The following is a 47,211-nucleotide window of genomic DNA, read 5'->3' on the forward strand; positions in this document are numbered from 1 at the left end:
ATGGCGCCGCGCTGAGCTCCGGCTGGTTCTGCCAGGGGCGGTTCGCCTGAGCGCGGGGCGTCAGGCCTTGGAGCGGCGCTCGCGCCAGAGGGTGAAGAGCCCCGCCGCCACGATCAGCGCCGTGCCGAGGGCCACGTTCATGCGCACCGATTCGTTGAACACGAGGATGCCGAGGATGCTGGCGAAGACGAGCTGGAGATAGGCGAAGGGCTGGACCGCGCTGGCCTCGGCCAGTTCGTAGCACTTGATCAGCGTGTAATGCCCCAGCGCCCCGGTGATGCAGAGCAGGATCATCCAGGTCCAGTCGGGGCCCGTCATCGGTTCCCAGAACCAGGCGCCGACGGCGGTCATCGCGACCATGCCGACCGTGCCGGTCCAGAAGAAGCTGGTGGCGGCGCTGTCGCGCAGGCCGACATAGCGGGTGAGCAGGCCGTAAAGGGCGAACATCAGCGCGGCGATGAGGGGGACGACCGCCTCGGGCTGGAAGACGCCGAAGCCGGGTTCGAGGATGATCAGGATGCCCAGGAACCCGACGCCGATGGCGACCCAGCGGCGCCAGCCCACGCGTTCGCCCAGCACCGGGCCGGAGAGCGCCGCGATCAGCAGCGGGTAGCAGGCGAAGACCGCGTGGCTTTCGACCAGCCCCAGAAGGGTGAAGCCGAAGACCATGACGCAGATCTCGGCCACCAGCAGCAGCGCCCGGAAGCCCTGCACCCAGGGCACCGCGCTGGCCGCCGCCGCGCGCAGGCCGCCGGCCTTGCGGCTGGCCACGGAAATGACGAAGGCCGCGAAGAACCAGTAGCGGATCATCACCACCATGTAGACGTTGTATTCCGCCGCGAGGTGGCGCGAGAGCCCGTCCTGGGCCGCGAAGATAAAGGTCGTTGCGACCATGAACAGGATGCCGGCGCGGGTGTTCTGTTCGCTCATGGAGGGGCTTTCAGGATGCGGGTTTCACGGCACGGGTCATGTGCCTTTTCCGGCCATAGCCGGGAATGCGGGTGACTTCAAACCCTGCGGATTGCAGTCCGCGGCGGACGAAGCCGGCGGCGGTGTAGGTGGCCGCGGTGCCGCCGGGGGAGGTGTGGGCGAAGACCTGTTGCATCAGCGGTTCCTCCCACAGCTCGGGGTTCCGGGCCGGGGAGAAGCCGTCGAGGAACCATGCGTCGGCGGTGCGCTGCCAGTGGGGGAGCGTGGTGCGGGCATCGCCGGTGACGAGGCGAAAATCGAGGTCTGCCAGGGTGATGTATTCGGCGCCCCAATGCGGGGCGAGATCGGCGGCGAGGGGGGCGAGCTCGGGGAAGGCGCCCTGGGCGCGGCGCATCTCCTCGGGGGTGATCGGGAAGGCCTCGAAGCTGGTGTAGCGCAGCATCCCCTCCTGCCCGCTGGCGCGCCAGGCCTGAAGGGTGGCCAGCAGGTTGAGGCCGGTGCCGAAGCCCAGTTCGGCCACGTGGAAGCCGAAGCGGAAGCGGTCGGGCAGGTCGTTGCCGGAAAGGAAGACGTGGCGGGTTTCCTCCAGCCCGTTCTCGAGGCTGAAATACGGGTCGTCGAAGCGCGTCGAGACCGGCACGTCGTCGCGCCAGTCGAGCGGTGTGGAGGGCTCCGGTGGCGAGGTCACGGGCGTCCTTTCATGGCCCGGGCGGATATACAGCGGTTGGCGCCCGTGCGATACTTGGGGCGACACTGCAAAGGAGCGGCGGAAATGGCAAGGCCGGACGTCACGGTGATGGGCGCGGGCATCTTCGGGCTGTCGATCGCGTGGGCCTGTGCGAAGGCCGGCGCGCAGGTGCAGGTGATCGACCCGCACGGGCCGGGGGCGGGCGCCTCGGGAGGCGTGGTGGGGGCGCTGGCGCCGCATGTGCCGGAGAACTGGAACGACAAGAAGGCGTTCCAGCTGGAGAGCCTGCTGATGGCCGGGGCGTTCTGGGCGGATGTGGCGAAAACCTCGGGGATTTCGCCGGGGTATGGCCGGTTGGGGCGGTTGCAGCCGATCGCGGATGAGCGCGGGCTGGAGATGGCACGGGCGCGGGAGGAGACGGCGCGGGAAGTGTGGGGCGATGCCGCGGTGTGGGAGGTGATCGCGCCGCCCGGGGACAGCTGGGCGCCGGTGTCGCCCACGGGCTACGTGATCCGCGATACGCTGTCGGCGCGGATGCATCCGCGGCGGGCCTGCCAGGCGCTGGCGGCGGCGCTGCATGCGCGCGGCGCGTGGCTGGTGAAGGAGGGGGTGGCCGGGGGAAAGGTGGTGCATGCCACGGGGGTGGCCGGGCTGGAGGAGCTGTCGCGCGAGACGGGGCGCGCCGTGGGCAACGGGGTGAAGGGGCAGGGCGCGCTTTTGCATTTTGCCGCGCCGCATGCGCCGCAATTGTTCGCCGACGGGATTCACATCGTGCCGCACGAGGACGGGACGACGGCGATCGGGTCGACCTCGGAACGGGAGTATGACGATCCGGTGTCGACGGACGAGAAGCTGGACGAGGTGATCGAGCGGGCGATGCGGGCGGTGCCTGTGCTGCATGGCGCACGGGTGGTGGAGCGGTGGGCCGGGCTGCGGCCGCGGGCGAAGTCGCGGGCGCCGATGCTGGGGGCGCATCCGTTGAGGCCGGGGGAGTTCATTGCCAACGGGGGGTTCAAGATCGGCTTCGGGATGGCGCCGAAAGTGGCGGAGGTGATGGCGGCGCTTATATTGGACGGGAAGGACGGGATCCCGGAGGGGTTCCGTCCGGAGGCATCGCTTTGAAGGAGCGTCGCATGTTCCGTTCCCGCGTTATCTGTCTTGGCCTTGCGCTTGCGCTGCCCGGTGCCGGGATGGCGCAGGGGAGCGGGCCGACGGTCTGGGCGGCGGTGTCGGGCGACGCGGTGAGGCTGGATGGCGAGACCTACCGGCTGAGCGGTGTGAGCTGCCCCGATCCGGAGACCGAGGCGGGCCGCGCGGCGAAGGCGCTGCTGAACACCTTCCTGCGGGGCGGGTATATCGAATGCCGGGTGGAGGGCGATCGGGCGAGTTGCAGCAAGGAAGGCCGTGATTTTGCCACCGGGCTGATCCGCAGCGGCTATTGCGAGGGCACGGGCGAGGCGCCGGTGCCGGAGGGCGAGGACGTGCTGGCCCGGGATTTGCGGCCCGGATACGGGGCGGCCGAGGCGCGCGAGGGTGAGTGCGATCCGGGGCGGGCGTCGGGGCGGTTCGTGGCGCAGTCGCAGGCCTTTGCCTGCGATGCGGGCGCGCCCTACAGCACCTGCGACGGGGTGACGGGCAAGCGGCAGTTCGGGCAGCATGTGGCCGGGTCGGACAATTTCAGGGCGACGGGGGAGACTCTGCCGTCCTTCCGGCCGGGCGGGTGTGACTGACGCTGTCCGGCGCGAGGGGTCGAGAAAATAGATCTGGACAGGAGAAATGTTCCTGTGTGACATTAATTGTCATGTGATTCCAGATTCGGGCAGGACACCCATGGACAGACCAGACGCGTCAGACGCGAATACCCAGATCGGCGCCTGCATCAAGGCGGGGCGGACGGCGGAGAAGCTGACCCTGTCGGCACTGGCGGAGAAATGCGGGCTGACCGAGAGTTTCCTGTCGAAGCTCGAGAGGGGCGTCGCCTCGGCTTCGATCGCCAACCTGCTGCAGATCTGTGCCGCGCTGAATATCGAGATCGGCTCGCTGTTCGACGGGCTGGGCGTGGCACCGGCGCGGACGCGGGTGTCGGTTCACCGGCGGTCCGACAATTTCGCCTTCATCCCCTCGACCGGCTATTCGTGGAAGCGGGTCGGCGGCGGGAGCCCGAAGGACGAGATGGAGGTGTTCCACCTCGTCCTGCCCGAGACGGACAGGATGGAGGCCTATGTCTCGCATCCGGGGCAGGAGCATTGCTTCGTCATCAGTGGCGAGGTGCTGTTCGAGGTGGGCGAGGAAAGCTTTCACCTTTCCACCGGCGACAGCATCTTCATCGACTCGCAGCAGCCGCACCGGGCCCGCAGCGCGGGCGGGGCGGACGCGCAGATCCTGATGACCGTGGCGGCCGCCGACGTCTCGCGCGTGGAGTTCGACTGGTGGCGCCCCTCAAGCGCCGCCTTGCAGGAAAGACCACAAAGCTCATCCAACGGGAGGACATCATGAGCAAGACCATTCCTGATACGGCCGAGAACAACGCCAAGCTGCAGGTCAGCAGGGAGGCATCTCGGAAAGACCACCAGCCCTATATCGTGCGCAACCTGAACGACCTTGAATGGGAGACCATCCGCTGGCCGGGAGAGACGGGCAAAATGGCGTTCCACCCGGAGCCGGAGAACCCGACGAACCCCAATGCCGGTATCCTGCGGCTGGAGCCCGGCGCCTATCACCCGGAGCATTACCATGGCTTCGCGCAGGTCTGGCATATCCTGACGGGGGAGTTCGAGATCGGCGGCGAGATGTGCGGCGAGGGCAGCGTGATCTTCCATCCGGACCCGCATTACGAGGGCAAGTTCAAGACCGAGACGGGCGGCGATATCTTCATCGTGCAGTACCCCGGGCCGACCACGGGCGAGCGGCCGATCTATGCCGGGCGGTTCAACATGGAGAAACGCAACGCGGTTGAAGACGAACGGGTGGATGTGTGATCTGTTCCCTGCCCGCCAAGGCGGGCGGGGCAACTTATCGAGGACAGGCAGGCAAAGATGACAGTCGAGACGATTCAGTACCTTACGACGATCCGGTTTGGCGAGGGGGCCTCGGCCCTGCTGGCCGATGAGCTTGCGGGCCTGTCTTTGAGCCGGCCGCTGGTGATCAGTGACGCGCCGCTGGTCGAGATCGGGCTGGTGGACAGGGTCACCGGTTCGCTGGGGGCGGGGGTGCCGGTCTTCGACGGCACGCCGTCGAACCCCACGGAAAGCGCGGCGGAGGCCGCGGCGGAGATGTACCGGGAGCATGGTTGTGATTGCCTCGTGGCCGTGGGCGGGGGGTCGCCCATCGACCTGGCCAAGGCGGTGGCGCTTCGGGTGACGCATGAGGGGCCGCTTGCCGGATATGCCGCGATCGAGGGCGGGGTGGCGAAGATCACCGACCGCTGCGCGCCGGTGATTGCCGTGCCGACGACCGCCGGCACCGGCTCGGAAGTGGGGCGGGCCGCGTTGCTGACGGTGGCGGACGGGCGCAAGCTGGGGCTGCTGAGCCCCTACCTGATCCCGGTGCGGGCGCTGTGCGATCCGGAGCTGACCTACGGGTTGCCGCCCGGCCTGACCGCGGCGACGGGGATAGATGCGATCACCCATTGCATCGAGACCTTCCTCAGCCCGAAGTTCAACCCGGTTGCCGATGCCATCGCGCTTGACGGGCTGGTGCGCGGGTGGGGCCATATCCGGACGGCGGTGGCACAGCCCGGCGACAGGGCCGCGCGGCGGGAGATGATGATGTGTTCGCTGCAGGGGGCGCTGACCTTCCAGAAGGGGCTGGGCGCGGTGCATTCGCTGTCGCATCCGCTGGGGGCGGTCAAGTCGGTGAACCCGCATCACGGGACGCTGAACGCGATCCTGCTGCCGGAGGGTCTTAGGCATAACGAGGAGGCGGCGCGGGAGAAATACGCGCGGCTGCGGGATGCGCTGGGCCTGCCGGAGGGTGCCGATATCGGCGCGGAGGTTCAGGGGCTGACGGCGGAGATCGGGTTGCCGGCCACGCTGGGGGCGCTGGGGCTGCAGGAGGGGATCATCGACGGGATCGCCGAGGCGGCAATGCGCGACCATTCCACGCCCACCAACGCGCGGGAGATAACGGCAGAGGCGTTCCGGCAGATCCTGGTGGCGAGTTTCTGACGCGTTTCAGGCGGCGGTGCCGGTCAGGCATTGCCGCCCGTCGGGCCCGCGCACCCAGACCGTGCCATCGGATTTCCAGCAGATCTCTGCCGCCTCGAAATGCATCAGCGGCGCCGTGGCGCGGAAGGCGAAGCGGGTCAGGGTGCCGAGCTGGCGTTCGGCCAGCAGCATGGCGAGCTGGGCCAGCAGGGGGCCGTGGACGACGAGGCCGTCATAGCCTTCGACCTCGGTGGAATAGGGCAGGTCGTAATGGATCCGGTGGCCGTTGAAGGTGAGTGCCGAGTAGCGGAAGAGCATGGTGGCGTCGAAGCCGGCGGGCTCGGCCACATCCTCGTCGGTGGGGGCCTCGGGCGGGGTGGGTTTCGCGCCCGGCTTGGGGTCTTCGCGGTAGACGATGTCCTGCCATTCGGTGAGGCAAAGCCGGTCGTTCTGCCAGATTTCGTGCCGCATGGTGACGAAGCCCAGCGGGCCGGAGCGGCCGTCCTTGTGGGCGGTTTTCTCGACATGGGTGAGGCGTTGGGCGGGGGTTCCGGCGACCAGGGGCGACTCGAACTGCAACTGCCCGCCGGCCCACATGCGGCGGGGCAGGCCCATGTCGGGGATCACCCGGCCGACTTTGGGGTGCCCGTCGCGGCCCAGCTCGGCGGGGGGTTGGGGATCCCAGAAGTAGAGCTGGTGGAAGAAGGGCGGCAGCGGGTCGCCCGGTTCGATCTGTGGCTGGTGGCCGAGAGTGGCCTGCATCGCCCGGGCGCGGGCCGGGTCGATCATGTCGGTGAGGGTTTGCACGGGGTCGCTCATGCGGGCAAGCTAGGGGGGATTTCCGACCGCCACAACAGGGATGACCATGCCGCAGCTTTCCGCACTCGATCATCTTGTCCTGACGGTGCGGGACGTTGGGCGCACCTGTGATTTCTATCGCGAGGTGCTGGGGATGGAGGTGGTGAGTTTCCGCCCCGCCGATGGCACGGAGCGCAAGGCGCTGGCGTTCGGGGCACAGAAGATCAACCTGCACCAGGCGGGGGCGGAGTTCGAGCCGAAGGCGGAGAGGCCGCAGTCGGGCAGTGCGGACCTGTGTTTCCTGAGCGAGACGCCGGTGGCCGACTGGGTGGCGCATTTCGGGGCGCAGGGCGTGGAGGTGATCGAGGGGCCGGTGCGGCGGACGGGGGCGACGGGGCCGATCCTGTCGGTGTATATCCGTGATCCGGACGGTAACCTGATCGAGGTGTCGAACCGTCAGGGGTAGTCGGCCTCGGCGAAGCCTTCGGCGCAGAAGCGGCGGATATGGAGCGTGTCGCTCCAGTGGTCGCGGGGGAGGCCGGCCTTTTGCTTGAGAGCTGTCAGGAAATCCTGCGGTTCGGGCAGGCTGTCCCAGACCATTGGAAGGAAGACGCCCCGGCGGCCCTTGTCGGACAGGATGAGGCCGTCGCGGCCGGGGTGCAGGCGGGCGAGGAGGTCGGGCTCGTCCTTGACCGGCATCGGCTCGGAGGGGGAGAGGACGGCGATCTTGAGGGTGATGCGGTCGAGCTCTTCGGCGGTGACGGGCGGGAAGCGCGGGTCTTCGGTGGCGGATTTCTGGGTGTTCTCGATGACGTCGTCGATCAGCGGTTGATGCGCGGTGAGCGAGCCGATGCAGCCACGGAGTTGGCCGTCTTTCTGCAGGGTGACGAAGGCGGCGGCGTGGGTGCGGAGGGGCGCGGCGAAGCTGTCGGTGTCGACATGGGGCGGCTTGCCCCTGGTGATGCGGGAGGTGAGGGCCTGGCGCGCGGCTTTCAGGAGGGCGGCGCGGTGGTCGGGGAGGAGGATATCGTCGGTCACGCCGAAGAGCGCCCAGGCGCCGTAGCCGACGGTGCGGGTTTCGTCCTTTGTCACGGCGGCGCTGTTGGCCATGGCGAGGCGGAGGAGGCGGCTGCCCTGCCCGTGATCCGACAGCAGGTAGCCGCGGATGGCGGCGGCGCCGCAGGCATGGGCGCCGGTGAGGTCGCGGGGCTTGGCGGTTTCGATGAGCTTTGCGGTGGTGGCGTCGTGTTTGCGGGCGCCCTGGAGGGTGAGGAAATGGCTGAGATCGCTGGAGAGGACGAAGAGCGTGTCGCCCATCGCCGCCAGTGCGTCGATGGCCTGCGCCACCTGTTCATCCGGCGCGCGGCCGATGACCAATGGCACAACGGGCGTGCCGGAATGCACCTGGTGCTGGAAGGGGAGTTGCGTTTCGACGCCATGCTCGCGGTCATGGGCGGCGTTCTCGACATGGGCGAGGTCGCGGGAGATCAGCAGGTCGCGGGCGGCGGTGTCGAGGGGCACGTCGAAGCCGGGCATGGTGTAGCGGTCCTGCGAGGGCAGGGCGATGCCGGTGAAGGCGTGCTGGTGCGAGGGGGAGAGGATGGCGATGCGGGCCGGGCGGGCGGTTTCGGTGGCGCGCCATGCCATGCCGGCGAGACGGCCCGAGAAGGGGTAGCCGGCATGGGGGGAGATGATCGCTTTCGGCGGGGAGGCGGCGGGGGTGCCGTGGGCCAGGCAGTCGGCCACGGTGCGGGCCAACTCGTCCGCCTCGCCCGGGAAAAAGCGCCCGGCCACAGCCGAGTGTCGCGCCGTTATGTCTGACTGCCGGTTCATCTTGGCCCCTTTGAGACTTACATATGAACCGGACCGACGGAAGGAAAGACCAACCCCATGCACCCCGCGCGCCACTGGACCGAGGAAGAGGATGGCCGGCTGAAATGCACGCTCTGCCCGCGGTATTGCACCCTGCGGGAGGGGCAGCGCGGCATGTGTTTCGTGCGGATGCGCGAGGGGGACCGGATGGTGCTGGACACCTACGGGCGGTCGACGGGGTTTTGCATCGACCCGATCGAGAAGAAGCCGCTGAACCACTTCCTGCCCGGATCGCCGGTGCTGTCCTTCGGGACGGCGGGATGCAACCTGGCCTGCAAGTTCTGTCAGAACCACGAGATTTCGAAAAGCCGGGAGGTCGACAGCCTGGCGCATAGCGCCAGCCCGGAGGCGATTGCGAGGGTGGCGCGGGAGAAGGGCTGTGCCTCGGTCGCGTTCACCTACAATGACCCGGTGATCTTTCACGAGTACGCGCTCGATACCGCCGCGGCGTGCCGCGAGGCGGGGGTGCGCAGCGTGGCGGTGACCGCCGGCTACATCTGTGAAGAGCCGCGGGCGGAGTTCTTTCCGGCGATGGATGCGGCGAATATCGACCTGAAGGGGTTCTCGGAGGCGTTCTATCGCAAGCTGACCGGGGCCCATATCGGCCCGGTGCTGGAGGCGATCGAGTACGCGGTGCAGGAGACCGGATGCTGGGTGGAACTGACCACGCTGCTGATCCCCGGCGAGAATGACAGCCAGGCGGAGCTGGAGGAGATGTGCCAGTGGGTCGCCGAGCGCTGTGGGCCGGATGTGCCGGTGCATTTCACCGCCTTCCACCCCGATCACCGGATGCTGAGCCACCAGCGCACGCCGCTGGAAACGCTGCTCAGGGCGCGGCAGGTGGCGCAGGCGGCCGGGCTGCGGCATGTCTATATCGGCAACGTGCATCATGAGCCCGCGCAGTCGAGCTATTGCAGCGGGTGCGGGGAGAAGGTGATCGGGCGCGACTGGTACGAGCTGTCGGAATGGCGGCTGGATGATACCGGCCACTGCACGGCTTGCGGCACGGCGTTTCCGGGGGTGATCGAGGGGCCGCCGGGCCGCTGGGGGCGCCGGCGGGAGCCTGTGCTGATGCGCGAGGGTTAGGAGACGCGCTCGCGCAGGGCGGTCATCCGGGTGTTCAGCACCTTGAGATAGCGTTCGTTGAGCAGGCGGTCGTTCTCGTCGAACTCGTCACCGGCAGTGGCAACGCAGAGCGTCGGCCCCGGCAGCACGTCGGCCTGGTGCGGCACGAGGCAGTGCAGCACCATGTATTGCCCCGTCTCGCCGCCGGTGCGCCCGGCATTGGCCGACATCACCACCGTCGGCTTGTTCTTGAAGGCGCTGCCCGGGACGCGGCTGATCCAGTCGAGGGCGTTCTTGAGTACGCCGCTGATGCCCTTGTTGTACTCGGGCGAGGAGATCACCACCGCGTCGGCCGCCTTGATCTGCTCGACCAGGGCCTGAACGCTATCCGGCACGCCCTCGGCCTCTTCGAGGTCGCCGTCGTAGAGCGGCAGGTTCAGGTCGGCCTCGGTCACCTCGGCCGGGCCGAAGGCGCGGACGGCCTCGGCCAGGAGCTTGCGGTTGTAGGAACCCTTCCGAAGCGAGCCGGAAATGGTGAGAAGCTTGGGGTCGGCCATGAGGGTCTTTCCTTTAGGTGTCCTGTTGTCCCCCAATTTGCCATTCAGCGCACGGAAGGCAACCGGCAGGGGCGCACAATCCCTGTGTGACGGGGCGGCAGGCGGTAAGGAAAAAAGCCCCCGGATGCACGGGGCACCGGGGGCGAGGCTGTCAGGTGGGTAAAGTTGAAACCGGGCTTACCAGTCGGTCGGGCCCTTGTCGGCGAAGGCGTTGACCAGGAAATCGATGAAGGCGCGCACCTTGGGCTGGGTGAACCGGCCCGGCGGGTAGACCGCGTAGATGCCTTGCGTCTCGAAGGGCAGGTCGGGGATCACGTCGACGACCTGGCCGGATTTCATGGCGTTGGCGTAGAGGAAACTGGGCAGGTAGGCGATGCCGAGGCCGGAGATCGCGGCGTTCAAGAGCGACTGGCCGTCATTGACCGAGAGACCGCCGGCGGTGCGCACCTGCCGCTTTTCGCCCGAGGGGGCGGTCAGCTTCCAGACCGAGCCGTTCGACTGGCTGGAATAGTGCAGGAGCTTGTGTTCGTTCAGGTCGTCGATCTTGCCGGGGCGACCGTATTTTTCAAGATAGCCGGGGCTGGCGATCATCCGCTTGGTGGTTTCCGTCAGCTTGCGGGCGCGGAGCGTGCTGTCTTCCAGCTCGCCGATGCGGATGGCCATGTCGAAGCCTTCCGAGATCAGCTCGACATAGCGGTTGTTGAGCACCATGTTGACGGTGATGTCGGGGAATTCCTCGAGGAACTGGCCGAGCACCGGGCTCAGATGATTGACGCCGAAATCCGTGGCGACCGAGATGCGCAGAAGGCCCGAGGGGTCGGACTGCATCGAGCTGACCAGCGCGTCGGCCTCTCCGGCATCGTTAAGCACGCGCAGGGCGCGGTCGTAATAGGCCAGGCCGATTTCCGTGGGGCTGACACGCCGCGTTGTCCGGTTCAGGAGGCGGGCGCCGAGACGTGCCTCGAGCGACGAGACATGTTTCGATACGGCGGATTTCGAAATCCCCATCTTGCGCGCCGCGTCGGTGAACCCTCCCTGGTCCACGACGGTCGCGAAAGCCTCCATTTCGGTAAGGCGATCCATACTCGATACCTCTGTGCGTTTTTCCTTGAAGCCTTATCCGGGCGAAATCGGGCACAACTGCGGCACATGGCCGACAATATCTAGGTTTTCCTGAGCATCGTTCGTGACGGGGAAACAGGGAAACAGGCGTTTCCCGTCTGTGGAAATCGAACCGTCATGCTATGATGCCCGCACGGCAAGCAGGGAGGATTCGATGAAGGCTTGGATTTTGAGTGTCGGGATGGCGGTCGGGCTGGCAACGGCCCCCGCACTTGCCGGCGACACGCCGGCGCCCGAGGGGGCGGAGGTGTATTTCGTCAATATCGAGGACGGCGCGACCGTGGCGGCGCCGGTGACGGTGATCTTCGGGCTGAGCGGCATGGGCGTGGCCCCCGCGGGCACCGAGAAGGAGAATACCGGCCACCACCATATCCTTGTCGACCGGCCGCCCTTTGGCGACGGGCCGGAGGACGCGGAGATGTCGGAGAGCGGTCTTTACGCCGACGACAACCACGTGCATTTCGGGGGCGGGCAGACCGAGGTGACGCTGGAGCTGGCGCCGGGCGAGCATACGCTGCAACTGGTTCTGGGGGACCAGAACCACGTGCCGCATGACCCGCCCGTGACCTCGGAGCAGATCACGATCACGGTCGAATAGGCCGCCCGGTCAGAGCGTGGCGGACAGCCGCGTGCCCTGGTCTATGGCGCGCTTGGCATCGAGTTCGGCGGCGACATCGGCGCCGCCGATCACGTGGACCTTGCGGCCTTTCTCTTCCAGCGCGTCGGCCAGGGTGCGCTGGCTGAGCTGGCCGGCGCAGAGGACGATGGTGTCGGCCTCGATCAGGGTGGGGTTCTCGCGGGCCTCGCCGAAGGTGATGTGCAGGCCCTTGTCGTCGATGCGTTCGTAATTGACGCCCGCGACCATCTCGACATCCTTCATCCGGAGCGAGGCGCGGTGGATCCAGCCGGTGGTCTTGCCCAGCCGCTTGCCCGGACGCTCGGACTTGCGCTGCAGGAGCGTGACCTTGCGCGCGGCGGGGTCGGGCTGCGGGCCCTCGGGGGCGAGGCCGCCGCGGGTCTCGGCCGGGTCGCCGACGCCCCATTCCTCTTTCCATTCGGCGAGGTTCTCAGTGGGGCTTTCGCCGTCATGGACGAGGAATTCGGCGACGTCGAAGCCGATGCCGCCGGCGCCCACGATGGCGACGCGCTGGCCCACGGGCGCCTTGCCGCGCAGGACGTCGATATAGCTGAGCACGTTGTCGCGATCCTGCCCGGGGATCTGCGGGTCGCGGGGGATGACGCCGGTGGCGATGATCGTCTCGTCGAAACCGTCGAGCGCGTCGGCCGTGGCCTCGGCGCCGAGTTTGACGGTGATGCCAAGCTCTTCGACCATGGTCTGGTACCAGTGGACGAAGCCGTGGAATTCTTCCTTGCCGGGGATTTCGCGGGCCATGTTGAGCTGGCCGCCGATCCGGTCGTCGCGGTCGAATAGGGTGACTTTGTGGCCGCGCTGGGCGGCGGTGATGGCGGTCGAAAGCCCGGCGGGGCCGGCGCCGACGACGGCGATGGACTTGGGTTGGCTGGCCGGTTCGATGGGCAGCTCGGTCTCGTGGCAGGCGCGGGGATTGACGAGGCAGGTGGAGATCTTGCCGCTGAACGTGTGGTCGAGGCAGGCCTGGTTACAGGCGATGCAGGGGGCGATGGTGGCGGCCTTGCCATCCATGGCCTTCTGCACGAAATCCGGGTCGGCGAGGAAGGGACGCGCCATGCTGACCATGTCGGCGGCGCCGCCGGCGAGGACGTCTTCGGCGACTTCCGGCGTGTTGATGCGGTTGGAGGTGATGACCGGGATGCCGACCTTGCCCATCAGCTTTTTCGTGACCCAGGTGAAGGCCGCGCGGGGGACGGAGGTGGCGATGGTGGGGATGCGCGCCTCGTGCCAGCCGATGCCGGTATTGATGATCGATGCGCCGGCTTTTTCCACTTCCTGCGCCAGTTGGACCACCTCGTCAAAGGTGGAGCCATTGGGGACGAGGTCGATCATGGAGAGCCGATAAATAAGGATAAAATCGGGGCCGACGGCCTCACGGACGCGGCGCACGACCTCGATGGCGAGGCGCATCCGGTTCCCGTAGGGGCCGCCCCAGCGGTCTTCGCGTTTGTTGGTGTGGCGGACGAGGAACTGGTTGATGAGGTAGCCCTCGGAGCCCATGATCTCGACCCCGTCGTAGCCTGCCTGACGGGCGCGGGTGGCGGCGGTGACGATGTCGGCGATCTGCTTCTCGATCCCCTCTTCGTCGAGCTCGTTCGGGGGGAAGGGGGAGATGGGGGACTTGACCGGCGAGGGGGCCACGCATTCCTTGCCATAGGCGTAGCGGCCGGCGTGCAGGATCTGCATGGCGATGAGGCCGCCCGCGTCGTGCACGCGGTCGGTGACGATGCGGTGGTTGGCGATGTCCTCTTCGGTGTAAAGCCCTGCGGCGCCTGGGAAAACCCCGCCTTCGCGGTTGGGAGCCATGCCGCCGGTGACCATCAGGCCGACGCCGCCGCGGGCGCGGGTGGCGTAGAATTCGGCGACGCGGTTCCAGTCTTTCGTCTCTTCCAGCCCGGTATGCATCGAACCCATCAGGACACGGTTTTTCAGGGTCACGTGCCCGAGGTCGAGCGGGGCGAGAAGGTGGGGATATTGGGTCATGTACGGCCTCCCGTGTGTCGGGGCCAACATGGCGCGGGGCGGGCAGAATGTCACCCCGGAACGCTGCGTTAAAGAATGGGGGGAAGGGGCCGATCCCAACGTCGGTATAACGTCGGTATTTTGTCGGTATTGCGTCGGTGCGGGGAAAGGTTAACGGGTGGCGGTGCCCGGCATGAGGAAGATTAGTTCGGGTGACGCGGCGCGCGATCTGTGCTTGCCTGACACCGGCGTGTTGCGGAGGTTTGCCCATGTTCAAGTACTGCCTGATGGTCCTGCTTGCGATCTTCCCCGGCATCCTGTGGGCGGAGGACGATGACGCGGCGTTCCGGCGCCAGGCGGACAGCTACATGGTGTGGGACGTGCGCTATTTTCCGGACGGCACACTGGACGCATCGGACGCGCGCATCGTCTCCTACTTTCTGCATGAGATGGAGGAACCAGTTCTGACGAATTTGGCCGCCAGGGGTGAGGAGGTCATTGTGCGCCTGACTGTCATTCCGACGGGCGGTCCCGTCTTCGTGTTCCGGGCTGAGCAGGGGAGCGAGGGCATTTCGGTTTCCCGGAAGGTCGGTCATTTTTCGAACCCGGAAACTCTACAGGTGGAGGTTAGCGACCTGCGCAAGGTCGTGGTTGGGCAGGACCGGTTCGGGACTATCGTGAAGGCCGCCAGCGCACTCGATCCTTGCATGTTCGATTTGCCCGCGATCGGGTTTGACGGGGCGAATTGGGTTGTGGAGATCATACGCGAGGGTCGCTACTGCGCCTTGCGCGAGTGGTCGCCGCGCACGGAGGCGTGGCTGGCGCTGGGGGAGGCGTTTCGGGCTGCGCTGCCAGAGGAGGAGGCCGGGGTCGCGGCGATGATGGAAGCGTGGAGATTGCGCCGGCCGGGACAGGAGTGAGGCGGGCAGTGCTCGTCAGCTCTTGCGGGCTGCCTCGCGATGGAGGGAGGGCCGTGATCCGGTGTCAGGCGTCCTTCATCAGGCGGAGGGCGTCGTAGATCGCGGCGTGGGTGTTGCGGGAAGCGACGGCGTCGCCGATGCGGAAGAGGCGGAAGCCTGACGGGCCGCCGGTGAGGGTTTGGGGTTTGCCCGCGACCAGCGCGTCGTAGTCGACGGCGCCGAGGTTTTCGGACAGGGGCTTCAGTTCGAAATAGAGCTCGTCCATCGGCGTGATGCCGTGGTTGACGACGATCTGGTCGACGGAGCGGTGCCGGGTGGCGTCGGAATAGTCGGAGCCGAGCGTGGCCTTGAGGCGGTTGCCGTCGCGGGCGATGGCGGTGAGGCGCCATGTGACGGTGAAGGTCACGTCCTTGTGCTGCAGCTTGCGGATGAAGGGGACGAAGGTGATGCCGGAGACGTCGACCGAGGCACCCTGGTACGGGCTGACGACCTCGACCGTCGCGCCGGCATCGGCGAGCTTTTCGGCGGCCTGAAGCGCGGCGTAGTCGCCGACCTCGTCGTAGATCAGGACGTTCTCGCCGGGCTTCGCGTCGCCGGAGAGGATATCCCATGCGGTGACCGCGAGGTCTTGCCCGTGTTTCACGATATCGGTGTTGGCAATCCCGCCGGTGGCGAGGACGACGATATCGGGGGAGAGGGCGAGGATGTCGTCGGCCTCGGCATAGGTGTTGTAGCGGAAGGTGACGCCCAGCTTCTCGCATTGGGCGACGCGCCAGTCGATCACGCCGATCATGTCGGCGCGGCTTTTGGTCTGGGCGGTGAGGCGGACCTGTCCGCCGGGCTGGTCGGCGGCTTCGAAGACGGTAACGGTATGGCCGCGTTCGGCGGCGACGCGGGCGGCTTCCAAGCCCCCGGGGCCGGCGCCGACGATGGCGATGGTTTTCGGCGCGTCGGTCTTGGCGATCTCGTGCGGGAGGAAGGTTTCCCGGCCCGTGGACGGGTTGTGGACGCAGAGCGCGGCCTCGCCGTAATAGGCGCGGCCGAGGCAGTAGGTCGCGCCGACGCAGGGCCTGATGTCGTCTTCGCGGTTCTCGGTGATCTTGCGAACGATATGCGGGTCGGCCATGTGGGCGCGGGTCATGCCGACCATGTCGAGCTGACCAGTGGCGACCGCGTGGCGGGCGGTGGCGACGTCGGCGATCTTGGCGGCGTGGAAGGCCGGCAGGCCGACCTCGTGCCGGATGCGGCCGGCGAAATCCAGGTGAGGCGCGGAGCGCATGCCCTGCACGGGGATGACGTCGGCCAGCGCGGCGTCGGTGTGGATGCGGCCCTTGATGATGTTGATGAAGTCGATGAGGCCCGCGTCCTTGAGGCGGCGGGCGAAGGTGACGCCTTCCTCGACCGGGATGCCGCCGGGTTCGCTTTCGTCGGCGACGTAGCGGATGCCGAGGATGAAATCGTCACCCACGCGCTTGCGGCAGGCGGTGAGCACCTCGGTGGCGAAGCGCAGGCGGTTGTCGAAGTCGCCGCCATAGGGGCCGGTGAGGGCGTTGGTGAGCGGGCTGAGGAACTGATCCGGCAGGTGGCCGTAGCATTCGTATTCGACGCCATCGAGGCCGGCGGCCTTCATGCGTTCGGTGGCGTCGGCGTAATCCTCGACGATGCGGGCGATATCCCAGTCCTCGGCCACTTTCGGGAAGGCGCGGTGGGCCGGTTCGCGGGAGGGGCCGGCGCCGATGGTGGGGAGCCAGTCGCCGGTGTCCCAGCGGGCGCGGCGGCCGAGATGGGTGAGCTGGATCATCACCGCGCAGCCGTGATCGTGGCATTCGTCGGTGAGTTTCCGCATCCAGCCCACGACGGCGTCGTCATAGGCGAGGATGTTGCCGAAGGCCGGGGGGCTGTCGGGGGAGACCACCGCCGAGCCGGCCGTCATGGTGAGGGCCAGCCCGCCCTTCGCCCGTTCCACGTGGTAGGCGCGGTAGCGGTCCTTGGGCATCCCGTCCTCGGTATAGGCGGGCTCGTGGCTGGAGACCATCAGCCGGTTCTTCAGCGTCAGGTGCTTGAGCGTGTAGGGCTGGAGGAGGGGATCGGTGCTCATGGATGTCAGGCCGAGGCTGCCCAGTCCCAGTACATGTCGCGCACGCGGCGGGTGACCGGGCCGACCTGGTAGCTGGTGTCGTCGAAGGCGGTGATGGGGGTGACCTTCATCATGTTGCCGGAGAGGAAGACCTCGTCGGCGTCGTGGAAATCCTGGAACGACATGACGGTTTCGTGGACGGTGACGCCATCGGCGCGCAGGTTGGTGATGTGCCGCGCGCGGGTGATGCCCGAGAGGAACGTGCCGTTGGGCACCGGGGTGAAGACCTCGCCATCCTTGACGGCAAAGACGTTCGCGGTGGCCGCTTCGGCGACGTTGCCGAGGGCGTCGGCGACCAGCGCGTTGGCGAAGCCCTTGTCGCGGGCCTCGGCCAGCATGCGGGCGTTGTTGGGGTAGAGGCAGGCGGCCTTGGCGTTGACCACCGCATCCTCGAGCACCGGGCGGCGGAAGCGGGTGCGGGTGAGGGTGGCGGAGGCGTCGGGGGCGGCCATCGGGATCTCCTCGAGCGAGATGGCGAAGCCGGTGCGGCTGTCGTCCTTGGGCACGATGGCGGCGATGCCGCCGTCGATGGCCCAGTACATCGGGCGGATGTAGACGGCGGCGTCCTTGGGGTACATCCTGAGCCCTTCGCGGACGATCTCGACCATCTCCTCGGCCGTGACGGTGGGGGTGACCATGAGGGCGCGGGCGGAGGCGTTGACCCGGGCGCAGTGCTTGTCGAGATCGGGGGTGAGGCCGTGGGCGAAGCGCGCCCCGTCGAACACGTTGGAGCCCAGCCACATGCCGTGATCGGCGGCGTTCATCACGGCGATATCGGCGTCGTGCCAGGTTCCGTTGAAATAGGTCTTGATGTTGGTGCCTGTCGGCATGGCGCTGCCCTCCCTCGGTATTCGGGCGCAGGTTAGGCCGGGCGGGCGGTGGCGTCCAGTGGGGGCGGGGCGCGGAATTGGGGGTGACGGATTGGCCGGCCCGCGGGTATTGGCTATGGTGAGGCACCGGCGGCAGGCCGGGCGCGCGAAGGGTGAGAGATGGGACGAGTGGCGAGGGGCCGGGCGGGCCTTGGTTGGTGGCTGGCCGTGCTCGGGCTTGCGTGGCTGGCGGGCTGTGCCGGGGCGCCGCCGCAGGTGGCGGGCGCGAAGCCGGGCCGGGCCGATTTCCGGGTGGCGACCTATAACGTGCATTACCTCGACCTCGATGCCGGGGCGGGCGAGGAGTGGGGCCTGTCGGAATGGCAGGCGCGGCGCGGGCCCCTGATGGCGCAGGTGCGGCAGATCGGGGCGGATATCGTCGCCTTCCAGGAGCTGGAGACGCGCGGGCAGGGCGCCGGGGCGGATGTGTGGGAGGCGTGGCTGCTGGCGGCGCTGCCGGAGTATCGCGCGGCCGCCACGGATTTTGGCCGCGGGGTGGCGGTGGGGCAGCCGATCTTCTACCGGCCGGAGGCGTTCCGGCTGCTGGATGACGGGTTCGCCTTCTTCTCGCGGCCGGATGCGCGGTTCCGCTCGATCCGGGCGATTGCCGGCTATCCGGACGCGGTGACCTGGGCGCGGTTCGAGCACCGGGAGAGCGGGGCGGCGCTGACGGTGTTCAACGTGCACCTGCATTTCATCGACACGAGCCAGCGGCTGCGCTCGGCTGCGCGGGTGCGGGAGATGGCGGAGGTGGCGAAGGCGCGCGGCGATGCGGTGCTGGTGGCGGGGGATTTCAACGCGCGGCGGAATTCGCGGGCGCTGAAGGTGTTCTACGAGGGCGGTTTCCGGCGGGCGCCGCAGCGGGGGGCGACGTTCCATTTCAACAAGGGGCTGCACCTGTTCGGGGCGATCGACCACGTGCTGCATGGCGCCCGGGCCGTGCCGCTGGGGCGGACGGGGACGGGGAACCGGCAGGTGAACGGTGTCTGGCCGTCGGACCATTACCCGCTGTGGACGGATTTCCGGCTGGGCCGCGGCGGGTGAGGCGCGCGAAGCGTCGCAGGGGGTTGAGCGGGGTGCGGCGGGTGCCTACCTTCCGTGTGAGCCGCGCGAAAAAAGGTTGCAGACCATGTTCAACGCACTCATCGAGAACGCCTTTCGGCGGGCGCAGGAGAATGGCGATCTCGACGATCTGCCCGGCGCCGGCAAGCCGATTGCCGAGAGCAGCCTGAATGCCGACCCGTTCGCGCATGTCTATGCCGAGAGCGGGGCGATGACGCCGTTTTCCGAGCTGCGGCGGAAGATCGAAGCGGCGCGGGCGCGGCTGGCGGCGGCGAGTGATCCGGAGGAGCGGCGGGCGATCCAGACCGAGATTTCCGGGCTGGAGATGCGCAGGGCGGTCGAGATGGAGACGTGGACGCGTTACGGGTGAGCGGCCCGGGATTTCGGCAATGCGACGGGGGGCCGGGCCATGACCATTACCCATGAAGACGAGCTGGACGGCCTGCGGGTCATCGGCCGGATCGTCGCCAACACCATGCAGGTCATGGCGAAGGCGATGGAGCCGGGCATGACCACGGCGGAGCTGGATTTGATCGGGCGCGAGTATCTCGACGCCCACGGCGCCGAGCCCGCGCCGGAGGCGGTCTATGGCTTTCCCGGCGCCACCTGCATCAGCGTGAACGAGGAGATCGCCCACGGCATCCCCGGCGCGCGGGTGATCGCGGCGGGGGACCTTGTGAATATCGACGTCTCGGCCTCGAAGGACGGGTATTTCGCCGATACCGGCGCGACCTTCCGGGTGAAACCGGTGGCGGCGTCGCTCGACCGGCTGTGCCGCGACGGGAGGCGGGCGATGCAGATCGGCATCGCGCAGGTGGGCGCGGGCCAGCCGCTGGCGGGGATCGGGCGGGCGATCGAGGCGTTTTCCTTGAAGCGGGGCTATACGCTGATCCGCAACCTTGCGAGCCACGGCGTGGGGCGGTCGTTGCACGAGTATCCCGAGACGATCCCCACATGGGCGGTGAAGGGAGAGCGGCGGCGGATCGACAAGGGTCTGGTGTTCACGGTGGAGCCGTTCCTGTCGACCGGCGGGCTGTGGGCCGAGGAACGCGGCGACGGCTGGACGCTGTATGCCGAGCCCGCGGCGCTGGCGGTTCAGTATGAGCACACGGTGGTGGCGACGGAGCGCGGGGCCGTGGTGGTGACACTGCCGGGGTGACGGGGGCGCATTCTTGAAAAGAATGCGGAACGAAATCTTTCAAAGATTTCGGGGCGTTGCGGGTTCCTGCTGGGTGATGCAGTGGATGCCGCCGCCGCCGGTGGCGAGCGTGGTGATATCGACCATGCGGACGCGGTGGTTGGGCAGGTGTTCCTCGAAGAGTTCGCGGACCCGCCCGTCTTCGGGCAGGTTGTATTGCGGGACGATGACGGCGCCGTTGCAGATATAGGCGTTCACGTAGGAATCGCAGAAATTGTCGCTGTCGGTGTCGTAATCGAAGGCGTCGGGGCAGTGGACGAGTTTGAGGGGTCGGCCCTTTGCGTCGGTCTGGCCGTCGAGGGTGGCGAGGTTGGCGGCGTGGATGTGGCGCCAGTGGTGGTCGGGGCGGTCGTTGCCCTGCACCATCAGCAGGCCGGGGGCGAGGAACATGGCGATGCCGTCGACATGGCCGTCGGTTTCGGTTTCTTCCACGTTGCCGGGGAGCCAGATGACCTTTTCGGCGCCCAGCATCTCCTTCAGTTCGGTTTCGATCTGCTCGAGCGTCCAGCCGGGGTTGCGGTTGGCGTTGGGAAAGCAGCTGCGCGTGGTGATGATGGTGCCTTCGCCATCGGTGGTGATGCCGCCGCCCTCGGCGATGAGTTGCGAGGTGAAGGCGCGGACGCCGGCGGCGGAGAGGATGGCGTCGGAGGCGCTGTCGTCGCCGTCGTAAGGCGTGTATTTGCCGCCCCATGCGTTGAAGCGGAAGCTGGTACCGGCGCGTTGGCCTGTCGCGTCGGTGAGGAAGCAGGGGCCGGCGTCGCGGGCCCAGCTGTCGTCGATCGGGTGGGGCAGGAGGTCGATGTCGGCGCCGAGAAGGGCGCGGGCGCCGGCTTCGTCCTGCGGCCTCACGAGCATGGTGACCGGTTCGAACTCGCGGATGGCGTGGGCCACGTCGGCATAGTTGCGGCGGGTGGCGTCCATGTCGGCCCACACCTCGGCGCGGCAGGGCCACATCATCCAGGTGCGGGCGTGGGGCGCCCATTCTGCGGGCATGGTGAAGCCCGCGGCACGCGGGGTTTGTCGGTTGGTCATGGTGTCCTGGTCCTGGCCGGTCATCGGGCAAGGGTAGCCGGAGATCGCGGGCTTGGCCATGGCGGTGAGGGGGCCAGGGCGCCCGTCCGGTGTCACAGGACGGCGGGGGTCAGGGCGCCTCGGCCAGCAGCGCCTCGAGGTCGAGCGGGGCGTTGGTCATGGCGAGGTTGCCTTGCGCGTCGCGGGGCCATTCCGCCTCGGGCCGGTCGCGGTAGAGCTCGACGCCGTTGCCGTCGGGGTCGTCGAGGTAGATGGCCTCGCTCACGCCGTGATCGGCGGCGCCGGTCAGCGGGATGCCTGCGGCCACCACGCGGCGGAGCGCGTCGCCCAACTGCGCCCGGTCGGGGTAGAGAAAGGCGGTGTGGTAGAGGCCGGTATGGCCCGGCGGCGGGGGCGTGGCGCCTGCGCTCTCCCAGGTGTTCAGGCCGATATGGTGATGATAGCCGCCGGCCGAGAGGAACGCGGCGGAGCGGCCGAAGCGCTGTTGCACCTCGAAGCCGAGGACGCCGGAATAGAAGCCGATGGCGCGTTCGAGGTCGGCGACCTTGAGGTGGACATGGCCGATGCGGGCGGCGGAGTGGACGGGGGCTGTCATGGGGTGGGGCCTTTCCTTTCGTGCTTGTCAGACAATATGTGCGGGCACGAGGAGCGCGCAATTGCCGGAATACGATCCGTGTCTGTGCATGGTTGCACGGAACGGTGTTCCGGCCTGTGGGCGGAGAAAAGGCAGCATGGCGGGCGGCGGCGTGCTAGGCTGCGGCGGACCGAAGACGGCAATTTCCCAGATGGAGGCGATGATGGCCAAGGACGGAACGCGGACGACGAAGGGGCGCGGCAAGCTTTATGACAGCGTGGTGGACACGATCGGCGATACGCCGGTGATCCGGGTCAACAACCTCGCCCCCGAGGGGGTAGAGGTGTACGTGAAGGCCGAGGCGTTCAACCCGGCCGCGTCGGTCAAGGACCGGCTGGCGATCTCGATCATCGAGGCGGCGGAGAAGGACGGCTCGTTGAAACCCGGCCAGACGGTGGTGGAGGCCACGAGCGGCAATACCGGCATCGGGCTGGCGATGGTCTGTGCCGCGAAGGGCTATCCGCTGGTGGTGACCATGGCCGACAGCTTCTCGATCGAGCGGCGGCGGCTGATGCGGATGCTGGGGGCGAAGGTGGTTCTGACGCCCAGGGCGCAGAAGGGGTTCGGCATGTACCAAAAGGCGGTCGAGCTGGCCGAGAAGAACGGCTGGTTCCTGGCGCACCAGTTCGAGACTGAGGCCAATGCCGACATTCACGAGGCCACCACGGCGCGCGAGATCATGGGCGATTTCGAGGGGCACCGGCTGGATTACGTGGTGACCGGCTATGGCACCGGCGGCACGGTGAGCGGGCTGGGCCGGGTGCTGAAGAAGGAGCGGCCGGAGACGAAGATCGTGCTGTCCGAGCCCGCGAACGCGGCGCTGGTGTCGAGCGGCACGGCGCAGGAACGTGACGGCAAGGGCCAGCCGTCGGCGAGCCACCCGGCCTTCGAGCCGCACCCGATCCAGGGCTGGACGCCGGATTTCATTCCGCTGGTGCTGCAGGAGGCGATCGACAACGGGTATTACGACGAGCTGATCCCGGTGCCGGGGCCGGAGGGGATCGAGTGGGCGAGGAAGCTGGCGGCGAAGGAGGGGATATTCACCGGCGTGTCCGGCGGGTCGACCTTCGCGATTGCCATGCGGCTGGCCGAGAAGGCGGAGCCGGGGACGGTGATCCTGGCGATGCTGCCGGATACCGGGGAACGGTACATGACGACGCCCTTGTTCGAGGGGATACCGGAGGGGATGTCGGAGGAGGAAGAGGCGATTTCCAAGTCGACGCCGGGGTACCAGATGGGGTGAATGTGGGCCCGCCCCGGGCTTGGCCCGGGGTCTCACTTATCAACCTCTTCTACACCGACGTTTGACCCGCCGGGTGAGCGCCGGTCCTTGGGGAGGCGCTGCAACGGATTTGGCAGTTGCTTTATGGCGCCACCCACATCCTCCATCGAGACGTTGCGTTCCGTTGCCAAAGCGCCTGCCCGACGGGACGGGCCGGCGCTCGCCCGGCGGCCTTCGGCCTCGATTCCGGGCGAGTGCCAAACTGCCCCGGGACCTCGATCAATTTGAGGCCTAAGGCGGGTGTCCTTCAGTAGGGGTTCTTGGGCTCGCGGTCGCCCGACAGGCTGGGTTGCGTGCGGTGGACGAGCGTTTCGATGGCGTGGGCGAGGTGTTTTTCCTCGATGTGGGAATCGCCGCGCGCCACGCGGTCGCGGTGGGCCTCGATCATCACGTCGGCATGCGAGCAGCCTCGCGGCGGTTCGAACCGGTAGCAGGCCAGTTCGATCAGGAAACCCAGCGGATCCTTGAAGTAGATCGAGTCCATGAACCCCCGGTCCTTGGGCCCGGAATGGGGGATGCCGCGGGCGTCGAGCCGGTCGGCGACCTGCGAGAAGGTCGCGTGGCTGACGTTGAGGGCGAGGTGGTGGACGCAGCCGGGATCGGTGGGGGTGCGGTTGTGCACCGGCTTGCGGCTCTCGTTGGTGAAGATCGTGATCAGCCGTCCGTCGCCGGGGTCGAAATAGAGGTGCCCCTCGTCGGGATCGTCGAGATTGGGCTGGTCGAAGATGAAGGGCATGCCGAGCACGCCTTCCCAGAAGTCGATCGAGGTCTGCCGGTCGGCGCCGGTCAGCGTGATGTGGTGGACGCCCTGAACCTGTAGCTTGTGCATGGCTGGCTTCTCCTTTGGCCTGGGTCAAGTATGGAGCCTGTGGGCTGTGCGGCAAGGGGGATGTTTCTGCGCCCGGTGCGGGGGATGGTGCGCGGATGCGGAGGCAAGGGCGTTCGGGCTTGCCAAGGGGGTGCGCCGCGATACGGTGCATCGCATGGACAGTCATGTGGATATAAACCGCGATCACTGGAACGGGATGGCGGAGGAGTGGGTCGCGGCGGGCGAGAAGGCCTGGGCGAGCGAGAGCCCCTACTGGGGCATCTGGGAGGTGCCCGAGCGGGAGTTGGGTCTGCTGCCGGAGGACATGGCCGGCATGGACGCGATCGAGCTGGGCTGTGGCACGGGCTATGTCTCGGGCTGGATGGCGCGGCGGGGCGCGCGGGTGACGGGGATCGACCTGTCGGCGGGGCAGCTGGCCACGGCGCGGAGGCTGGCGGGCGAGCATGGCGCCGATATCCGGTTCGAGGAGGGCAATGCCGAGGCGTTGCCCTTTGCCGACGGGGCGTTCGATTTCGCGATCTCGGAATACGGCGCGGCGATCTGGTGCGATCCGCAGGTGTGGCTGCGGGAGGCGTGGCGGGTGCTGCGCCCCGGCGGGCGGCTGGTGTTCCTTGGTCACCATGCCTTCGTCTACCTGACGACGCCTTTGAACGGGGCGCCCTGCGAGCGGGTGTTGCACCGGCCCTATCGCGGCATCGGGCGGGTGGACTGGACGCAGGTGGAGATCGACCCGGGCGGGATCGAGTATTCCCTCACCTTCGCGGACTGGATCACGCTGTTCCGGGAGATCGGCTTTTCCGTCGAGGGGCTGAAGGAGGTCTATGCGCCGGAGGGGGCGCGGGGCGAGGAGTTCGGGATCCCGGCGGCGTGGTCGCGGGATTTCCCGGCGGAGCATGTTTGGTGGCTGCGGAAGGGGTGAGAAGCCGGGCATCGCTGGGCCGCGGTGCGGCGATCCGACGGAAATGGCCTGGCGCTTTATGGCGGCCACGTCAGGATGACGCCTGCGAGCGTGGCGGCCACTTGCCAAATCGCCGGACCGGCGGGGCGGCCCTGCGATGCGCGGCGGGCTGAAGCCCTTGATTCCGCGCGGGGGCGAGGCCCCGGGTCAGGCCCGGGGCGGGGAGTGGTTTCGGGGCCGCGCGGGTTACCTTCGGGCGTCCTGTCTGAACCGGGCTGCCCAGCCTTCGTTCACGGCGTCGGAGAGGCGGGCGGTTTGCTGCCGCGCCTGATCAGTACTTCATCAAGTTCCGGCAGCATGACAATCCCTTCCTGATCGCTTCCCGAGGAGTGGACAACAATCCAGGTGCAGGGGTTTTCACCTTCGTTGCGAGGCGCGTGAGGCACGTCTGCCGCTATGTAGCACTGTTCACCCTCCTTCACCACGAAGCTCTTGGCCAAACCGTCCCCAAAATAGACAACGCATTCGCCGGACAGTATGTAGGCAATCGTTTCGATTCCCTTGTGGTAGTGGACTTTCGCAACGGCCCCCGGTGGCATTGGCATGACGTTCATGCAAACGCTCCTTGCGCCGACCGTTTCGGCAGACGCACCCGCACCATAGGTGATGCCCTGTTTGCCTACATACGTTTTGCCTGGACTTATGACAGCGGCTTCGGGGTGCTCGAGCGAACTCATCTGATGTGTTCCCTTCCTGAAGGCATCGGCCTCACCTTTCCTAGTTTACAGGACAATCCACCCGTCGCCAAAGGAAAGTCCGAAGGGAGGAGCGGTGGGACCTTCGGGTGTTCACGACGCGGCGCGAAGGCGTCGGGCGAGGGTTTGGCGAAGTTTCGCCGGTCGGTTTGCAGGGGCGCAAGTTTTCGTAGGGTAAACCTGGGATCGCGCTATCGTGAGTGGGTCAACCCGTGGTTGCGGGACGGGCCGGGGATGCGGGGGCGCACCGGCCTTGGGGGCAAGGCGGGTTGCCGGATATCGGGTACATGGAGGGACCGTACCATGATCGGCAATGTGAAGCGTTTCGGGAAAGGTGAGGGTATCGGGTGCGTGGCGCTGGCGGCGGTTCTGGCGCTGGGCCTCGGGGTGGTGCCGGGCGGGCCGGCGCGGGCGGGGGAATGCCTGCTGGATACGAACAACAACAACCTGGCGGACACGGGCGTGGATACGACCGGGGGCGCCAACGACAACGGCGTCGCCACGGCGACGGCCTGTGGCACCGACGCCGAGGCGTCGGAGCCGGACACGGTGGCCTTGGGCAACAGCACCGAGGCGAGCGCGCTGGGCGCGGTGGCGATCGGGGGTGATCCGAACGGCACCGGGCTGGGCACGCGGGCGTCGGGAGCTTATGCCGTGGCGATCGGGGGCGACGCGGACGCGGATGCGACGCATGCCATCGCCATCGGCGGAGAGGCGGATGCCGCCGGCCCCGGCGCGGTGGCGATGGGCGGTGACCTGGACGGCAACAACCAGGGCGCGCTGGCCACGACGACCGGGGCCATGGCGCTGGGGGCGGACAGCCGGGCCACGGCGACCAACGCGGTCGCGGTCGGCCGTGACGCGCGTGCCGCCTCGGCCCAGACGGTCGCCCTTGGCGGGGAGGCGTATGCGGGTGCGGCCGGGGCGATCGCCATCGGCGGCGACCGGATGGGCGCAGTGACGGGCGCCGCGGCCTATGGCACGGACTCGATCGCGGTGGGCGCGAACGCGGCCGCCACGGCGACGGATTCGGTGGCGATCGGGCGGCAGGCCGCGGCGAACCACGCCAACGCCACCGCCCTCGGTGCCGATGCGGCGACCACGCGGGACAACCAGATGATGTTCGGCACCGCCGCGAATACCTATACCGCGCCCGGCATCACCACCGCCGCCAGTGCCGCCGCGCAGACCGGGCCGTTGCAGGTGGTGACCACGGACGCGTCGGGGAACCTGGCCACCGATGGCGGTGCCCTATTCGCCGCCGCCGCCGCGATACCGGGGCTGCAGCGGGACGTGGACCGGAACCGGGAAGGCGTGGCCATGGCGATGGCGCTGGACGTGCCCTACGTGCCGCCGTCGGAGCGGTTCGCGCTGGGCGGGGGGCTGGGCTTCTTCGACGGGTCGTCGGCCTTTGCGCTGTCGGGCGCCGTGCGGATCAGCCCGAGCGCGCAGCTTGACGCGGGGCTGGCCTACGGGTTCGACCGGGATACGCTGGGCGGCCGGGTCGGGATGACCTTCAGCTGGTGAGGCGGATGCGGGCAACCTGGCTGGCGATGATCGTCGCGCTGTTGCCGGCCCCGGCCGAGGCGCAGGAGGCTGTGCCGGCGCCCGGCCGGTCGGAGACGGCGCGGCTGGTGTGGTCGACGCTGATCGCGGTGGACCATGCCAACCGGACGGGGAATTACGCCGTGCTGCGCGACCTGGGCGCGCCGGATTTCCGCAATGCCAACGACCCGGCGAAGCTGGCGGCGATCTTCGCGTCGATCCGGGAGAGGGACTTGGGGCTGGAGCGGGTGGTTCTGGCCAACCCGGTCTATGCCGAGGAACCGGGGCTGACCGATACGGGGCTGTTCGAGGTGAAGGGCAGCTTTCCGGCGCGGCCGGAGGGCGTCTCGTTCGAGCTGTATTTCCAGCATGTCGAGGGCGACTGGAAGCTCTACGGGCTGGGGATCTTCGCGCTGGAGGCGGAAGCGGAGGCCGAGGCGGGGGAGTAGGGGGGCGTTCGGGCCGGTATGGCGGGCCCGGAATTTGCGCGAATTCCGGGCAGGAAAATGCGCATTTTCCTGCCCGTTTTCCGCGCGGAAAACGGGCCCTCAGGCCCCGACCATGCCCATGATCTGGTAGGTTTTCTTCAGGATCGGCGCCGCGATGGCGCGGGCGCGGTCGGCGCCGCCCTCGAGGATGCGGTCGATTTCGGCCACGTCTTCCATCAGGCGCGACATCTCGGTCGAGATCGGCGCGAGGCGGTCGACGGCGAGGTCGGCCAGCACCGGCTTGAATTCGGAGAAGGGTTTGCCGCCGTGTTCGGCCAGCACCTGATCGACGCTCAGGTCGGCCAGCGCGGCGTAGATGTTGACGAGGTTCCGGGCCTCGGGCCGGTCGTCGAGCGGGCCTTTCCCGGTGGGCAGCGGCTCGGGGTCGGTCTTGGCCTTGCGGATCTTCCTGGCGATCGTGTCGGCATCGTCGGTGAGGTTGATGCGGGACATGTCGGAGGGGTCGGATTTGGACATCTTCTTCGACCCGTCACGCAGGCTCATGACGCGGGTCGCCGCGCCCTCGATCACGGGCTGGGTCTCGGGGAAGAAATCGACCTCGAAATCGTGGTTGAACTTGCGGGCGATCTCCTGCGTGAGCTCGAGATGCTGCTTCTGGTCCTCGCCCACGGGCACGTGGGTGGCGTGGTAGACGAGGATGTCGGCCGCCATCAAAGCCGGGTAGCCGAAGAGCCCGAGGGAGGCGTTCTCGGCGTTCTTGCCGGCCTTGTCCTTGAACTGGGTCATCCGCTTCATCCAGCCCATGCGGGCGACGCAGTTGAAGACCCAGGCCATCTGGGTGTGCTCGGCGACCTGGCTCTGGTTGAAGAGGATGGATTTCGTCGGGTCGATGCCCGAGGCGATGAAGCCGGCGGCCAGCTCGCGGGTGGCGTGGCGCAGGTCGGCCGGTTCCTGCCAGACGGTGATGGCGTGGAGGTCGACCATGCAGAAGATCGACTCGATCCCCTCGTCCTGGCTGTCGGCGAAGCGCTTGAGCGCGCCGAGGTAGTTGCCAAGATGCAGGTTGCCGGTGGGCTGGATGCCCGAGAAAACGCGCGGTGTGTGGACCACCTCGGTCATGGGGTGTGCTCCGTCTGGAATGCCGTGTTGGCCTCGCTTACTTGCGGGGGCGGATCGCGTCAAGGAGAGCGGGGTGGGGGGCCTCCAGTTAGGTCGCGTGGCCGGATGGGCGGGACGTGCGCGCCAGGGCGTTTCGGACCGGTACCGCGACCGAAGGGCTTACCGGTCGGGTGCGAGATCCTCGACGAGGACGAACCGTTCCCAGATGAGCTGCATGTCCGGTGAAAACCCGCCGTTTCGTTCGAAATAGCCCTTGTGACCGGCGCGCCAGCCCTCGAGGCTGTCATCCTCGCCCTCGGCCAGGGCCATCTCTTCGGTCACCTCGTCGAACCGGCACTGGATCAGTTCGGCGGTCTCGATCACGAGGGCCGGCGTGTTGTCCCAGTTGAGGCAGATGTCGCGCCGGCCGACTTCCGGCAGTGGCTCGTCCTTCCCGAACTCGTGAAGGGCGCTGCAGGTTGCCGTTTTCCGGCCACGTCGCACCAGCGCCACCAGCGCGTCGGAGAGGGCGGCGTTGTCGCCGAACTTGAAGGTGCTGGCGGAGGGGTAGCGCGCCTTCAGCGCGGCCAGGTCGTGGGGCATGTCCGATCTTCTTCTTTCGAGCGTCGTTGCCGGGTATCATCTCGCAGGTTCGTGACCCTTGGCAAGGGCGCCGGGATCAGCGGCGCATGGCGGCCTTGAACTCGGCGATGCGGAAGGCGCCGAGGAGCTGGCCCAGCAGGAAATAGGCCAGGGTGCCGGCGGCGATCAGCCCGAGCAGCGCCAGCCAGCGCCAGCCGCCCAGCCCGAAGGCCGGGGTGAGGAGCGCCGAGACGGCCCAGAGCACCACGCCCATCAGCACCGAGGCCAGCACGATGCGCCAGATGCGGCGGCGGAAGCGGTCGTCGAAACGGGCGACCTCGCCGAAGCGGCGGCCGCCGCGGGCGAGTTGCCAGACCATCACCCAGGCCGCCGCCGTGGTGGCGATGGCCGCCGCGATCCAGCCGATGGCGAAGGCGAGGCCGATGGCGAGGGCGGCGTTGACCACCATGGCGACGAGGGCGTAGCGGAACGGGCTTTTCGTGTCCTCGCGGGCGAAGAAGAGCGGCTGCAGCAGTTTCTGCAGGACGAAGGCGGGCAGGCCGAGCCCGTAGATGGCGACGGCGAGGGCCGTGGCGGCGGTGTCGTCGGGGCCGAAGGCGCCGCGCTCGAAGAGGGTCGACACGAGCGGCAGGGGGATGACCATCAGCGCCACGGCGCAGGGGATGGTCAGCGCCAGCGACAGCTCGCCCGCGCGCGACAGGGCATTGCGGGCGCTCGCGTCGTCGCCCGCCTTGAGCCGGCGGGAGAGGTCGGGGAGCAGGACGATGCCCACCGCGATGCCGACCACGCCGAGCGGGAGCTGGTAGAGCCGGTCGGCCGAGTAGAGCCAGCTGACCGCCTTGTCGTAGTTGGAGGCGACAAGCTGGCCCACCAGCAGGTTGACCTGGACCACCCCGCCCGCCAGCGCGGCGGGTACGGCGACACGGACGAGGTTCTTCATCTCGGGCGTCCAGCGGGGGCGGACGGGGCGGACGCGCAGGCCGGCCTTGTCGGCGGCGATCCAGACCAGTGCGAGTTGGGCGATGCCGGCGAAGGGGATGGTCCAGACCAGCGCCTTGGCCACCGCGCCGCCCATCGCCCAGGCGACCGTCATGGCCGTGACCAGCATCACGTTGAGCAGCACCGGCGCGGCGGCGGCGGCGGCGAAGCGGCCGGTGGCGTTGAGCACGCCCGACAGGAGCGCGGCGAGCGAGATGAAGAGCACGTAGGGAAAGACGATGCGGCCGTATTCGACTGTGACGTCGAAGCGGGCGTCGCCGTAGAACCCCTCGGCCGTGGCATAGACCAGCGCCGGCATGAATATCATCGCGAGCGCCGTCAGCGTCAGTAGCACGAGGCTGAGGCCGGAGAGGGCAAGGCTGGCGAAGGCTTCGGGGTTCTCGTCGGCCTCGAGCCGCTTGGAGAACATCGGCACGAAGGCCGCGTTGAAGGCGCCTTCGGCGAAGAAGCGGCGGAACATGTTGGGCAGGCGGAAGGCCGCAACATAGGCATCCATCAGGATGCCGGGCCCGAGGAATCCCGCGATCAGCACGTCGCGGACGAAGCCCAGCAGGCGGCTCATGAGGGTCCAGCCGCCGACCGTGAGGATGCCGGAAAGAAGGCGGATGGGCTTCATGGGGGCGGCCTTTTCGGCTTGGGGTGTCTGGGGCGAGAAGTAGCGGATTGGCGGAGGCGGGGGAAGAGCGCTCGGGACAGTGTGGCGGCGGGGTGCCGGGGTTTCGGGCGGGGAGGGGTGTATCTGTTTTGGAAACAATCCTTGGGTGATTTAGCCAAAACTCCGGTTATCGGGAAACAATTAGGGGAATTTTAACTGTCCTTAACAAAAGATTAACGCCTAGGTTGATCCGGGTATATTTCCGGGGGCTTTGTTATGCTTGCATTTTTTGGAATCTTGTCGCTGGCCTGTGTCGGGCTGATCGTGTCGGAAGTCTGGGGGGACGACGACGACCCGGCTGTCGCGCCGGATAATGGCGGGGAAGGGGTTAACGGAGATTTGCTCGACCGTCTGGGTGTGGGGGAGGACGGGCCGGACCCGGATGAAGAGCCCGAGCCCGGCACGGACCCCGATCCGGAGCCAGACCCCGAAACCGATCCGGAGACCGATCCCGAAACCGACCCGGACGATCCCATGGCGGGGTACAATGTCATCGTGGCCGAGGGGCCTGAAACCGTCACAGGCACCGGCGGGCCCGACTGGATGACCGCGCCGGGCGATACGCCGATGTTCGGGGCTGGCGGCGATGACGTGATGATCAGCCAGGGCGCGGGCGCGGCCGATGGCGGGGCGGGCGACGACCTGATGGTGTCGGAAGCCGGCGGCGCCCTGTCCGGTGGCGACGGCAACGATACGATCGAGGCGCAGGATGGCGGGGAACACGCCGGCGGCGACGGTGACGACGAGATGAGCGGCGCCGATGCCACCCTCCGGGGCGGGCTTGGCGACGACAGGCTCGAGGGCACGAACAGCCGGCTGACGGGCGATGCGGGCAACGACACTCTGACGGGGCATGACGGCTCTTCCGTGGCCGGCGGGGCGGGGAATGACGAGATCTTCGTCGACAGCGGATCGGAAGGGGCCGGGGGCGCGGGCGACGACCGGGTGATCGGCCGGGCCGACACGGTGCGGATGCCGGGCGAGCCGGAGCCGGAGCGGACCTACGTGGAAGGCAATACCGGCAGCGATTTCGTGCAGGGCAACACCGGCGTCGACATCGTCGGCGGGCAGGATGACAGCGTGTTGCAGGCGGTGATCGGGCAGGAGGATTACTATGGCGTGACCAACAGCCCCGACGGCAGCACGCCCGCCGAGTTGGGGGCGGCGCGGATGATCGGCTATGGCGGGGCGGACCGGTTCGAGGTGAAGATCGACGACCTGGGCGACCGATCGGGCGATATCTGGGAGGATGAAGCCCTTGATATCGTGTCGGTTTTCGCCGACGACCCGCATGTGATCATCAACGATTACACGCCCGGCGAGGATACGCTCCTGGTGGATTCCGAGGAAGAGCCGGAGGGGCTGGACATCACCAGCGACGGGGATGGCGGGACGCTGGTGGTGCTGGACTATGGTACGGCGCTGAACAACCGGGGCGAGAGCGAGGACATCACCGTGACGATCCAGCTTCGCGGCGTCGATCCGGGGGACGTGGACGAGGGCGATATCGTGTTTGGAAGCAGCACGGAATGAGGCTCTGAGCGGCGGATTTCCAACGTCGGTATAACGTCGGTATTTTGTCGGTATCACGTCGGTGCCCGGGGCGGCGCTGGCGGCGGGCGGGCCATGGGAAACGGTTTCTTAGGGATTGCGGGCGATGATCCGGGCCGAGAGCGATTCCGGGGAGACTGATGGCGAAGGGAAAGACGCCGGCGGGCGCCGGGGCCGGTGACCCGGGCAGGCGCGTTTTCGTCGTCGGCGCGGGCGGCGACTGGTGCATCGAGGGGTTCGGGCCCGGCGACGTGATCGCCGTGGATTGCCCCGGGGTCGCGGATTTCGCGGCGCTGTGGGCCTGTCTGAGCGAGGACGGGCAAGGTGGCACGCGGATGAGGCTTCCGGGCGGGCAGGTGATCCGGGTGGCGGGTCTGGATGGCCACAGCCTCGGGGCGGGCAGGGTCCGGTTCGGGCCGGGGCCGGCCGGGTTCCTGCGCGGGACGTTGATCGGGACGGCGGCGGGCGCAAGGCGGGTCGAGACGCTGCGGCCGGGCGACCTGATCCTGACCCGCGATCACGGGGCGCAGCCGCTGCTGCACGTGAGCCGGACGGAGCTGCATTTCGGGCCGGGGGCGCAGGCGATGAAACCGCTGCGCCTGCCGCCGCACGCGCTGGCGCCGGGGGTGCCGGAGCACGAGATGCGGGTGCCGCCGGGGCTGCGGTTCGGGCTGCCGGCGGCGGCGCCGCGGGTGGTGCTGGCGGCGCGGAAGCTGCGGCACCTGGCGGGCGTGTCGGGGCGGCCCAATTGCCGGGTGGCGCGGTGCTATCACCTGCTGTTGGAGCGGCACGAGCTTGTGCGGGCAAACGGGGCCTGGGCCGAGACGCTGCTGCTGACCGGGACGACGGAGGCGCTGGCGGGGATACCGGCGGCGTTGCAGGGCAAGGCGCGGCAAATGGTGCGACCGCTGGCGGTGAGCGCGGCGGAGGCGGCCGGGGATGTCGAGGCGTGAGGCGAGGAAGCGGTGCGCGGTGCCGGGACGGGACGGTCAGGACCGAGGTGTCGGGGCGGGTTTGGTGTGGCCGGGCGAGGTACCGGGACGGGTTCGGTGCGGGGTGATTGCGGCAATGGCCAGGAACGGGCGCCGGCGCGAGGCCCCGGCTCAGGGCCGGGGCGGAAAGAGTAGGGCCACGGTTTGGTGCGGGTTGGATGGCGGTGCAGGTCAGGCCGAGGGGCAGGGCCGGGTTCGCGGGCGGACGGGATTGTGGAGGACGAGGCTCCGGCTCAGGGCCGGGGTGGATTGGTGCGGAAAAGCTTTGGCGCGCGGGTCGAAGTGGCTGGCCTGCCAGCGGGCCAAGGGGCAGGACCGGGCTTGAGGCGGACGGGATGCAGAATGCGAGGCTCCGGCTCAGGGCCGGGGCGGGGAGAGTAGAGCGACGGTTTGGGGCGGGTCCGGTGGCAGCGCGGGGTTCAGGCGCGCGAGCGGGCGGCGAGGAAATCGGCCTCGGACCAGACCCTGGCGAGGTGCTTGCGCCGGAAGTCGATGTGGACGATGCGGCGGGTGCGGTTGTCGTCGCCGACGCGGCGGAAGTAGAAATCGTCCTCGGTGAAATGCCCGTCCTGCATGATCCAGCGGACCATCGAGGCGGTCATCCCCTTGTAGGGCGCCATGATGTCGATGATCCAGAGGCGGTCGCCGCTGTTCCAGTCTTCGGGGCGGAGGTCTTCCCCGGTGAGCAGGCGGCGTTCGGCGTCGCGGCCGAGCCAGCCCCAGGTGTAGAGGCCGCGGGCCACGCCGTCGAACCGGAACAGGCGGAACTGGCCCAGCAGCAGGGGCGGTTCGAGATAGCTGCGGAGCTGGGCCACCGGCATCCGGGCGTGGCGCGGGCTGCGGAAGGCGAGGAACATCATGTCGCCATAGGCGCGCAGGCGGTCGGGCGTGGGCGCCTCGATATCGGGAAGGGTTTTGCCGGTGTCGTCGGTGAGGGCGGTCATGAGGCGATCCTTTTGCCGGGGGCGGGGCCGTTCAGCAGGGCGGTTTCCCACGGGCGCAGTACCATGCGGGCGGTTTCCGGGGCGCCGGTGCCATGGGCGAGCTCGGGGAAGAGCCGGTCGAGCTCGGCGCGGGTGTCCTCGGCCAGGTCGCGCAGGGCGTATTCGCCGGGATGGAAACTTTCGGTGGGCAGGCCCTCGGTCAGCATGATCTCGTGCCGGTCGAAGAGGACGTGGAAATAGTCGACCCAGGGGGCGGCGTGATCGGTGCGGATGGTCAGGTCGTTGACCAGCCCCTTGGCCGGAACGAGCACCTGGGCCGCGCCGAAGAACAGCTCGGCCCGCCAGTCGTCGAGGAGGATGCGGTGCTGGGGCGAGACGGTGAGGTCGCGCGCGGGCTGGCCCGGGCCGAAGGCGCCGGCGGAGATGCGGACGGGCCGGAGCGAGGGGTCGGCGGCCAGTTCGGCCGCCGGGACGTGGCGGCAGCCGATCCAGCGGACGGGCCGTGCCGGGCCGTCGAGGGTGCGGACCATGTCGCCGATGCGCAGGTCCTCGACCGGGACGGGGCCGGATTCGGTGTCGATCAGGGTGCCGCGGGCGACGCAGATGGTGACGTTGATGACGACCGTGTCGGTGTCGGTGCCCTGGCTGTCGCGGCCGGTGACGGAGATCACGATGGTCTGGTCGGAGCCGGAGGCCAGGATGGCCTCGCGGTCGATATGGAACTCGAACTCGCCCGTCGCGGGGTTGTATTCGAGATCGCCGTACTGCCCGCCCTGGGTGACGGTGAAAGTGTAGCCCTGGGTGGCCTCGCTGGCGCCGCCGCCGCCGATCGGGACTTCGTCGAAGTCGCCCGATACGGTGGTGACGTCGGCCCCGGTGAGCGCCACGTCGAATGTCCACGTGTCCATCCCGGACGTGCCACCGCCGGTGGCACCCGTGGTTTCGCTGATGTTGTAACCCACTGCTCTGTCCTGCCTGTGTCAGCTCGTTTCGGCTGATTTGTCGGCAGTTTACCGCGTGTTAGCGGGTTTGTCGACGCGATTGGGGACCTTGGCGGGAAAAGCGTGGCGGTGGGGTCGCAGGGGGGGACGATATCTTGAAAAGATATCGGGTCGAATTCTTCTGAAGAATTCGGGCGGTGGCGGAGGCGGGGATCACTCGGAGGCGCGCTCGGCCCCCTTGTCGATGGCCTCGCGCAGCTTGCGTTCGAGCATGCGCTGCTTGCTTTCCGTGTAGAATTTCAGGCCGAACATGTCCTTCACGTAGAAGGTGTCGACCACCTGCTCGCCATAGGTCGCGATGACGGCGGAGTTGATGTAGACATTGCCCGCCGCCAGCGTGCGGGTGAGGTCGTAGAGCAGGCCGGGCCGGTCGCGGGTGTCGACCTCGATGATGGTGTAGATTTCCGAGCCTTCGTTGTCGAAGGTGATATGGGTCGGCACCTTGAAGGCGCGTTCGCGTTTCTTGAGCTTGTCGCGCGATTGCATGGCGTCGCGGGCGACGACCTCGCCCTTGAGCGTCTTGGTGATCATCTGGCGCAGGCGGGGGAGGCGTTCGGCTTCGTAGGGGTGGCCCTCGCTGTCCTGCACCCAGAAGACCGCCGTGGCGAAGCCGTCCTTGGAGGTGTAGGTGCGGGCGTCGACCACGTTGGCGCCGACGAGGGCCAGCGCGCCGGCGAGGCGGGAGAAGATGCCCGGGTGATCGGCCAGCGCGAAGCAGGCGCGGGTGGCGTCGCGGTCGTCGTCGACGGCGAGGTCGATGGCGATCTCGTCCTCGTGCAGGTCGCGCAGCAGACGGGCGAAAACCACGTGCGCGGTGACGTGCAGCCCCTGCCAGTAGGGCGGGTAGTGGCGGGCGGTTTCGGTCTTGAGGTCTTTCGGATCCCAGTCGGCCAGCGCCTCGCGCAGGTTGCGCTTGGCATCCGAGCCGCGCTGTTCGCGGTTGAGCTCTTCGAGCCCGCCTTCCATGGCGCGGCGGGTCTGGCGGTAGAGCGCGCGCAGGAGTGAGGCCTTCCAGTTGTTCCAGGTGTTGGGGCCCACGCCGCGGATGTCGCAGACGGTGAGCACGCAGAGCAGGTCGAGCCGTTCCTTGGTCTGCACCGCCTTGGCGAAGTCGCGCACGGTGCGGGGGTCGGCGATGTCGCGTTTCTGGGCCATGTCCGACATCAAGAGGTGATAGCGGACCAGCCATTCGACGGTGTCGACCTCCTTGGGTTTGAGCCCGAGGCGGGGCGCGACCTTGCGGGCGATCTGGGCGCCGAGGATCGAGTGATCCTCGTCCCGGCCCTTGCCGATGTCGTGCAGCAGGAGCGCCACGTAGAGCACCCGGCGGTTGACGCCTTCCTCGAGGATCGAGGAGGCGACCGGCAGCGCCTCGTCCAGCTCGTGGCGTTCGATCTTGTCGAGCTGGGAGATGCACTGGATGATATGCTCGTCGACCGTGTAGCTGTGATACATGTTGAACTGCATCAGCGCGCGGATCGGTTCGAATTCCGGCAGGAAGGCCGAGAGCACGCCGAGCTCGTTCATCCGGCGGAGTGCCCGTTCGGGGTTGCCGTGTTTCAGTAGCAGGTCGAGGAAGAGCTTGCGCGCCTTGGGGTCGTTGCGGAAGCTTTCGTCGATCAGTTTCAGGTTGGCGGTGACCAGGCGCATGGCATCGGGGTGAATGAGCAGGCCGGTGCGCAGCCCCTCCTCGAAGAGCCGCAGGAGGTTGATCCGGTCGGAGAGGAATTTCTTCTCGTCGACGATGGCGAGGCGGCCATGCACCTCGGCGTAGTTGTCCTTGAGCTTGCGCTTGCGCTTGAAGAGCCGCTGCAGGAGCGGCTGCGATTTCACGTGCGAGGCTTCCAGCTTGGTCAGCAGGATGCGGGTCAGCTCGCCCACCGCGGTGGCGTGGCGGAAGTAATCCTGCATGAAATGCTCGACCGCGCGGCGGCCGGGCGTGTCGACATAGCCCATGCGGGTGGCGACCTCGACCTGAAGGTCGAAAGTGAGCTGTTCGGTGGCGCGCCCGGTGATCAGGTGCATGTGGCAGCGCACCGCCCAGAGGAAATTGTGGGCCTTGGCGAAGGTGGCGAATTCCTCTTCCGCGAAGAGGCCGAGGGTGACGAGATCGGCCACGTCGTCGACCCGGTGGACATACTTGGCGACCCAGAACAGGCATTGCAGGTCGCGCAGCCCGCCCTTGCCCTCCTTGACGTTGGGCTCGACCATGTAGCGGACGCCCTGTTTCTGGTGGCGGGTGCCGCGTTCCTCGAGCTTGGCCTCGATGAACTCGCGCTCGGTGCCCTCGAAGAGCTCCTCGCGCAGGCGGGTGCGGAGGGTTTCGCCCAGCGCGGCATCGCCGTAGATGAAGCGTTTTTCCAGCAGGGCCGTGCGGATGGTGAAATCCTCGGCCCCGAGGCGCAGGCAATCCTTCACCGTGCGGCTGGAATGGCCGACCTTCAGGCGAAGGTCCCACAGGATGTAGAGGGTGCTTTCGATGACGCTCTCGGCCCAGGGGGTGATCTTGTAGGGCGTCAGGAACAGCAGGTCGACATCGGAAAACGGCGCCATTTCGCCCCGGCCATAGCCGCCGACGGCGAAGACGGCGATGCGCTCGGCCTCGGTGGGGGTGGGCAGCGGGTGCATGTGGCGGGCGGCGAGGTCGAGCGCGGTGCGCACGATGCAGTCGGTGAGCCAGCTGTAGGAGCGGATGGCGGCCTCGGCGGCGAAGGGGTCGGCGGTGAGGCCCGCGGCGATCGTGCCGCGGCCCGATTCCATCGCCGCGGCGAGCGTGTCGACCACCGCCTTGCGCTGGGCCGCCGCGTCGCTGCCCGCGCCGGCGATGGCCGCGTCGAGCGCGCGGCCGACGGCATCCTCGTCGAAGATGCCGCCGGCCGGGCCGATCAGGTCCGCCGGAGGGGGGGCTGCGTCTTTCATTCCGGTCCGGTCAGCGCGGGATCAGAAGCCCGCGCCTTCGAAGCCTTGCGGCGCCGGGCTCAGCACCTTGACCTGCTTGTCCTGGATCGTGGCGACGGCGAGGCCGCGCTCGTTCGAGCCGTTGGGCAGGAAGCGGAACACGCCGTTGACGCCCTGGAAGCCGGCCGGCTGGGTCAGCGCCTCTTTCGTCAGCGCGTTGCGGGCGCCGCCGGTGGCCAGCGCGCCGACCGCGGCGATGCCGTCATAGGCCAGCCCGCTGAGGGCATGGGGCGGGGCGCCGTAGGCCGACTGGAAGCGGCTCTGGAACTGGGCCGAGCGGCCCGGGTCGGGCAGGGCGAACCAGCCGCCCTGGACGCCGGGCAGTTCGAGCGTCTGCGGGGGCGTGTCCCAGCGGGCGAGGCCGATATACTGCACCTTGTCCTGGCCCAGCCCGTTCTCGGGCAGCATCTGCGAGAAGAGCGGCAGGGCGCCGGCGGTGTTGGCGGTGAGGAAGATGGCGTTGGCGTCGGTCTGCTGGGCGGTGTTCTTGATCTTGGGCAGGGCCGAGATCACGCCCTGCTGCGAGAACTCGTAGCTGACCGCGCCCGAGGGGACGGCGCCGTTGCGGGTGATCGCCTCCTGGATCGCGGCGCGGCCGAGGCGGCCGGCGAGGTTGCTGGAATAGACCGTCATGATGCGGTTGCGCCCCTGCGAGGCGGCGTAGCTGACCAGGCGGTTGGCGGTGGTGTCGAAGGTCTGGCCCAGCACGAAGAGGTTGCCGCCGGCAATCGTGGGGTTGTTGGAGAAGGCCAGCACGTTGACGCCCCGGCCGGCGACGGCAAGCGCCGCCGCGTTGGCGGATTCAGCGTGCAGCGGGCCGATGATGATCTTGGCGCCCTCGGCCACGGCCTCGGCCGCGACCTGGCCCGCCTTCTCGGCATTGCCGGCGGTGCCGTAGACGCGCAGGTCGATCTGGACGCCGTTCAGGTCGGAGACCGCCATGCGGGCGGCGTTCTCGAGGTCCTTCGCGAGCTTCTGCTCATTGGTGTCGGCCGAGCCGTAGGGCACGAGAAGCGCCACCGGGACCGGGGCCGAGGGGTTGATCGAGGGGCCGGAGCCGATGATCGGCCCGCTCTGGCAGGCGGCGAGCAGGGCGATGGACAGCAGGGCCAGCGGCCCGAGGATCAGCTTGCGAAGCTTGGTGAAAACGGCGAACATGAACGAGAAGCGCTCCCTTCTGACGGCGGGACAGGGTCCCGTACGGGTTTCGGGCCGATCATAGACGTCATGCGGGAGGGGTCCAGTGGTGATTCCGGTCAACCCGGAGCTGGCTCCGGGGCTTTACCTGATTGCAACGCCGATCGGCGCGGCGCGCGACATCACGCTGCGGGCGCTGGATATTCTGCGCTCGGCCGACATGCTGGCGGCGGAGGACACGCGGAGCCTGCGCAAGCTGATGGATATTCACGGGGTGCCGCTGGGGGACCGGCCTCTGGTGAGCTACCACGATCATAACGCAGACCGCGCGCGGCCAAGGATCATGGCGGCGCTGGAGGCGGGAAAATCAGTGGTTTACGCCTCCGAGGCCGGCACGCCGATGGTGTCGGACCCCGGGTATGATCTTGCCCGGGCGGTGGTGGAGGGCGGGCACGGGCTGATCTCGGCGCCGGGCCCGTCGGCGGCGGTGACCGCGCTGACGCTCTCGGGCCTGCCGGCGGATCGGTTCTTCTTCGCGGGGTTCCTGCCGCAGGGGGGCTCCAAGCGGAAATCCGCGCTTGGGCAGTTTGCCGCGGTGCCCGGGACGCTGATCTTCTACGAATCGCCGAAGCGGGTGGCGGCGATGCTGCGGGACGCGGCGGAGGTGCTGGGCGGCGCGCGGCTGGCGGCGATGTGCCGGGAACTGACCAAGAAGTTCGAGGAAGTCCGGCGCGGCACGCTCGAAGAGCTGGCGGAGGAGATGGCGGGGCGGACGGTGAAGGGGGAGATCGTCGTGCTGGTGGGGCAGGGGGATTCAGGAACTGTTAGCGAAATTGATTTAGATTCGGCTTTGAGCGAGGCGCTGGAGGGGCGCTCGGTGCGGGATGCGGCGGATATCGTGGCGGCGCAACTGGGCATGAAGCGGCGGCCGGTGTATCAGCGTGCGCTTGAGCTGGCGAAGGGGCGTGAGTGACGGGCTGGCTGGCGGAGGTGTTTGCGTGAGAACTGGCTGGCGGCGGTGTTTGAGTGAGGGTTGGTTGGCGAAAGGTCGTGAGGTTTGGACTGGGTTGAGGTTTGTTTGCCGGGCCGGGCCGGGCCGGGCTTTGGCTGTTGGATTGGACGTTGATCTTGGTCCAAGCATTGCATTGCGGAAGGAGAAGGCATGACGAAGCATTTCAGGTTCGACCAGGGTGGCACGGCCACCGCGGTGCCGGCCGCGAAGCGGCGGCGGGGGCGGCGTGCCTACCTGTCGGGCGTCAGTGCCGAGAAGGCGGTCGCGCGGGAATATGACCGGCGCGGCGCCGACCTTCTGGAAACGCGCTGGCGCGGGCAGGCCGGCGAGATCGACCTGATCTTCCTGGATCGCGGCGTCTATGTCTTCTGCGAGGTGAAGAAGGCCTCGAGCTTCGATGCGGCGGCGGAACGGCTGCGCCCCGACCAGATGCAGCGCATTCACCTCGCGGCCTCGGAATACCTGGGCAACACGCCGCTGGGGCAGCTTTCCGAGGTGCGCTTCGACCTGGCCGTTGTGGATGATCGGGGGCAGGTGGACATTCGCGAGGGCGCGTTCAGCCATTTCTGAACGGCGCATTTCGGATTTGCACACCGGCCGGGATTGGCCCATGTAAAGGCTGCACGCAATTGCCGGGGGCAGCCCATGAAAATCGCCTTTCAGATGGATCCGATCGGACCGATCGATATCAACGGGGACAGCACGTTCCGGCTGGCCGAGGAAGCGCAGGCGCGGGGGCATAAGCTCTATTATTACACGCCGGACCGGCTGGCCTATAACCAGGGCCGGGTGGAGGCGCGGGGCTGGCCGCTGGTGGTGCGGCGGGAGAAGGGCAATCACTTCACGCTGGGCGAGGAGCAGCTGTTCGACCTGTCGGAGATGGACGTGGTCTGGCTGCGGCAGGATCCGCCGTTCGACATGTTCTATATCACCACCACGCACCTGCTGCAGCGGCTGAGCCCCGGCACGCTGGTGGTCAACGACCCGTTCTGGGTCAGGAACTTTCCCGAGAAGCTGCTGATCCTCGACTTCCCCGAGCTAATGCCGCCCACGGCGATTGCCCGCGACCTCGACACGATCAAGGCGTTCCGGGCCGAGCATGGCGACATCATCCTCAAGCCGCTTTACGGCAATGGCGGGGCCGGCGTCTTTCACCTGCCCGAGAGCGACCGGAACCTTGCCTCGCTGCATGAAATGTTCACCGGGTTCAGCCGCGAGCCGCTGATCGCGCAGAAATACCTGCCGGAGATCAAGAAGGGCGACAAGCGGGTGATCCTTGTCGATGGCGAGCCGGTGGGGGCGATCAACCGCATCCCTGGCGAGGGCGAGACGCGGTCGAACATGCATGTGGGCGGGCGCCCCGAGAAGGTGGAGCTGACCGAGCGCGACCGGGAGATCTGCCGCATCATCGGCCCGCGGTTGCGGGAGTGCGGGCAGGTCTTCGTGGGGATCGACGTGATTGGCACCTACCTGACCGAGATCAACGTGACCTCGCCCACCGGCATCCAGGAGCTGGAGCGGTTCGACGGGGTGAATGTCGCCGCGAAGATCTGGGAGGCGATCGAGGGCAAGCGGGCGTGAGCCTCGCGCGGCGCCTCCTGAACCCCTACCTGCGGCTGACCGAGAAGCGGTACATGGCGCGGGTGGAGGATCCTGCCACTCTGCGCCGGAATTTCGAGTTCAAGGCACGGCTGTTCTTCCGGGCGCCGTTCGGCACGCGCTACGAGCGCGGCGTGCTGGGCGGGGTGCCGGTGCAATGGGCGCGGGCGAAGGGTGTGCGCCGGGAGGCCGGGCCGCTGGTTTTGCATCTGCATGGCGGGGGCTACGTGTTCGGCTCGTCCAGCACGCATCGGGCGATGCTGGGGCGGCTGTCGGCGCTGGCCGGGCTGCCGGCCTGCCTGCCCGATTACCGGCTGGCGCCGGAGCATCCGTTTCCGGCGGCGGTCGAGGATGCGCTGGCGGTGTACCGGGCCGTCGAGGAGTGGCCCGGTGGGGTGGTGATCGGCGGGGACAGTGCCGGCGGCGGGCTGGCGCTGGCAGTGCTGGCGGAGGTGTTGCGGACGGGCGGCAAGGCGCCGCTGGGAGTGTTCGCGATGTCGCCGCTGACCGACATGGGGTTTTCGGGCGAGAGCGTGCGAACCAATGCCGCGGCCGACGTGATGCTGCCCGCGAGCCGGGCGACGGAGACGGCGGATATGTATCTCGACGGGGCGGATGCGGAGGACCCGCGGGCCTCGCCGCTGTTTGCCGATTTCACGGGCGGGCCGCCGGTGTGGTTGTGCGTCGGGGATACGGAGATTCTGCTGGATGACACGCGGCACATGGCCGAGCGGCTGGCGGCGCAGGGGGTGGAGGTGGAGATGCGGATCGAGCATGACCTGCCGCATGTCTGGCCGTATTTCCAGGGGCTTATGCCGGAGGCGATGGTGACGCTGCGGCAGATCGCGGCGTGGATCAGCTCTCTTTCGCGGTCGAGAGGCGGAAGCTGACGGCCTCGGCCACGTGGGGCCGGCGGATGGCGTCGGAGCCGTCGAGATCGGCGATGGTGCGGGCGACGCGCAGGACGCGGTGATAGCCGCGGGCCGAGAGGCCGAAGCGGTCGGCGACTTTCGTCAGCAGCTCGCGGCCCTCGGTATCCGGCGTGGCGATGTCTGTGAGCATTTCCCCCTCGGCATCGGCATTGAGGCGCATGCCGGGATGGTTGCGGTAGCGGGCGTGCTGGAGGTCGCGGGCGGCCTGGACCCGGGCGGCGACGGTGGCCGAGGGCTCGCCCGAGCCGGGCAGGTCGAGATCGGTATAGGCGACGGGCGGCACCTCGATCCGGAGGTCGAACCGGTCCATCAGGGGGCCGGAAATGCGGCCCATGTAATCATCTCCGCAGGCCGGGGCGCGGGCGCAGGCGCGGGAGGCGTCGGGCAGGTAGCCGCATTTGCAGGGGTTGGCCGCGGCGACCAGCATGAAGCGGCAGGGGTATTTCACGTGGGCGTTGGCGCGGGCGACCACGACCTCGCCCGATTCGACCGGCTGGCGGAGGGTTTCGAGGACGGAGCGGGTGAATTCGGGGAACTCGTCCATGAAGAGCACGCCGTTGTGGGCGAGGGAGATTTCCCCCGGCGAGGCGCGGCGGCCGCCGCCGACGATGGCGGCCATCGAGGCGGTGTGATGCGGTTCGCGGAAGGGGCGGGCGCGGTTGATGCCGCCTTCCTCGATCAGCCCGGCGAGGGAGTGGATCATCGAGGTTTCCAGTGCTTCCTGTGCCGTGAGCGGCGGGAGGAGGCCGGGGAGGCGGGCCGCGAGCATGGATTTGCCGGAGCCGGGCGTGCCGACCATCATCAGGTGGTGGCGGCCGGCCGCGGCGATTTCGAGGGCGCGCTTGGCGCGCTCCTGCCCCTTGACGTCGGTGAGGTCGCGGCCGGATTTGTCGGGGATCACCTCGCCCGGTTCGGCCGGGGGGAGGGGGGATTGCCCGGTATAGTGGCGGACGACGTCGGTGAGGGTGGCGGCGCCGATGACGCGGGCGGCGTCGACCCAGGCGGCCTCGGGTTCCGAGCCCTTGGGGCAGAGGAGGGTGCGGTCGGCCTCGGCCGCCGAGAGGGCGGCGGGGAGGGCGCCGATGACGGGCAGGAGGGAACCGTCGAGGGACAGCTCGCCCAGCGAGCAGGTGCCTTCGACCGCGTCGGCGGGGATGATTTCGAGGGCGGCGAGGAGGGCGAGGGCGATGGGCAGGTCGAAATGGCTGCCCTCTTTCGGCATGTCGGCGGGAGAGAGATTGATGGTGATGCGCTTGGAGGGGAGCGCGATGGCCATGGAGGTGAGCGCCGTGCGCACGCGGTCGCGCGCCTCGGTCACCGCCTTGTCGGGCAGGCCCACGAGGGAGAAGCCGGGAATGCCGGCGGTGACGGCGCATTGCACCTCGACCGTTTTCGCCTCGACCCCCTCGAACGCGACCGTGTAGGCGCGGGCCACCATCGCGCATCCCTTGCGTTGCCCAATTTGGTTAACAGGGTGGGCGGGAATGGTTGAGGATTGGTTAACGGTTCAGGGGCCGCGCGATTGCCAGTCCGCGGGGTGGCGAACCAACCTGGATGGCGGGCACTTTATCCATCAGCTTCCGAAAGACCCGTCAGCCTTGTGCTGCCCTCTCCCAATCGCCAGCCCGGGGGGCGGCCCCCTTTCGGCGATTGCTTGCAATCGCCTGTCGGTCAGCGGGCGATCGCGCGGCGGCGCGCCCTTGGCGCGCCTCGATTCCGCGCGGTGCCTATATTCTTCCGAACACGTCCCTCAGGATGCCGTCGAGACCGGTGCTGTCTTCCTCGGTGAAGGCGTCGGGCTGGTCGCTGTCGATGTCGAGCACGGCGATGATCTCGCCCGCGCCGTTGCGGACGGGCAGGACGATTTCCGAGCGGGTGGAGGCGGCGCAGGCGATGTGGCCGGGGAAGGCCTCGACATCCGCCACCAGTTGCACGTGTCCTGTCCAGGCCGCAGCCCCGCAGACGCCGCGGGAGAAGGGGATGACGAGGCAGCCATGCCCGCCCTGGTAGGGGCCGATCTTGAGCAGCTCGGGTTCGGTCACGCGGTAGAAGCCCGTCCAGTCGAAGCGGTCGTCGGCGTGGTGCAGCTCGCAGACGATCGTGGCCATGAGCGCGACGTCGTCGGTTTCGCCCTCGGTCAGGGCGGCGATGGTCTTGGCGGTGGTGGCGTAGTCGATCCTCATGGGCGTGGATATGGCACGGGCCGGGGCGTTCCGCCAGCCCCGGGCTTGCATCGTCCCCGGGGGATATGGCAGGTGCGGCCCCCGACACGCGATTTCCGGCCGAAGGAGAGACATATGACGACCCTGAGCCTGCGCCATAACGAGGAGCGCGACCTTGCCCCGCTTGCGGGGCTGCTGAAGGACGAGGGCGACATGGCGCTCGTGAACCCGCATGCGCGGTATCCGTTCGACGAGGGCGAGTGGAAGATGCGGTGGTTGCAGGAGGTGGATGACGAGTCGTTCTACCTGCTGGATGGCCAGGGCCGCGAGGTGGGGTTCTTTGCGCTGCGCGTGGGTGTGGGGCCGGAGGTGCGGCACCTGACCTACGTTTTCGTCGAGGAGGCGATGCGGGGCGGCACCGGAGAGGAACTGGCGAAGCTGGCGGAGGAGGCGGCGCGGGACCTGGGGGCGCTGAGCATCACGTTGAAGGTGGAGCTGGAGAACGAGGCGGCGCTGCGGCTTTACCAGAAGTCGGGCTACGAGGAATTGTCGCGCCGCGGTGGCATGGCCACGATGCGGCGCGACCTGGATTAGAAAGCGTACGGAAGCGTAAGGAGGCGCCGCGCAGCGTCGGGACGTGGTGCGGCGATCCGACGTTCATGGCTGTCGATTTATGCCTGCCAAGTACATTTCAGATCTCGAGGTCGCGGCCACATCACCAAATCGCCGTGCCGTCGGTACGGCCCGACGATGCGCGGCGGCGCGCCCCTGGCGCGCCTTGATTCCGCGCGAGCATACCGGCCCGCGCGGGTTTTCGGGTTGCGGTTTTTATACCCTTTCGATGGCGATGGCCGTGCCCTCGCCGCCGCCGATGCAGATGGCCGCGACGCCGCGTTTCAGGCCGCGTTTTTCCAGCGCGTTCAGCAGGGTGACCATGATGCGCGCGCCGCTGGCGCCGATCGGGTGGCCGAGTGCGCAGGCGCCGCCGTTGACGTTGACCTTGTCGCGGGGCAGGCCCATTTCGTGCATGAAGGCCATCGGCACGACGGCGAAGGCCTCGTTCACTTCCCACAGGTCGACATCGTCTTTCGACCAGCCGAGTTTCTTCAGCAGTTTCTGGGCCGCCGGGACGGGCGCCGTGGTGAACCAGCCGGGCGCCTGGGCGTGGCTGGCATGGCCTAGGATGCGGGCACGGACGTTGAGGCCGTTTGCCCTGGCCGCGTCGCCCGAGGCGAGCACGAGCGCCGCCGCGCCGTCGGAGATGGAGGAGGCGTTGGCGGGGGTGACCGTGCCGTCCTTGCGGAAGGCGGGCTTGAGTTGCGGTATCTTGTCGGGGCGGGCCTTGGCGGGCTGTTCGTCTTGCGAGATCGTGACCTCGCCCTTGCGGGTGGTGAGGGTGACGGGGGTGATCTCGCCCTCGAAGGCGCCGGATTTCTGGGCGGCGAGCGCGCCTTCGAGCGAGCCGATGGCGTATTCGTCCTGCGCTTCGCGGGTGAACTGGAACTTCTCGGCGCAATCCTCGGCGAAGGTGCCCATCAGGCGGCCCTTGTCATAGGCGTCCTCCAGCCCGTCGAGGAACATGTGATCCTTGACCTCGGCATGGCCGATGCGGGCGCCGCCGCGCATCTTGGGCAAAAGGTAGGGGGCGGTCGACATGCTTTCCATGCCGCCGGCGATCATCATGTCGGTGTCGCCCAGCGCGATCTGGTCAAAACCGATCATCGCGGCCTTCATGCCCGAGCCGCACATCTTGTTGAGCGTGGTGGCGGGCACGTCTTCGCCGAGACCGCCGTGAAAGCCGGCCTGGCGCGCGGGGGCCTGACCCTGGCCGGCGGGCAGGACGCAGCCCATCAGCACCTCGTTCACGGTTTCGGCCCTGGCGTCGGCCAGCGCGGCGCGGATCGCGGTGCCGCCCAGCAGGCTGGCCTCGACCCCGTCGAAATCTCCCTGGAACCCGCCCATGGGGGTGCGGGCAGCTCCGGCAATGACAACGTCTTTCATGGGTGTGATCCTCCTCGGATTTTGATGCCGCAGAATACCGAATGGTAACCAATACGGTCTAGCCTGCGTCGTATTAGTACCTAAGGCGGAGCGCGCATGGAACTCGACAGCAGGAGCCTGAACGGTGTGCAGGTGATTTCGGTGAAAGCCGAGCGGATCGATGCGG

At 68.1% G+C, this 47,211-nt stretch carries 46 protein-coding genes; 23 read left to right on the plus strand and 23 right to left on the minus strand.

The window, feature by feature from the left end; all coding sequences use genetic code 11:
* Nucleotides 1–60 precede the first annotated feature (60 nt).
* Both ACO07J_RS13520 and mnmD read right to left on the minus strand, forming a co-directional pair.
* Nucleotides 61–930, minus strand: a complete 870-nt coding sequence (locus ACO07J_RS13520) for a DMT family transporter (RefSeq protein ID WP_422029817.1) — start codon at nucleotides 928–930, stop codon at nucleotides 61–63.
* Nucleotides 931–940: 10 nt separating this feature from the next.
* A complete protein-coding gene (mnmD, locus tag ACO07J_RS13525) occupies nucleotides 941–1,618 on the minus strand; it encodes a tRNA (5-methylaminomethyl-2-thiouridine)(34)-methyltransferase MnmD (protein WP_422029819.1) in 678 nt (225 codons plus the stop codon).
* A gap of 84 nt (nucleotides 1,619–1,702) precedes the next feature.
* Between mnmD and ACO07J_RS13530 the strand changes: the two genes are divergently transcribed.
* The 5 genes from ACO07J_RS13530 (at nucleotide 1,703) to ACO07J_RS13550 (ending at nucleotide 5,784) form a co-directional block, all read left to right on the plus strand.
* Entirely contained in the window at nucleotides 1,703–2,740 is a 1,038-nt protein-coding gene (locus ACO07J_RS13530) for an NAD(P)/FAD-dependent oxidoreductase (RefSeq protein WP_422029821.1), read from the plus strand.
* A gap of 11 nt (nucleotides 2,741–2,751) precedes the next feature.
* Nucleotides 2,752–3,348 carry a thermonuclease family protein gene (locus ACO07J_RS13535; protein ID WP_422029823.1) on the plus strand — a complete coding sequence of 199 codons (597 nt, stop codon included), beginning with the start codon at nucleotides 2,752–2,754 and terminating at the stop codon, nucleotides 3,346–3,348.
* A gap of 100 nt (nucleotides 3,349–3,448) precedes the next feature.
* Entirely contained in the window at nucleotides 3,449–4,114 is a 666-nt protein-coding gene (locus tag ACO07J_RS13540) for a helix-turn-helix domain-containing protein (RefSeq protein ID WP_422029825.1), read from the plus strand.
* Nucleotides 4,111–4,596, plus strand: a complete 486-nt coding sequence (locus ACO07J_RS13545; RefSeq protein WP_422029827.1) for a hypothetical protein — start codon at nucleotides 4,111–4,113, stop codon at nucleotides 4,594–4,596. Before ACO07J_RS13540 ends, ACO07J_RS13545 begins: the two co-directional genes overlap by 4 nt.
* 57 nt (nucleotides 4,597–4,653) lie before the next feature.
* Entirely contained in the window at nucleotides 4,654–5,784 is a 1,131-nt protein-coding gene (locus ACO07J_RS13550; RefSeq protein WP_422029829.1) for an iron-containing alcohol dehydrogenase, read from the plus strand.
* Between the two features lie 6 nt (nucleotides 5,785–5,790).
* Here ACO07J_RS13550 and ACO07J_RS13555 read toward each other — a convergent pair whose 3' ends face one another.
* Nucleotides 5,791–6,582, minus strand: coding sequence for an FAS1-like dehydratase domain-containing protein (locus ACO07J_RS13555; protein ID WP_422029831.1), 792 nt, complete (start codon nucleotides 6,580–6,582; stop codon nucleotides 5,791–5,793).
* Between the two features lie 46 nt (nucleotides 6,583–6,628).
* Between ACO07J_RS13555 and ACO07J_RS13560 the strand changes: the two genes are divergently transcribed.
* Entirely contained in the window at nucleotides 6,629–7,027 is a 399-nt protein-coding gene (locus tag ACO07J_RS13560) for a VOC family protein (protein ID WP_422029833.1), read from the plus strand.
* Here ACO07J_RS13560 and amrA read toward each other — a convergent pair.
* Nucleotides 7,018–8,355: an AmmeMemoRadiSam system protein A gene (gene amrA, locus ACO07J_RS13565; protein ID WP_422029835.1), complete on the minus strand. Its 1,338-nt coding sequence runs from the start codon at nucleotides 8,353–8,355 to the stop codon at nucleotides 7,018–7,020. The two genes, ACO07J_RS13560 and amrA, sit on opposite strands and share 10 nt — an antisense overlap.
* A 96-nt stretch (nucleotides 8,356–8,451) precedes the next feature.
* Between amrA and amrS the strand changes: the two genes are divergently transcribed.
* A complete protein-coding gene (gene amrS / locus ACO07J_RS13570; protein WP_422029837.1) occupies nucleotides 8,452–9,519 on the plus strand; it encodes an AmmeMemoRadiSam system radical SAM enzyme in 1,068 nt (355 codons plus the stop codon).
* On the opposite strand, the gene ACO07J_RS13575 is transcribed toward amrS, so the two are convergent.
* Both ACO07J_RS13575 and ACO07J_RS13580 read right to left on the minus strand, forming a co-directional pair.
* A complete protein-coding gene (locus ACO07J_RS13575) occupies nucleotides 9,516–10,055 on the minus strand; it encodes an NADPH-dependent FMN reductase (protein ID WP_422029839.1) in 540 nt (179 codons plus the stop codon). The genes amrS and ACO07J_RS13575 overlap by 4 nt on opposite strands.
* Before the next feature lie 177 nt (nucleotides 10,056–10,232).
* Nucleotides 10,233–11,138 carry a LysR family transcriptional regulator gene (locus ACO07J_RS13580; protein ID WP_422029841.1) on the minus strand — a complete coding sequence of 302 codons (906 nt, stop codon included), beginning with the start codon at nucleotides 11,136–11,138 and terminating at the stop codon, nucleotides 10,233–10,235.
* A 193-nt stretch (nucleotides 11,139–11,331) separates the two neighbouring features.
* On the opposite strand from ACO07J_RS13580, the gene ACO07J_RS13585 reads away from it, so the two are divergent.
* A complete protein-coding gene (locus tag ACO07J_RS13585) occupies nucleotides 11,332–11,775 on the plus strand; it encodes a DUF4399 domain-containing protein (protein ID WP_422029843.1) in 444 nt (147 codons plus the stop codon).
* Between the two features lie 9 nt (nucleotides 11,776–11,784).
* On the opposite strand, the gene ACO07J_RS13590 is transcribed toward ACO07J_RS13585, so the two are convergent.
* Nucleotides 11,785–13,812 carry an FAD-dependent oxidoreductase gene (locus tag ACO07J_RS13590; protein ID WP_422029845.1) on the minus strand — a complete coding sequence of 676 codons (2,028 nt, stop codon included), beginning with the start codon at nucleotides 13,810–13,812 and terminating at the stop codon, nucleotides 11,785–11,787.
* 248 nt (nucleotides 13,813–14,060) lie between these two features.
* On the opposite strand from ACO07J_RS13590, the gene ACO07J_RS13595 reads away from it, so the two are divergent.
* On the plus strand, nucleotides 14,061–14,711 hold the full coding sequence (locus ACO07J_RS13595; protein WP_422029847.1) for a hypothetical protein: 651 nt from the start codon (nucleotides 14,061–14,063) through the stop codon (nucleotides 14,709–14,711).
* Between the two features lie 64 nt (nucleotides 14,712–14,775).
* On the opposite strand, the gene ACO07J_RS13600 is transcribed toward ACO07J_RS13595, so the two are convergent.
* Together ACO07J_RS13600 and ACO07J_RS13605 are read right to left on the minus strand one after the other, a co-directional pair.
* Nucleotides 14,776–16,809, minus strand: coding sequence for an FAD-dependent oxidoreductase (locus tag ACO07J_RS13600; RefSeq protein WP_422029849.1), 2,034 nt, complete (start codon nucleotides 16,807–16,809; stop codon nucleotides 14,776–14,778).
* 5 nt (nucleotides 16,810–16,814) lie between these two features.
* On the minus strand, nucleotides 16,815–17,678 hold the full coding sequence (locus tag ACO07J_RS13605) for a branched-chain amino acid aminotransferase (RefSeq protein ID WP_422029851.1): 864 nt from the start codon (nucleotides 17,676–17,678) through the stop codon (nucleotides 16,815–16,817).
* Between the two features lie 159 nt (nucleotides 17,679–17,837).
* Here ACO07J_RS13605 and ACO07J_RS13610 point away from each other — a divergent pair, with 159 nt between their 5' ends.
* The 3 genes from ACO07J_RS13610 to map all read left to right on the plus strand — a co-directional run bounded on the left by ACO07J_RS13610 (nucleotide 17,838) and on the right by map (nucleotide 19,938).
* A complete protein-coding gene (locus tag ACO07J_RS13610; protein WP_422029853.1) occupies nucleotides 17,838–18,761 on the plus strand; it encodes an endonuclease/exonuclease/phosphatase family protein in 924 nt (307 codons plus the stop codon).
* Nucleotides 18,762–18,846: 85 nt separating this feature from the next.
* The gene (locus tag ACO07J_RS13615) at nucleotides 18,847–19,149 is read left to right on the plus strand and encodes a DnaJ family domain-containing protein (RefSeq protein WP_422029855.1); all 303 of its coding nucleotides are present in this window, start codon (nucleotides 18,847–18,849) and stop codon (nucleotides 19,147–19,149) included.
* 39 nt (nucleotides 19,150–19,188) lie between these two features.
* Nucleotides 19,189–19,938, plus strand: coding sequence for a type I methionyl aminopeptidase (gene map / locus ACO07J_RS13620; protein WP_422029857.1), 750 nt, complete (start codon nucleotides 19,189–19,191; stop codon nucleotides 19,936–19,938).
* A 39-nt stretch (nucleotides 19,939–19,977) separates the two neighbouring features.
* Here the strand turns inward: map and ACO07J_RS13625 are convergent, their stop codons facing one another.
* Both ACO07J_RS13625 and ACO07J_RS13630 read right to left on the minus strand, forming a co-directional pair.
* The gene (locus ACO07J_RS13625) at nucleotides 19,978–21,009 is read right to left on the minus strand and encodes an agmatine deiminase family protein (RefSeq protein WP_422029859.1); all 1,032 of its coding nucleotides are present in this window, start codon (nucleotides 21,007–21,009) and stop codon (nucleotides 19,978–19,980) included.
* A gap of 109 nt (nucleotides 21,010–21,118) precedes the next feature.
* The gene (locus tag ACO07J_RS13630) at nucleotides 21,119–21,604 is read right to left on the minus strand and encodes a VOC family protein (RefSeq protein ID WP_422029861.1); all 486 of its coding nucleotides are present in this window, start codon (nucleotides 21,602–21,604) and stop codon (nucleotides 21,119–21,121) included.
* Nucleotides 21,605–21,806: 202 nt separating this feature from the next.
* Between ACO07J_RS13630 and ACO07J_RS13635 the strand changes: the two genes are divergently transcribed.
* A complete protein-coding gene (locus tag ACO07J_RS13635; protein ID WP_422029863.1) occupies nucleotides 21,807–22,886 on the plus strand; it encodes a PLP-dependent cysteine synthase family protein in 1,080 nt (359 codons plus the stop codon).
* Between the two features lie 286 nt (nucleotides 22,887–23,172).
* On the opposite strand, the gene ACO07J_RS13640 is transcribed toward ACO07J_RS13635, so the two are convergent.
* Nucleotides 23,173–23,754 (minus strand): VOC family protein, encoded by a 582-nt coding sequence (locus ACO07J_RS13640; protein WP_422029865.1) that lies wholly within the window; start codon nucleotides 23,752–23,754, stop codon nucleotides 23,173–23,175.
* 154 nt (nucleotides 23,755–23,908) lie between these two features.
* Between ACO07J_RS13640 and ACO07J_RS13645 the strand changes: the two genes are divergently transcribed.
* Entirely contained in the window at nucleotides 23,909–24,673 is a 765-nt protein-coding gene (locus ACO07J_RS13645; RefSeq protein ID WP_422029867.1) for a class I SAM-dependent methyltransferase, read from the plus strand.
* Between the two features lie 269 nt (nucleotides 24,674–24,942).
* Here the strand turns inward: ACO07J_RS13645 and ACO07J_RS13650 are convergent, their stop codons facing one another.
* Nucleotides 24,943–25,389: a cupin domain-containing protein gene (locus tag ACO07J_RS13650; RefSeq protein ID WP_422029869.1), complete on the minus strand. Its 447-nt coding sequence runs from the start codon at nucleotides 25,387–25,389 to the stop codon at nucleotides 24,943–24,945.
* A 321-nt stretch (nucleotides 25,390–25,710) separates the two neighbouring features.
* Between ACO07J_RS13650 and ACO07J_RS13655 the strand changes: the two genes are divergently transcribed.
* Both ACO07J_RS13655 and ACO07J_RS13660 read left to right on the plus strand, forming a co-directional pair.
* Nucleotides 25,711–26,934 (plus strand): YadA-like family protein, encoded by a 1,224-nt coding sequence (locus ACO07J_RS13655; RefSeq protein WP_422029871.1) that lies wholly within the window; start codon nucleotides 25,711–25,713, stop codon nucleotides 26,932–26,934.
* A gap of 5 nt (nucleotides 26,935–26,939) precedes the next feature.
* Nucleotides 26,940–27,401 carry a hypothetical protein gene (locus tag ACO07J_RS13660; protein ID WP_422029873.1) on the plus strand — a complete coding sequence of 154 codons (462 nt, stop codon included), beginning with the start codon at nucleotides 26,940–26,942 and terminating at the stop codon, nucleotides 27,399–27,401.
* A gap of 99 nt (nucleotides 27,402–27,500) precedes the next feature.
* Here ACO07J_RS13660 and trpS read toward each other — a convergent pair whose 3' ends face one another.
* The 3 genes from trpS to murJ all read right to left on the minus strand — a co-directional run bounded on the left by trpS (nucleotide 27,501) and on the right by murJ (nucleotide 30,717).
* The gene (gene trpS / locus ACO07J_RS13665) at nucleotides 27,501–28,520 is read right to left on the minus strand and encodes a tryptophan--tRNA ligase (protein WP_422029875.1); all 1,020 of its coding nucleotides are present in this window, start codon (nucleotides 28,518–28,520) and stop codon (nucleotides 27,501–27,503) included.
* A gap of 159 nt (nucleotides 28,521–28,679) precedes the next feature.
* A complete protein-coding gene (locus tag ACO07J_RS13670; RefSeq protein WP_422029877.1) occupies nucleotides 28,680–29,102 on the minus strand; it encodes an ASCH domain-containing protein in 423 nt (140 codons plus the stop codon).
* A gap of 76 nt (nucleotides 29,103–29,178) precedes the next feature.
* Entirely contained in the window at nucleotides 29,179–30,717 is a 1,539-nt protein-coding gene (murJ, locus tag ACO07J_RS13675) for a murein biosynthesis integral membrane protein MurJ (RefSeq protein ID WP_422029879.1), read from the minus strand.
* Nucleotides 30,718–30,972: 255 nt separating this feature from the next.
* On the opposite strand from murJ, the gene ACO07J_RS13680 reads away from it, so the two are divergent.
* Nucleotides 30,973–32,289 (plus strand): hypothetical protein, encoded by a 1,317-nt coding sequence (locus tag ACO07J_RS13680; protein ID WP_422029881.1) that lies wholly within the window; start codon nucleotides 30,973–30,975, stop codon nucleotides 32,287–32,289.
* 158 nt (nucleotides 32,290–32,447) lie between these two features.
* A complete protein-coding gene (locus ACO07J_RS13685; RefSeq protein WP_422029883.1) occupies nucleotides 32,448–33,260 on the plus strand; it encodes a Hint domain-containing protein in 813 nt (270 codons plus the stop codon).
* A gap of 458 nt (nucleotides 33,261–33,718) precedes the next feature.
* Here ACO07J_RS13685 and ACO07J_RS13690 read toward each other — a convergent pair whose 3' ends face one another.
* From ACO07J_RS13690 to ACO07J_RS13705, 4 genes are all read right to left on the minus strand, one after another.
* Complete coding sequence (locus tag ACO07J_RS13690; protein ID WP_422029885.1) at nucleotides 33,719–34,243, minus strand: toxin-activating lysine-acyltransferase; 525 nt, start codon at nucleotides 34,241–34,243, stop codon at nucleotides 33,719–33,721.
* Nucleotides 34,240–35,205, minus strand: coding sequence for a Hint domain-containing protein (locus tag ACO07J_RS13695; RefSeq protein WP_422029887.1), 966 nt, complete (start codon nucleotides 35,203–35,205; stop codon nucleotides 34,240–34,242). Before ACO07J_RS13695 ends, ACO07J_RS13690 begins: the two co-directional genes overlap by 4 nt.
* 192 nt (nucleotides 35,206–35,397) lie before the next feature.
* On the minus strand, nucleotides 35,398–38,163 hold the full coding sequence (locus tag ACO07J_RS13700; protein ID WP_422029889.1) for a [protein-PII] uridylyltransferase: 2,766 nt from the start codon (nucleotides 38,161–38,163) through the stop codon (nucleotides 35,398–35,400).
* A gap of 21 nt (nucleotides 38,164–38,184) precedes the next feature.
* Nucleotides 38,185–39,360, minus strand: a complete 1,176-nt coding sequence (locus ACO07J_RS13705) for a penicillin-binding protein activator (RefSeq protein WP_422029891.1) — start codon at nucleotides 39,358–39,360, stop codon at nucleotides 38,185–38,187.
* A gap of 85 nt (nucleotides 39,361–39,445) precedes the next feature.
* Between ACO07J_RS13705 and rsmI the strand changes: the two genes are divergently transcribed.
* The 4 genes from rsmI to ACO07J_RS13725 all read left to right on the plus strand — a co-directional run bounded on the left by rsmI (nucleotide 39,446) and on the right by ACO07J_RS13725 (nucleotide 42,840).
* Nucleotides 39,446–40,312, plus strand: coding sequence for a 16S rRNA (cytidine(1402)-2'-O)-methyltransferase (rsmI, locus tag ACO07J_RS13710; protein WP_422029893.1), 867 nt, complete (start codon nucleotides 39,446–39,448; stop codon nucleotides 40,310–40,312).
* A gap of 189 nt (nucleotides 40,313–40,501) precedes the next feature.
* Nucleotides 40,502–40,921: a YraN family protein gene (locus ACO07J_RS13715; RefSeq protein ID WP_422029895.1), complete on the plus strand. Its 420-nt coding sequence runs from the start codon at nucleotides 40,502–40,504 to the stop codon at nucleotides 40,919–40,921.
* Nucleotides 40,922–40,996: 75 nt separating this feature from the next.
* Entirely contained in the window at nucleotides 40,997–41,932 is a 936-nt protein-coding gene (gshB, locus tag ACO07J_RS13720) for a glutathione synthase (RefSeq protein WP_422029897.1), read from the plus strand.
* Complete coding sequence (locus ACO07J_RS13725; protein WP_422029899.1) at nucleotides 41,929–42,840, plus strand: alpha/beta hydrolase; 912 nt, start codon at nucleotides 41,929–41,931, stop codon at nucleotides 42,838–42,840. Before gshB ends, ACO07J_RS13725 begins: the two co-directional genes overlap by 4 nt.
* Here ACO07J_RS13725 and ACO07J_RS13730 read toward each other — a convergent pair.
* Together ACO07J_RS13730 and ACO07J_RS13735 are read right to left on the minus strand one after the other, a co-directional pair.
* Nucleotides 42,806–44,320, minus strand: a complete 1,515-nt coding sequence (locus tag ACO07J_RS13730) for a YifB family Mg chelatase-like AAA ATPase (RefSeq protein WP_422029901.1) — start codon at nucleotides 44,318–44,320, stop codon at nucleotides 42,806–42,808. The two genes, ACO07J_RS13725 and ACO07J_RS13730, sit on opposite strands and share 35 nt — an antisense overlap.
* Before the next feature lie 289 nt (nucleotides 44,321–44,609).
* Nucleotides 44,610–45,065, minus strand: coding sequence for a GAF domain-containing protein (locus ACO07J_RS13735; RefSeq protein WP_422029903.1), 456 nt, complete (start codon nucleotides 45,063–45,065; stop codon nucleotides 44,610–44,612).
* A gap of 114 nt (nucleotides 45,066–45,179) precedes the next feature.
* Between ACO07J_RS13735 and ACO07J_RS13740 the strand changes: the two genes are divergently transcribed.
* Complete coding sequence (locus tag ACO07J_RS13740; RefSeq protein ID WP_422029905.1) at nucleotides 45,180–45,638, plus strand: GNAT family N-acetyltransferase; 459 nt, start codon at nucleotides 45,180–45,182, stop codon at nucleotides 45,636–45,638.
* Between the two features lie 234 nt (nucleotides 45,639–45,872).
* Here the strand turns inward: ACO07J_RS13740 and ACO07J_RS13745 are convergent, their stop codons facing one another.
* Complete coding sequence (locus ACO07J_RS13745) at nucleotides 45,873–47,045, minus strand: thiolase family protein (RefSeq protein WP_422029907.1); 1,173 nt, start codon at nucleotides 47,043–47,045, stop codon at nucleotides 45,873–45,875.
* Between the last annotated feature and the right edge of the window lie 166 nt (nucleotides 47,046–47,211).

It is taken from the genome of Roseovarius sp. (assembly GCF_965228755.1).
Classification (GTDB): domain Bacteria; phylum Pseudomonadota; class Alphaproteobacteria; order Rhodobacterales; family Rhodobacteraceae; genus Roseovarius.

What these genes read in the sequence shown, in the direction of transcription:
- ACO07J_RS13520 (WP_422029817.1), bottom strand. Translation starts at nt 930, where the DNA reads ATGAGCGAACAGAACACCCGCGCCGGCATCCTGTTCATGGTCGCAACG.
- ACO07J_RS13530 (WP_422029821.1), top strand. Translation starts at nt 1,703, where the DNA reads ATGGCAAGGCCGGACGTCACGGTGATGGGCGCGGGCATCTTCGGGCTG.
- ACO07J_RS13535 (WP_422029823.1), top strand. Translation starts at nt 2,752, where the DNA reads ATGTTCCGTTCCCGCGTTATCTGTCTTGGCCTTGCGCTTGCGCTGCCC.
- ACO07J_RS13540 (WP_422029825.1), top strand. Translation starts at nt 3,449, where the DNA reads ATGGACAGACCAGACGCGTCAGACGCGAATACCCAGATCGGCGCCTGC.
- ACO07J_RS13545 (WP_422029827.1), top strand. Translation starts at nt 4,111, where the DNA reads ATGAGCAAGACCATTCCTGATACGGCCGAGAACAACGCCAAGCTGCAG.
- ACO07J_RS13550 (WP_422029829.1), top strand. Translation starts at nt 4,654, where the DNA reads ATGACAGTCGAGACGATTCAGTACCTTACGACGATCCGGTTTGGCGAG.
- ACO07J_RS13555 (WP_422029831.1), bottom strand. Translation starts at nt 6,582, where the DNA reads ATGAGCGACCCCGTGCAAACCCTCACCGACATGATCGACCCGGCCCGC.
- ACO07J_RS13560 (WP_422029833.1), top strand. Translation starts at nt 6,629, where the DNA reads ATGCCGCAGCTTTCCGCACTCGATCATCTTGTCCTGACGGTGCGGGAC.
- amrS (WP_422029837.1), top strand. Translation starts at nt 8,452, where the DNA reads ATGCACCCCGCGCGCCACTGGACCGAGGAAGAGGATGGCCGGCTGAAA.
- ACO07J_RS13575 (WP_422029839.1), bottom strand. Translation starts at nt 10,055, where the DNA reads ATGGCCGACCCCAAGCTTCTCACCATTTCCGGCTCGCTTCGGAAGGGT.
- ACO07J_RS13580 (WP_422029841.1), bottom strand. Translation starts at nt 11,138, where the DNA reads ATGGATCGCCTTACCGAAATGGAGGCTTTCGCGACCGTCGTGGACCAG.
- ACO07J_RS13585 (WP_422029843.1), top strand. Translation starts at nt 11,332, where the DNA reads ATGAAGGCTTGGATTTTGAGTGTCGGGATGGCGGTCGGGCTGGCAACG.
- ACO07J_RS13590 (WP_422029845.1), bottom strand. Translation starts at nt 13,812, where the DNA reads ATGACCCAATATCCCCACCTTCTCGCCCCGCTCGACCTCGGGCACGTG.
- ACO07J_RS13595 (WP_422029847.1), top strand. Translation starts at nt 14,061, where the DNA reads ATGTTCAAGTACTGCCTGATGGTCCTGCTTGCGATCTTCCCCGGCATC.
- ACO07J_RS13600 (WP_422029849.1), bottom strand. Translation starts at nt 16,809, where the DNA reads ATGAGCACCGATCCCCTCCTCCAGCCCTACACGCTCAAGCACCTGACG.
- ACO07J_RS13605 (WP_422029851.1), bottom strand. Translation starts at nt 17,678, where the DNA reads ATGCCGACAGGCACCAACATCAAGACCTATTTCAACGGAACCTGGCAC.
- ACO07J_RS13610 (WP_422029853.1), top strand. Translation starts at nt 17,838, where the DNA reads ATGGGACGAGTGGCGAGGGGCCGGGCGGGCCTTGGTTGGTGGCTGGCC.
- ACO07J_RS13615 (WP_422029855.1), top strand. Translation starts at nt 18,847, where the DNA reads ATGTTCAACGCACTCATCGAGAACGCCTTTCGGCGGGCGCAGGAGAAT.
- map (WP_422029857.1), top strand. Translation starts at nt 19,189, where the DNA reads ATGACCATTACCCATGAAGACGAGCTGGACGGCCTGCGGGTCATCGGC.
- ACO07J_RS13625 (WP_422029859.1), bottom strand. Translation starts at nt 21,009, where the DNA reads ATGACCAACCGACAAACCCCGCGTGCCGCGGGCTTCACCATGCCCGCA.
- ACO07J_RS13630 (WP_422029861.1), bottom strand. Translation starts at nt 21,604, where the DNA reads ATGACAGCCCCCGTCCACTCCGCCGCCCGCATCGGCCATGTCCACCTC.
- ACO07J_RS13635 (WP_422029863.1), top strand. Translation starts at nt 21,807, where the DNA reads ATGGCCAAGGACGGAACGCGGACGACGAAGGGGCGCGGCAAGCTTTAT.
- ACO07J_RS13640 (WP_422029865.1), bottom strand. Translation starts at nt 23,754, where the DNA reads ATGCACAAGCTACAGGTTCAGGGCGTCCACCACATCACGCTGACCGGC.
- ACO07J_RS13645 (WP_422029867.1), top strand. Translation starts at nt 23,909, where the DNA reads ATGGACAGTCATGTGGATATAAACCGCGATCACTGGAACGGGATGGCG.
- ACO07J_RS13650 (WP_422029869.1), bottom strand. Translation starts at nt 25,389, where the DNA reads ATGAGTTCGCTCGAGCACCCCGAAGCCGCTGTCATAAGTCCAGGCAAA.
- ACO07J_RS13655 (WP_422029871.1), top strand. Translation starts at nt 25,711, where the DNA reads ATGATCGGCAATGTGAAGCGTTTCGGGAAAGGTGAGGGTATCGGGTGC.
- ACO07J_RS13660 (WP_422029873.1), top strand. Translation starts at nt 26,940, where the DNA reads ATGCGGGCAACCTGGCTGGCGATGATCGTCGCGCTGTTGCCGGCCCCG.
- trpS (WP_422029875.1), bottom strand. Translation starts at nt 28,520, where the DNA reads ATGACCGAGGTGGTCCACACACCGCGCGTTTTCTCGGGCATCCAGCCC.
- ACO07J_RS13670 (WP_422029877.1), bottom strand. Translation starts at nt 29,102, where the DNA reads ATGCCCCACGACCTGGCCGCGCTGAAGGCGCGCTACCCCTCCGCCAGC.
- murJ (WP_422029879.1), bottom strand. Translation starts at nt 30,717, where the DNA reads ATGAAGCCCATCCGCCTTCTTTCCGGCATCCTCACGGTCGGCGGCTGG.
- ACO07J_RS13680 (WP_422029881.1), top strand. Translation starts at nt 30,973, where the DNA reads ATGCTTGCATTTTTTGGAATCTTGTCGCTGGCCTGTGTCGGGCTGATC.
- ACO07J_RS13685 (WP_422029883.1), top strand. Translation starts at nt 32,448, where the DNA reads ATGGCGAAGGGAAAGACGCCGGCGGGCGCCGGGGCCGGTGACCCGGGC.
- ACO07J_RS13690 (WP_422029885.1), bottom strand. Translation starts at nt 34,243, where the DNA reads ATGACCGCCCTCACCGACGACACCGGCAAAACCCTTCCCGATATCGAG.
- ACO07J_RS13700 (WP_422029889.1), bottom strand. Translation starts at nt 38,163, where the DNA reads ATGAAAGACGCAGCCCCCCCTCCGGCGGACCTGATCGGCCCGGCCGGC.
- ACO07J_RS13705 (WP_422029891.1), bottom strand. Translation starts at nt 39,360, where the DNA reads ATGTTCGCCGTTTTCACCAAGCTTCGCAAGCTGATCCTCGGGCCGCTG.
- ACO07J_RS13715 (WP_422029895.1), top strand. Translation starts at nt 40,502, where the DNA reads ATGACGAAGCATTTCAGGTTCGACCAGGGTGGCACGGCCACCGCGGTG.
- gshB (WP_422029897.1), top strand. Translation starts at nt 40,997, where the DNA reads ATGAAAATCGCCTTTCAGATGGATCCGATCGGACCGATCGATATCAAC.
- ACO07J_RS13730 (WP_422029901.1), bottom strand. Translation starts at nt 44,320, where the DNA reads ATGGTGGCCCGCGCCTACACGGTCGCGTTCGAGGGGGTCGAGGCGAAA.
- ACO07J_RS13735 (WP_422029903.1), bottom strand. Translation starts at nt 45,065, where the DNA reads ATGAGGATCGACTACGCCACCACCGCCAAGACCATCGCCGCCCTGACC.
- ACO07J_RS13740 (WP_422029905.1), top strand. Translation starts at nt 45,180, where the DNA reads ATGACGACCCTGAGCCTGCGCCATAACGAGGAGCGCGACCTTGCCCCG.
- ACO07J_RS13745 (WP_422029907.1), bottom strand. Translation starts at nt 47,045, where the DNA reads ATGAAAGACGTTGTCATTGCCGGAGCTGCCCGCACCCCCATGGGCGGG.